Annotated in this window: 48 protein-coding genes; 26 read left to right on the forward strand and 22 right to left on the reverse strand. The window is 65.9% G+C overall.

Going from position 1 to position 46404, the window contains the following annotated elements:
- The 3 genes from VML93_RS08260 to VML93_RS08270 form a co-directional block, all read left to right on the forward strand.
- Positions 1 to 279 (forward strand): PaaX family transcriptional regulator C-terminal domain-containing protein (locus VML93_RS08260; RefSeq protein WP_325609512.1); only part of this gene is annotated, 279 nt, incomplete at its 5' end.
- An 8-nt stretch (positions 280 to 287) separates the two neighbouring features.
- Positions 288 to 1100 (forward strand): enoyl-CoA hydratase/isomerase family protein, encoded by an 813-nt coding sequence (locus VML93_RS08265; RefSeq protein WP_325609514.1) that lies wholly within the window; start codon positions 288 to 290, stop codon positions 1098 to 1100.
- 56 nt (positions 1101 to 1156) lie between these two features.
- Positions 1157 to 2569: an alpha/beta hydrolase domain-containing protein gene (locus tag VML93_RS08270; protein ID WP_325609516.1), complete on the forward strand. Its 1413-nt coding sequence runs from the start codon at positions 1157 to 1159 to the stop codon at positions 2567 to 2569.
- Here VML93_RS08270 and VML93_RS08275 read toward each other — a convergent pair.
- The 3 genes from VML93_RS08275 to VML93_RS08285 are packed head-to-tail and all read right to left on the reverse strand — an operon-like array spanning position 2542 to position 5475.
- A complete protein-coding gene (locus tag VML93_RS08275; protein WP_325609517.1) occupies positions 2542 to 3744 on the reverse strand; it encodes a CoA transferase in 1203 nt (400 codons plus the stop codon). The two genes, VML93_RS08270 and VML93_RS08275, sit on opposite strands and share 28 nt — an antisense overlap.
- On the reverse strand, positions 3741 to 4313 hold the full coding sequence (locus VML93_RS08280) for a UGSC family (seleno)protein (protein WP_325609519.1): 573 nt from the start codon (positions 4311 to 4313) through the stop codon (positions 3741 to 3743). Before VML93_RS08280 ends, VML93_RS08275 begins: the two co-directional genes overlap by 4 nt.
- Before the next feature lie 34 nt (positions 4314 to 4347).
- On the reverse strand, positions 4348 to 5475 hold the full coding sequence (locus VML93_RS08285) for a hypothetical protein (RefSeq protein ID WP_325609521.1): 1128 nt from the start codon (positions 5473 to 5475) through the stop codon (positions 4348 to 4350).
- A 96-nt stretch (positions 5476 to 5571) separates the two neighbouring features.
- Here VML93_RS08285 and VML93_RS08290 point away from each other — a divergent pair, with 96 nt between their 5' ends.
- Entirely contained in the window at positions 5572 to 6522 is a 951-nt protein-coding gene (locus VML93_RS08290; protein ID WP_325609523.1) for a LysR family transcriptional regulator, read from the forward strand.
- Here the strand turns inward: VML93_RS08290 and VML93_RS08295 are convergent.
- Complete coding sequence (locus VML93_RS08295; RefSeq protein WP_325609525.1) at positions 6511 to 7530, reverse strand: NAD(P)H-dependent flavin oxidoreductase; 1020 nt, start codon at positions 7528 to 7530, stop codon at positions 6511 to 6513. The genes VML93_RS08290 and VML93_RS08295 overlap by 12 nt on opposite strands.
- A gap of 354 nt (positions 7531 to 7884) precedes the next feature.
- Between VML93_RS08295 and VML93_RS08300 the strand changes: the two genes are divergently transcribed.
- Both VML93_RS08300 and VML93_RS08305 read left to right on the forward strand, forming a co-directional pair.
- Positions 7885 to 8727: a polysaccharide deacetylase family protein gene (locus tag VML93_RS08300; protein WP_325609600.1), complete on the forward strand. Its 843-nt coding sequence runs from the start codon at positions 7885 to 7887 to the stop codon at positions 8725 to 8727.
- 22 nt (positions 8728 to 8749) lie between these two features.
- Positions 8750 to 9112, forward strand: a complete 363-nt coding sequence (locus VML93_RS08305; protein WP_414686306.1) for a hypothetical protein — start codon at positions 8750 to 8752, stop codon at positions 9110 to 9112.
- Here VML93_RS08305 and VML93_RS08310 read toward each other — a convergent pair.
- Positions 9106 to 9567 carry a MarR family winged helix-turn-helix transcriptional regulator gene (locus tag VML93_RS08310; protein WP_325609527.1) on the reverse strand — a complete coding sequence of 154 codons (462 nt, stop codon included), beginning with the start codon at positions 9565 to 9567 and terminating at the stop codon, positions 9106 to 9108. The two genes, VML93_RS08305 and VML93_RS08310, sit on opposite strands and share 7 nt — an antisense overlap.
- A gap of 74 nt (positions 9568 to 9641) precedes the next feature.
- Between VML93_RS08310 and VML93_RS08315 the strand changes: the two genes are divergently transcribed.
- The 3 genes from VML93_RS08315 (at position 9642) to VML93_RS08325 (ending at position 13085) form a co-directional block, all read left to right on the forward strand.
- A complete protein-coding gene (locus tag VML93_RS08315; protein WP_325609529.1) occupies positions 9642 to 10583 on the forward strand; it encodes an alpha/beta hydrolase family esterase in 942 nt (313 codons plus the stop codon).
- A gap of 86 nt (positions 10584 to 10669) precedes the next feature.
- Positions 10670 to 11938 carry an amidohydrolase family protein gene (locus tag VML93_RS08320; protein WP_325609531.1) on the forward strand — a complete coding sequence of 423 codons (1269 nt, stop codon included), beginning with the start codon at positions 10670 to 10672 and terminating at the stop codon, positions 11936 to 11938.
- Positions 11939 to 11945: 7 nt separating this feature from the next.
- Positions 11946 to 13085 (forward strand): hypothetical protein, encoded by a 1140-nt coding sequence (locus VML93_RS08325; protein WP_325609534.1) that lies wholly within the window; start codon positions 11946 to 11948, stop codon positions 13083 to 13085.
- Between the two features lie 67 nt (positions 13086 to 13152).
- On the opposite strand, the gene VML93_RS08330 is transcribed toward VML93_RS08325, so the two are convergent.
- Positions 13153 to 13755: a TetR/AcrR family transcriptional regulator gene (locus VML93_RS08330; protein ID WP_325609536.1), complete on the reverse strand. Its 603-nt coding sequence runs from the start codon at positions 13753 to 13755 to the stop codon at positions 13153 to 13155.
- 69 nt (positions 13756 to 13824) lie between these two features.
- Here VML93_RS08330 and VML93_RS08335 point away from each other — a divergent pair, with 69 nt between their 5' ends.
- Entirely contained in the window at positions 13825 to 14655 is an 831-nt protein-coding gene (locus VML93_RS08335; RefSeq protein WP_325609538.1) for an alpha/beta hydrolase, read from the forward strand.
- A 214-nt stretch (positions 14656 to 14869) separates the two neighbouring features.
- Complete coding sequence (locus VML93_RS08340; protein WP_325609540.1) at positions 14870 to 15250, forward strand: hypothetical protein; 381 nt, start codon at positions 14870 to 14872, stop codon at positions 15248 to 15250.
- 6 nt (positions 15251 to 15256) lie between these two features.
- Here VML93_RS08340 and VML93_RS08345 read toward each other — a convergent pair whose 3' ends face one another.
- Both VML93_RS08345 and VML93_RS08350 read right to left on the reverse strand, forming a co-directional pair.
- Positions 15257 to 16255: an ATP-binding cassette domain-containing protein gene (locus tag VML93_RS08345; protein ID WP_325609542.1), complete on the reverse strand. Its 999-nt coding sequence runs from the start codon at positions 16253 to 16255 to the stop codon at positions 15257 to 15259.
- 3 nt (positions 16256 to 16258) lie between these two features.
- Positions 16259 to 17305, reverse strand: coding sequence for an ABC transporter permease (locus VML93_RS08350; RefSeq protein ID WP_325609544.1), 1047 nt, complete (start codon positions 17303 to 17305; stop codon positions 16259 to 16261).
- 109 nt (positions 17306 to 17414) lie between these two features.
- Here VML93_RS08350 and VML93_RS08355 point away from each other — a divergent pair, with 109 nt between their 5' ends.
- The 3 genes from VML93_RS08355 (at position 17415) to VML93_RS08365 (ending at position 19935) form a co-directional block, all read left to right on the forward strand.
- Positions 17415 to 18176 (forward strand): SDR family NAD(P)-dependent oxidoreductase, encoded by a 762-nt coding sequence (locus tag VML93_RS08355; RefSeq protein WP_325609602.1) that lies wholly within the window; start codon positions 17415 to 17417, stop codon positions 18174 to 18176.
- 11 nt (positions 18177 to 18187) lie between these two features.
- Complete coding sequence (locus VML93_RS08360) at positions 18188 to 18997, forward strand: sugar phosphate isomerase/epimerase family protein (protein WP_325609545.1); 810 nt, start codon at positions 18188 to 18190, stop codon at positions 18995 to 18997.
- Between the two features lie 107 nt (positions 18998 to 19104).
- Positions 19105 to 19935: an SDR family oxidoreductase gene (locus VML93_RS08365; protein WP_325609547.1), complete on the forward strand. Its 831-nt coding sequence runs from the start codon at positions 19105 to 19107 to the stop codon at positions 19933 to 19935.
- Here VML93_RS08365 and VML93_RS08370 read toward each other — a convergent pair.
- The 10 genes from VML93_RS08370 to VML93_RS08415 all read right to left on the reverse strand — a co-directional run bounded on the left by VML93_RS08370 (position 19932) and on the right by VML93_RS08415 (position 28946).
- Complete coding sequence (locus tag VML93_RS08370; RefSeq protein WP_325609548.1) at positions 19932 to 20588, reverse strand: MarR family transcriptional regulator; 657 nt, start codon at positions 20586 to 20588, stop codon at positions 19932 to 19934. The genes VML93_RS08365 and VML93_RS08370 overlap by 4 nt on opposite strands.
- A 6-nt stretch (positions 20589 to 20594) precedes the next feature.
- Entirely contained in the window at positions 20595 to 21011 is a 417-nt protein-coding gene (locus VML93_RS08375; RefSeq protein ID WP_325609550.1) for a Zn-ribbon domain-containing OB-fold protein, read from the reverse strand.
- Positions 21008 to 22168, reverse strand: coding sequence for a thiolase family protein (locus tag VML93_RS08380; RefSeq protein ID WP_325609552.1), 1161 nt, complete (start codon positions 22166 to 22168; stop codon positions 21008 to 21010). The genes VML93_RS08375 and VML93_RS08380 overlap by 4 nt, the downstream gene beginning before the upstream one ends.
- Before the next feature lie 17 nt (positions 22169 to 22185).
- Positions 22186 to 22527: a hypothetical protein gene (locus VML93_RS08385; protein WP_325609554.1), complete on the reverse strand. Its 342-nt coding sequence runs from the start codon at positions 22525 to 22527 to the stop codon at positions 22186 to 22188.
- Positions 22524 to 24851, reverse strand: a complete 2328-nt coding sequence (locus tag VML93_RS08390) for a CoA transferase (protein WP_325609556.1) — start codon at positions 24849 to 24851, stop codon at positions 22524 to 22526. Before VML93_RS08390 ends, VML93_RS08385 begins: the two co-directional genes overlap by 4 nt.
- Positions 24852 to 24853: 2 nt before the next feature.
- On the reverse strand, positions 24854 to 26191 hold the full coding sequence (locus tag VML93_RS08395) for an amidohydrolase family protein (RefSeq protein ID WP_325609558.1): 1338 nt from the start codon (positions 26189 to 26191) through the stop codon (positions 24854 to 24856).
- A 212-nt stretch (positions 26192 to 26403) separates the two neighbouring features.
- The gene (locus tag VML93_RS08400; protein WP_325609560.1) at positions 26404 to 27162 is read right to left on the reverse strand and encodes an N-acyl homoserine lactonase family protein; all 759 of its coding nucleotides are present in this window, start codon (positions 27160 to 27162) and stop codon (positions 26404 to 26406) included.
- 10 nt (positions 27163 to 27172) lie between these two features.
- Positions 27173 to 27961 (reverse strand): SDR family NAD(P)-dependent oxidoreductase, encoded by a 789-nt coding sequence (locus VML93_RS08405; protein ID WP_325609562.1) that lies wholly within the window; start codon positions 27959 to 27961, stop codon positions 27173 to 27175.
- Positions 27958 to 28398: a hypothetical protein gene (locus VML93_RS08410; protein WP_325609564.1), complete on the reverse strand. Its 441-nt coding sequence runs from the start codon at positions 28396 to 28398 to the stop codon at positions 27958 to 27960. Before VML93_RS08410 ends, VML93_RS08405 begins: the two co-directional genes overlap by 4 nt.
- A gap of 23 nt (positions 28399 to 28421) precedes the next feature.
- Entirely contained in the window at positions 28422 to 28946 is a 525-nt protein-coding gene (locus tag VML93_RS08415) for a VOC family protein (protein WP_325609566.1), read from the reverse strand.
- A gap of 61 nt (positions 28947 to 29007) precedes the next feature.
- Between VML93_RS08415 and VML93_RS08420 the strand changes: the two genes are divergently transcribed.
- Together VML93_RS08420 and VML93_RS08425 are read left to right on the forward strand one after the other, a co-directional pair.
- Positions 29008 to 29646 (forward strand): TetR/AcrR family transcriptional regulator, encoded by a 639-nt coding sequence (locus VML93_RS08420; protein WP_325609568.1) that lies wholly within the window; start codon positions 29008 to 29010, stop codon positions 29644 to 29646.
- A complete protein-coding gene (locus VML93_RS08425; protein WP_325609570.1) occupies positions 29643 to 31301 on the forward strand; it encodes an FAD-dependent monooxygenase in 1659 nt (552 codons plus the stop codon). Before VML93_RS08420 ends, VML93_RS08425 begins: the two co-directional genes overlap by 4 nt.
- 27 nt (positions 31302 to 31328) lie before the next feature.
- Here VML93_RS08425 and VML93_RS08430 read toward each other — a convergent pair whose 3' ends face one another.
- Positions 31329 to 32144 (reverse strand): enoyl-CoA hydratase/isomerase family protein, encoded by an 816-nt coding sequence (locus tag VML93_RS08430; protein ID WP_325609572.1) that lies wholly within the window; start codon positions 32142 to 32144, stop codon positions 31329 to 31331.
- Between the two features lie 70 nt (positions 32145 to 32214).
- Between VML93_RS08430 and VML93_RS08435 the strand changes: the two genes are divergently transcribed.
- From VML93_RS08435 to VML93_RS08460, 6 genes are all read left to right on the forward strand, one after another.
- Entirely contained in the window at positions 32215 to 33165 is a 951-nt protein-coding gene (locus VML93_RS08435; RefSeq protein ID WP_325609574.1) for a helix-turn-helix domain-containing protein, read from the forward strand.
- A 109-nt stretch (positions 33166 to 33274) separates the two neighbouring features.
- Positions 33275 to 34252 carry a LacI family DNA-binding transcriptional regulator gene (locus VML93_RS08440; RefSeq protein WP_325609576.1) on the forward strand — a complete coding sequence of 326 codons (978 nt, stop codon included), beginning with the start codon at positions 33275 to 33277 and terminating at the stop codon, positions 34250 to 34252.
- A gap of 171 nt (positions 34253 to 34423) precedes the next feature.
- Complete coding sequence (locus VML93_RS08445; RefSeq protein WP_325609578.1) at positions 34424 to 35638, forward strand: enoyl-CoA hydratase-related protein; 1215 nt, start codon at positions 34424 to 34426, stop codon at positions 35636 to 35638.
- 3 nt (positions 35639 to 35641) lie between these two features.
- Positions 35642 to 36799, forward strand: a complete 1158-nt coding sequence (locus VML93_RS08450) for an acyl-CoA dehydrogenase family protein (protein ID WP_325609580.1) — start codon at positions 35642 to 35644, stop codon at positions 36797 to 36799.
- A 13-nt stretch (positions 36800 to 36812) separates the two neighbouring features.
- Positions 36813 to 38123: a phytoene desaturase family protein gene (locus tag VML93_RS08455; protein ID WP_325609582.1), complete on the forward strand. Its 1311-nt coding sequence runs from the start codon at positions 36813 to 36815 to the stop codon at positions 38121 to 38123.
- A gap of 12 nt (positions 38124 to 38135) precedes the next feature.
- Positions 38136 to 38504, forward strand: a complete 369-nt coding sequence (locus tag VML93_RS08460) for a nuclear transport factor 2 family protein (RefSeq protein ID WP_325609584.1) — start codon at positions 38136 to 38138, stop codon at positions 38502 to 38504.
- 210 nt (positions 38505 to 38714) lie between these two features.
- On the opposite strand, the gene VML93_RS08465 is transcribed toward VML93_RS08460, so the two are convergent.
- The 3 genes from VML93_RS08465 to VML93_RS08475 are packed head-to-tail and all read right to left on the reverse strand — an operon-like array spanning position 38715 to position 42581.
- The gene (locus tag VML93_RS08465; protein ID WP_325609586.1) at positions 38715 to 39131 is read right to left on the reverse strand and encodes a Zn-ribbon domain-containing OB-fold protein; all 417 of its coding nucleotides are present in this window, start codon (positions 39129 to 39131) and stop codon (positions 38715 to 38717) included.
- Between the two features lie 10 nt (positions 39132 to 39141).
- A complete protein-coding gene (locus VML93_RS08470) occupies positions 39142 to 40350 on the reverse strand; it encodes a thiolase family protein (RefSeq protein WP_325609588.1) in 1209 nt (402 codons plus the stop codon).
- 11 nt (positions 40351 to 40361) lie between these two features.
- The gene (locus VML93_RS08475) at positions 40362 to 42581 is read right to left on the reverse strand and encodes an acyl-CoA dehydrogenase (protein WP_325609590.1); all 2220 of its coding nucleotides are present in this window, start codon (positions 42579 to 42581) and stop codon (positions 40362 to 40364) included.
- A 107-nt stretch (positions 42582 to 42688) separates the two neighbouring features.
- Here VML93_RS08475 and VML93_RS08480 point away from each other — a divergent pair, with 107 nt between their 5' ends.
- The 4 genes from VML93_RS08480 to VML93_RS08495 form a co-directional block, all read left to right on the forward strand.
- The gene (locus tag VML93_RS08480; RefSeq protein ID WP_325609592.1) at positions 42689 to 43276 is read left to right on the forward strand and encodes a TetR/AcrR family transcriptional regulator; all 588 of its coding nucleotides are present in this window, start codon (positions 42689 to 42691) and stop codon (positions 43274 to 43276) included.
- A gap of 4 nt (positions 43277 to 43280) precedes the next feature.
- A complete protein-coding gene (locus VML93_RS08485) occupies positions 43281 to 44366 on the forward strand; it encodes a DUF1214 domain-containing protein (RefSeq protein WP_325609594.1) in 1086 nt (361 codons plus the stop codon).
- The gene (locus tag VML93_RS08490) at positions 44363 to 45535 is read left to right on the forward strand and encodes a sulfotransferase (protein ID WP_325609596.1); all 1173 of its coding nucleotides are present in this window, start codon (positions 44363 to 44365) and stop codon (positions 45533 to 45535) included. The genes VML93_RS08485 and VML93_RS08490 overlap by 4 nt, the downstream gene beginning before the upstream one ends.
- A gap of 229 nt (positions 45536 to 45764) precedes the next feature.
- Positions 45765 to 46404, forward strand: a 640-nt coding sequence (locus VML93_RS08495) for a sodium-dependent bicarbonate transport family permease (protein ID WP_325609598.1), incomplete at its 3' end; no start/stop codon positions are given.

The following is a 46404-nucleotide window of genomic DNA, read 5'->3' on the forward strand; positions in this document are numbered from 1 at the left end:
TTGTTTTCGCTGGATGACTGGGCCGAGGACGCCAGCGAACTCATCGAGGCAATGGACGTCGAACTCGTTGCCCTGCAGGACAAGCGTGACCACTCAGCCGAACGTCTGGCCCATGAGTTCGCGGTTTCGGTCGTCGTCGTCCGGCATCTTCAGCTCGACCCGCAGCTACCCGTCGAGCTTGTCCCGCACAACTGGCCGGCGCACCGACTGCGCAGCACCTACCGCCGATTCGACGACGCTTTCCAGCAACTCATGTACAGCGCCTTCCGCCGCACCTAGGAGATCGAATGAGCTACGAAACCCTCACGTACGAGCAGCAGGAGCATGTAGTCGTACTCACCTACAATCGCCCCGACCAGCACAACGCCATCAGCCGCAGGATGAACTCCGAACTGCACGAGGCCTTTGAGCGCTTCCGCGATGACGACAGCGCGTTCGTGCTGGTGATCACCGGGGCCGGCGAGACGACTTTCTGCGCGGGATGGGATCTGCAGGATGCCGCGGAGTGGACGGAACCGGGCGACTTCGATCAGTACCGCAAAGACCTCTACAACCTGCCCGGTGTCTGCGGCTACACCCGTCGTGTGGATATCTTCAAGCCGATCATCGCGGCGGTGAACGGCTATGCCTTCGCCGCCGGCCTCGAGAACGCGATGCTTGCCGACATCCGAATCGCCGCGGAGAACGCCGAATTCGGCGCGCTCGAGCGGCGCTGGAACATCGTCGGCGGTGACGGGCTGACGGTGCGGCTGCCCCTGATCGTCGGGTTCGCCAAGGCAATGGAACTCATCATCACCGGCCGGCGGATCGACGTCCACGAAGCCCAGCGCATCGGGCTGGTAAACGAGGTGGTCCCGCGCGGCGCGGCGCTCGACCGCGCGGTGGCACTCGCGCACGAGATCGCCCAGTTGCCCCAGGGCGCGATCCGCTCCGACAAGGAATGCGTGTTACGCCACGTCGGCCACACCCTGGAAGAACGGCTACGTATCGAGGCGGAGATGTGCATCTCGATGTTCATGCGCCACGACAAGCACTCCCACGGCGCGGCGTCGTTCAAGGCCGGAAACCTCAAGCCGAGCTGGCCCAATCATGGCCTTTAGCGCGGCAGCCGTGTAGAAGTATCTGTGTCGCCTTTACAAGTTGACGGGATGCTGTAATGGATAGTCTGGTCGTCACACCCGTACCCGGAAAGCCTGCTCTGCTGCTCGGTGCCTTCGACATCGGCGCAATCGGCTATGTTGCCGACGAGTTCTTCGTGTCCGGAGCGGCATCGTGCTACGCGCCTGAAGCGGAGCTGGGACCAGACGGCCACTGGAGTGTGGCACCATCCGGCACCGCCGATTACACCACTCGGATCGTCGTGCTCACCCCCACGGATCGGGCGCACTTCAACGGCACCGTGCTCGTCGAGTGGCTCAACGTCAGTGGCGGCATCGACGCCCCGGCTTTCTGGTTCATGGCGCATCGCGAAATGGTGCGCGCCGGCTACGCGTACGTCGCCGTGTCGACGCAGCAAGTGGGCGTTGGGGGCGGCGCCAACCTGATGGGCATCGACATGTCGCTGAAGAGTCAGGATCCGACGCGGTATGCGTCGCTGAACCACCCCGGCGACGCCTTCTGCTACGACATCTTTTCTCAGATCGGCCGGCTCATCCGGGAGCGCAACGACATCCTGGGTGAGCTTCGCCCCGAGCACGTGGTCGCCCTCGGCGAGTCACAGTCGGCTCTGTTCCTGACGACCTACATCAACGCCGTCGACCCGCTCGCCCAGGTCTACGACGGTTTCCTGGTGCATTCCAGATTCGCGGCCGCCGCACCTCTGGACGGCGTCTCCATATTCGACGAGTCGCAGAACGGCGGGCCCGCGGCCGCCAGGTTTCGGACCGACCTGCGCGTGCCGCTGATGACGATCATCACCGAAACCGACCTTTTCGGTGGCATTCGATCGGGCTATTACCTTGCGCGGCAGCCTGATAACGACCGATTGCGGGTCTGGGAGATCGCCGGGACCGCGCATGCCGACAACTACACCATCCAGGTGGCGCCGATCGACAGCGGTTCTGCGCCAATCAGCGACATTGTGGCGGCATACGCGCCGACCAACATGTTGATGGGCCAGCAACTGGAACACTGCATCAACTTCGCCCCGCAGCACCACTATGTTCTGCAAGCGGCGTTGTCCGCGCTCTGCCACTGGGTCCGGACGGGCGAACCGGCACCCAGTGGCGCAACGATCGAGCTGACCGAAACCGATCCGCCCCAGCCGATTCTGGATGCCGAGGGACTGGCGCAGGGCGGTATCCGGAGCCCGTGGGTGGACGTTCCGGTTGCCCGCACATCCGGGACCGGAGGCGTCGAGAGCATCATGGCGGCCATCTTCGGCTCCGGCGAACTATTCGACACCGCCACCCTGGGCCGGCTCTACCCCGGTGGGCGCGCCGACTACCTGGACCGCTTCACCAAGTCCCTCGACACGGCGATCGAATCGGGATACATCTTGCCGGCAGATCGCGCGGAGATAATCGAGATTGCCGCAGCTTCTTACCCCGCCAGCTCGGAAAGCGCCTGATATTTCTTTGGGAGCCAACGACGTCGGGTGAGCCAGCTGCGTATTTCGGCGCTGTGTTCGCCCAGCAGCGGGGCCCTGGTCCGGTAGCTGACCGGCGTGGTCGACAGATTGATCGGGCTGGCTACCTGGGCACCGAATCGGATGTCGCCGTCCTCGGTGGTCCGGATCGGTTGCAGGCCAAGCTCTTCGGCGAGGGCGAAAGCCTCGGCAATGTTGTTGACCGCACCGGCCGGAACTCCCAGCGCCGGCAGGGCCTTCGACCAATAGGCGGCCGAGTTGGAGGCCAAAGCACGTTCCAGCTGCTCACGCAACGGCGCCCGGTTGCGCACCCGCAGTTCGTTGGTGCGGAACCGGTCATCCTGCGCCAGGCCGGAAATGCCGAGGGCGTCGCACAATTGGGCGAACTGCTTGTCGTTGCCCACCGCCAACACAAGCGTCCCGTCGCCGGTCGGATACGTGTCGTAGGGGGCGATGCTGGCGTGGCCGTTTCCCATCGCACGTGGAATCTGGTCGGTCAGAACATAACTGGCGGATTGATTGGCCAGGGCGGACAGCAGCGCGGACATCAGGTTGATCTCGACGTGCTGGCCCTGCCCGGACCGGTCACGCTCGCGTAGGGCCGCCAAGATGCCGACCGTGGCGAACAGGCCCGCCAACACGTCGACCACGGCCACCCCGACTTTGGTCGGGTTGTCGACGTCGGGTCCGGTGATGCTCATCAACCCGCCGAGCGCCTGGACCAGCAGGTCATATCCGGCCAGTTCGTGACCTGCGGCGGTGCCGAACGCCGAGATGCTGCAGTACACCACCCCGGGGTTGGCCCGGCGAATCGTGGGCTCGTCCAAGCCGAACCGCGCCATGACGCCGGGCCGGAAGTTCTGCAAAACCACGTCGGCGCGCTCGGCGAGCGCCCTGGCCACCCGCAGGTCCTCAGCGTCGTGCAGGTCGAGCACAATGCTGCGCTTGTTGCGATTGACACCCAGGTAGTAGGCGCTTTCGTCGTCGACGAACGGAGGCCCGAAGGCCCTGGTCTCGTCGCCGCTGGGTCGCTCGATCTTGACGACCTCGGCCCCCAGGTCACCAAGGGTCATCGTGCAGTATGGTCCGGCGAGCACCCGGGAAAAGTCGGCGACGAGCAGCGACGAAAGCGGCAGTGGTGCTGGATGTTTCGTCACCTGACGGCCGCCTCGACCACGCTTCCGTTTGTGGCGTGGGCGTCGCCCTGCCAGATCCGGCGGGCTTGCGGTGCGATCTCTGCGGCGCGGCCGTCGAGCTGTTCGAGGGTCAGGCTGCTGATCGGATGCGTGGCGACCGCGGGTTCCAGGCCGGCCATTCCGCGCGACTCTCGCTGCAAACGCGCTTCGTGCTCGAATTCCGTTGTCACGATGACCACAGTCGGCAGTCCGGCCTCTTCCAGGCGCACCGCGTCGTTCACGCACGCCGAGCAGCATGAGCCGCAGTCACCGATAGCGGTGATCGCGATGTCGTTTTCGGCCGCGATCTGGCTGATCAACTCGGGACTCGCGTCCGAGGAGAAGTGGTGCTTGTCGTAGTAAGTGACCAAGGCGAACGTGAGCCCGTGATCGGCCAACTCGCGAACCGTGGCGCGCAACAACTTCGCGGCGTTCCATTTGGTGTTGCTCAGCACGCCCAGTCGCAGGCTGAGCGCGTTGCCCGCCCGCGGAGCCATCGGGATTGTCTCCACCTCGACCACGCCGCACGGGTCATACACATAGTTGATCATTGGATTTCCTTCGGTGAGTTAGGTTTTCGATACTTCAGAGCCGGCAGGCCCCGTCGGAACATTCGAGCTCGCGACCAATGGTTCCGGCGGCAACACCGTCTTCGCGGTCTTTCAAAGCACGCAGCACCGGCGTCGTCGCGGTGCTCCACCCCGGGAGGAACGCCGAGAACCGGCCGGCTGCCCCACCGGCGACGAACAGGTGGATGTCGTCGGGAGTGAACACGATCGGGACGCGCCGGCCCGCCTCGCGCGGATACCATTTCGGCAGATTGCGGTTGTAGGTCTGCCCTCCGGGCGGTGCGTAGCGATTGCCGTAGCTCACGTCTTCCCAGTCGTTGGTGCCGTTGAGCCACAGGTAGCGGCGCACGTCGTCGCGGTTCCAACCGAACGAAGCGATGGTGCGCGCGTGTTCCACGCCGATGACGACCGTGCAGGAGCCGCCGAGCACCGCGTTGTTGTGCGCGACGGTGCTCATCGCCGAGGCGATGGAGTCCAGAATCCCTTGCGGGTCATCGGATATGTGGTTGGTGACGCTGTGCGGAGCTTCGGCCCCGATCACCAGGACGGTGCTGTCTTCGGGTGTGTATCCGTGCTCGACGTGATAAGGCGCCCACGGACTGGCCTCCTCGTTCTCGGCGATGCAGAACGTGTACTTACCGGGGTGGCCCAGGGTGCTCTTGTCGAGCTCGCCGGGAATGCCACCACCGACGCTGAGCAGGATCAGCCGAACCGCCCGGCCGATGGTGGCGTTGGCGCGGTTGCCCGAGCCGAACACGTTGCCGCCGGCGTTCATCCCGATCTCGCGGGCGATCGGCCCGTTGACGACGATCAGCGGTGAGACCACATGGGTGGTCGCCTGAATGCCGTTGAGGTTGAACCGCGCGTCGGTCAGGGCGAGGATGGCCGCCTGCACGACCGGGGCGTATTCGGGCTTACAGCCGGCCATCACCATGTTGACGGCCAGAAGTTCGCGGGTCAGGCTGCCCCAGCGCGGCGGAATGCGCGCCACGAGTTCCTTGGGGTGTCCGCCGAGTACGTCCAGCACCGCGGCCACGCGCTCCGGTGTCGGCGGAACCACCGGCAGTCCGTCACTCCAGGGCTGGTCGAAGTAGTGCTCGACGAGATCGTGTTCGTCGGTCATGGCTGGGGTCATCACGGTCATTGGGTTGCCTCCTACGTTTGTCCGCTAGAGCAACAGTATGTTGGTGATATGTTCACTGTCCAAGACATATTCGGACACCTATTATATTTTGAAGATATGAACGATCCGGAGCTGCGCTTGCTGCGCTACTTCGTCGCCGTCGCCGAGGAACGACACTTCGGCCGTGCCGCCGAGCGGCTCCACATCGCCCAGCCGCCGCTGAGTCAGCAGATTCAAAAGCTGGAACGCCAACTGGGAGTGGACCTCATCGATCGGTCCCGGCGCCCGATCGAACTCACCGACGCGGGCACCGCGCTATACGAGGAGGCACGGCTCGCGCTCACGCACGGCGAACGGGCCTTCGCCGCCGCGCGCAGGGCCGCGACCGGCCATCTGGGGCACCTTCATATCGGCGCCCTGCAGGCCGCGGTGGACGGCGTGCTGTCGTATGTCATGCGTGCGCACCGCCGGGACTACCCCGACGTCAAACTCGAGCTCACCGAGCTGGGCAGCGCCGAGCAGGTTGCCCAATTGGTCGAACACCGCCTCGACGTCGGCTTCCTGCGCGGGCCTGTCGACGATCGGTCGCTGAGCGTCCAGACCCTCATCGACGACCCGCTTGCCGCGGTCGTGTGCGAAGACCACGCATTCGCCGGGCAGGACCGGATCGCGCCGTCGCTGTTGGCGGGTCAACCCATCATCATGTGGACGCGCGCCGCGGCGGCCACCACCTACGCCGACGTTGTCGAGCTGTTTCGTATGCACGACATCGAGCCACCGATCGTTGACGAAGTTTCGCGCCTCCAGACCGTTCTCGCTCTCGTGGCGTCTGCAGCCGGAATAGCGCTGCTACCAACGTCGTTCATCAACCTCAGTCGAAAGGGTGTGCGATTCATCCCGTTACACGGGCCGCTTCCCCACCGGCCGCTGGCGCTGGTATGGCGCACCTCGAACCAATCACCAACGCTGCGTTCCTTTCTCGACGTCGCTGTGCAGGAGTCACCGCGGTACTTGAGCGACCTGAGTGAGCACTACCCGCAACTCGCGGCGCCGTCCTCAGAGACCTGAGGCGAGTCTTTGCAGGATGTCGGCAGTGGGTTCGGCGGTGGCGTGCCGGTAACCGGTGCCTGCCCACAGGTGGACGAAATCGGGCTTCCCGGCCGCGGCCGCCGCTTTGCGCAGCGAGGTGGTGAGGTAGTGGATTGCCGGATAGCCCAGCGGTGCCTGCGCTTCGTGGGCGTCGATGAAAGCGTTGCGTAAACCGCGCGCCGGTCGGCCGGTGAAGGCTCGGGTCAGCACGGTCTCGGTGCGCCGCGGATCGGTCAACGCGGCCTGGTGGGTGGCCGAGGCGCCGCTCTCGGCGGCGCGCAGCAAGACGGTGCCGACCATCGCCGCGGTAGCGCCCGCACCGATCACCTCCGCGACCGCCCCCCGGGTGGCCAGGCCCCCGGCCGCCACGACGGGAACGTCGACCACCTCAAGGACGTTGCGGATCAGGTCGGCGATCGGCGTCGAAGCCACCGGTTCGCGCGGCGTGAGGGTGCCGGAGTGACCTCCCGCCGTCGACGCCTGCACCGCCAGCAGGTCGACACCGGCGGCGCAGGCTTGGGCGGCCTGATCTGGCGTCGTCACTGTCTGCATCACCAGGCTGTCGGCCTTCTGCAGCGCGGCGATGACGTTGCCCGGCGGAATGCCGAACGTGAAAGACACGATCGGCACCGGATCCTCGAGCAGCAGCTCGATCTTCGCGTCGAAGCGGTCGTCGTCCTCGATGGGGTCCGGTGGCAGGGTCAGACCGAACTGGTCGGCTTCGCGTTGAATGATCGCCGCGTAGGTGCGGTAGCTGTCGGGGTCGACGGGCAGCGGGTTCGGCGCGAAGAGATTAATTCCGAACGGGACGCCCTCGGCACGCACCTGCTTGATCTCGGCTGCTACGGCTTCGGTGGTTTTGTAGCCGGCCGCGAGCATGCCCAGCCCGCCGGCCCGGGTCGCCGCGCACACCATCGCCGGCGTGGTCGGGCCGCCGGACATCGGGGCAGCAACGACCGGGAAGGACATTTCGAACTGCTCGAGCATGGCTGCACCTGCCGTCCGTTGTGACTCCTCGTAGGCCTTCAAACGGCCTTCAAATGCCTTCAGATGCCTTCAGATACCGTAGCCTTCGCCACGACGCCGACTCCAGGTAAAGCACACCTGCCGCGACGTCCGCAACGGCACCCGCGCGGCCCGGCCCGGAAAAGGCCGGTGACCTCGATTTTCAGAGGGAATCCACAGCGGACCTCCCGGCAGGGATCCGACATATTGCGCCTGGCAGTGGTACGGTTCGCTGCTGTGGCTGCGTCGTATCAACCGGGCCGGCATTCCTCGCGGAGGTCTGCCGACCGGTCGGCGCGCGGCAAACACTCCCACGGGAACGGTGCCGGGACGGATCTGAACCGGCGTCGTTTCCTCGGGGCGCTCGCCGCGGCCACAGTCGCCGGCGTGGGCGCGGCTCGTCTAGTAGTCGACCCGCAACCTCGAACATTCGCCCAGGCGCCCGCGGACGTGGCCGCACCGGGTGCGGCCGCAGTCGGGCCCGCGCCGGTCGCCGCCACCGCGGTCCCGGCGGGAAGCGTGTTGCCGCCCCCTTCGTCGGCTGCTCGCGTTCGACTGCCCGGCGGCGGGTCGCTCATGAAGCTGCCCGGCCAAGGTGACCTGCTTGCGCTGACCGTCGACGACGGCGTCAGCAGCGACGTCGTGCGTGCCTACATCCAGTTCGCCAAGGACACCGGCGTGCGACTGACGTTCTTCGTCAACGGCGTGTACGACTCCTGGACCGAGAACGCCGCGTTGCTGCGGCCGCTGGTGGATTCCGGCCAGATCCAACTCGGCAACCACACCTGGTCGCATCCGGATATGACGACGCAGACGAAGACCCAAATGGCGCAACAACTCACCCGCAACGACGATTTTCTGAGGAAGACCTACGGCGTCGGCGCGAAACCGTATTGGCGCCCGCCGTATGCAAGGCACAACGCCGCCGTCGACGCGGTGGCCGCCGATGCGGGTTACACCGTCCCTGTCCTGTGGTCTGGTTCGCTGTCGGATTCCACGTTGATCACCGAGGAATACATCGTGAAGATGGCCAACCAGTACTTCACCCCTCAGGCGATCGTGATCGGACATCTCAATCACAAGCCGGTTACCCACGTCTATCCGCAACTGGTCGACGTCATCCGCGCTCGCAATCTGCGCACCGTCACCCTCAACGACGTATTCCTGAAAACTCCTTAACGGCAACCAGATTCGGCTGGGCGTGAAACAGATCTCGCCGACGGACACTGGGGCCGTACCGCGCCTCCCGGTATCGCCGACAAGTTTCGTCGGGCGCACGGCGGAAACGTCCGACCTGCAACGGCTGCTGACCACCAGTCGCCTGGTAACCCTGAGCGGCGCAGGCGGCGTGGGGAAAGCCCGGCTGGCGGTGCACGTTGCCACACGGCTGACGACGTTGTTCGCCGACGGGACCTGCTATGTCGACCTGGCACCCATCGCCGACCCGCAACTCGTCCCGGTTACGGTCGCCCGCGCCCTGGGCCTCCCCGATCAGCCCGGTCGCCCCGTGCTCGCCACCCTGCTAGGCGTGCAGTCGCCGAACGCGCAGGCGTCCGCTCACTGAGCGTCGGATTCCGACGACTCCGCGGATAACAGCATCGTAAGGGTCTTGCGCAGTTCCCCCAGTCGGCGCTCCCCTAGGACTTCGAGCCAGCGCTTCTCCGAATTGAGCGCATTGGAACGCATTACGCGCAGGGCGTGGCGGCCGCGGGGCGTCAGCTCGATGATGCGAGCGCGGGCGTCGTCGGGATCGGGCACTCGAGTGACGTAGTCGTGGCGTTCCAGCGCCGCTATCGCCTGGGCGACCGCCTGACGACTCACCCGAAGCCGGTCGGCCAGATCAGAGGCATGCAACCCGCCGGCCACCAGCGGTACCAGCGCAACCGATTGCGCCGGGCGGATCCCGTCGAGTCCGGCTTCGGCGAACGCCGCTCTCAGGCGGGGGGCACCCGATGCCGCCACCAATTGCACCAGGGCCGGAACCGTTGGCTCCCACTTGGCATCCGCAACACGTTGCATGGCCAAGAGTGTGCCATCTTGGCCAGATTGACAAGCTACTTGTCAAATATTGGGTTGGCTGCCACGATGGGGTCATGCGATCTGGATGCGTTCGCGCACTCAACGTGTGCCTCGTCCTAGCTGTGGTGCTTTTGGTCGGCGGATGTCTGGGCGGTGGTCACGCGGTGGGGACGCCCGAGGCCAAGTCGATCCCGGTCGGACAATCCACCCAGACCATCGAGTCGGGCGGTGCCAGCAGAACCTTCAATCTCTACCGACCGCAGGGATTGAACGGGCCGGTACCACTCGTGGTCATGCTGCACGGCGGGTTTGGCAATGGCGCACAGGCTGAGCGTGCCTATCACTGGGACGCCGAGGCTGATGGTGGCCATTTCCTGGTTGCCTACCCCGACGGCATCATGCGCGCCTGGAACGCCGGTTCGTGCTGTGGTGAACCTCAGCGCAGCAACGTCGACGACGTCGGATTCCTCACCGCCATGGTCTCGGCGATCGAGCAGGAGATCCCGATCGATCCCGGGCGCGTCTATGTCACCGGTATGTCCAACGGGGCGATGATGGCGCTTCGACTGGGCTGTCAGACCGACATGTTCGCCGCGATAGCGCCCGTCGCGGGCACGCTGTTGACCGACTGCTCGCAGGCCCGGCCGACGTCGGTGCTCCAAATCCACGGCACCGCCGACGACCGGGTGCCCTACAACGGCGGGCCCGGAAAAGCGTTCGCGTTCAACGGAAATCCGCGCGTCGACGGCCCTTCGGTGCCGTCGGTCAATGCCACCTGGCGTTCCATCGACGCATGCGGACCACCCAACTCGACCACCGCCGGGGACGTGACCACCGAGACCGCCGGATGCGCGGACGGGCGAACGGTGGAGTTGATCTCGGTGGCGGGGGCGGGCCACCAATGGCCCGGCGGCGAGCCCAGTCCGATCGCCGAACGGTTCGGTGTCCCGCCACCGTCGACGGCACTGAACGCCACCGATACCATCTGGCAGTTCTTCGCGCAGCACCACCATTGACGTTCTGAGCCCTGCCGAGCCACCTCCCGCGACTATGCGCCACTAAAGTGGTGGCACGGTCGCCGAAGAGCCGGGAGGAGCCAACGTTGGAAACTCCGGAACTGCGGATCTCGAATGTCAGTGTCTTCGACAGCGTCGATGCCAAGGTCATCGGTCCGATGGACGTCACCGTCCGCGACGGGCTGGTGGCGTCGGTCGTACCGGCCGAGCCTTCGGGGGCCGCCGGCCCGACGATCGACGGAACCGGAAAGACCCTGATACCGGGACTGATCGACGCACACTGGCACGCGATGTTCACCACCATCCCGGCAGCCGTCGCGCAGCTCAGCGAGATCGGCTACGTGGTCGCCCGAGCAATTGTCAGCGCGCGCGAAACGTTGCTGCGCGGCTTCACCACGGTCCGCGATCTCGGCGGTCCGGTGTTCGGTATCAAGCAAGCCATCGACGAGGGCGCCATCCCGGGTCCCCGCATCTTCCCGGCGGGCGGCTTCATCTCACAGACCGGCGGGCACGGCGACTTCCGGCTGCCCAACGAAGTTCCCCGTGGCGTGGCCGGGCACCTGAGCTACAGCGAGATCATCGGCGCCGCGGTGATCGCCGACGGCGAAGCCGAGGTACTCCGCGGCGCTCGCGAGATGCTGCGGCGGGGCGCGTCGCAGGTCAAGCTGATGGCCGGCGGGGGCTGCGCTTCGCCCTACGACCCGCTCGATGTCGCGCAGTACACCGAGGCCGAAATGCGCGCGGCGGTCGAGTCCGCGGAGAACTGGGGCACCTATGTCACGGTGCACGCCTACACGCCGCGCGCGATCCGCACCGCCGTCGACGCCGGCGTCCGCTGCATCGAACACGGTCACCTGGCCGACGAGGCGACCGCCGCGATGCTGGCCGAGCGGGACATCTGGTGGTGCCTGCAGCCATTCCTGAACGACGCGGACGCGGTACCGCTGCCCCCGGCCAACCAGGAGAAATTCCGTCAGATGACCGCGGGCACCGACACCGCATACGAGTTTGCGATCAAGCACCGGGTCAAGGTCGCGTTCGGGACAGATACCCTGTTCGACGCCAAGCTGGCCAGCCGACAGGGCGCTCAGCTCGGCAAGCTCACCCGCTGGTACACGCCGGCCGAGGCGCTGCAACAGGCGACCATTCGCAACGCGGAGCTGCTGGCAATGTCCGGACCGCGCAATCCGTATCCGGGACGCCTGGGTGTGGTGGCCGAAGGGGCCCTGGCCGACCTGATTCTCGTCGACGGCAACCCGGTCGCCGATATTTCGCTTCTCGCCCGGCCCGACGAGGCTTTCACCGTCATCATCAGGGACGGTCGCCTGGTCAAGGGCGCGGCCGCGGCGGAGTAGGTGCGCGGTGGCGCGGTTTACCGTGCGCGCCGTCGGTGCATGCGCAGTGCTCACCATCATCCTCTGCACTTCGTGCGCCGGAACGCGGCACCCGGATCCCCAGTCGGCGCCCGGAAACCCGCTCGGACACACCGGCTGTGGCCCGCCGATCACGTATCAAGTGTTCCAACAGACCGCTTTCGGGGCCGCCTGGTCCAAGGCACACGATCTGATCGCGTTCAACGCCAAGGGGACTGACGGCCGCTACCACATTTACACGGCTAAGCCGGATGGCACGAACCGGCAGCAGCTCGGCGTAGGGTCCACGGGATTCCCGCAACACACCACGGGATCACCCGTGTGGAGCCCGTCCGGCCAATTCATCGCCTTTGTCGCCGAAAAGCCCACGCACCCAGGCGATTCGGTGGTCGCTACCCCCGGATGGGGTAGCTATTCAGACCTGTGGGTCGCCACCGCCGACGGCTCTCGTGCATGGCAGCTCACCGACGTTCCCACCGACAAAGACCACGGCACGATCATTCCGGAATTCTCGCCCGACGGCCGACTGCTCGAATGGACCGAACGCATCGCGTCGGGAAAGGTCCTCAATCCGGATCGCTTCGCCGGATTCTGGGTGATCAAGGTCGCCGACTTCAGCGTCGCGCAAGACGGCACACCGTCGATCTCCGGAATTCGCACCGTCTCGCCACCGGGCGATGCGTTCAACGAGACCGGCGGCTTCTCAACGGATTCAGTGTCTTTGGTGTTCGCCAGCGACTTCGAAACGCACAATTTCTGGAAGAATCAGATCTACCGCCTTGACCTTGCCTCCGGCGCAACCACTCGCCTGACCCGGGGCGACAGCTACAACGAGCATCCCCGCTATACCCCTGACGGCGAGGTCCTGTGGATGTCCAACGCCGGCAACCCGTCACGGGGCACCGACTGGTGGACCATGGACTCCGATGGTTCAAATCCGCAGCGCCTCAGCAACTTCGACAGGGACGGCGGTGCCGCGGCCATCGGACATTCCCCGGTTTGGGCCACTGCCGTCGAGACCAGCAACTGGAGCCCCGACCAGCACTACTTCTATGGCGACGTGGAGACCAACCTGCTGAACTCCGACAGCGTGATAGTGCGGGCATCGCTCACCTGCCGGGGCACCTGAGGACTGGCGAGCAGACGCAAAAGCACCCGCACGCGCGGCGCGTCGGGTGCTTTTGCGTCTGCTCGGCCTACCCCAGCACCCCGTCGATGAGCCGGCGCAGCACAAACCCGATCTCCTTGCGGGCGCGCACGGGATCGTCGGCGGTGGCGATCGCCATGGCCGCCTCGTCGAGCGCGCCGATCATCACGGTGGCCAACGGTCGCACCGGCTGCTCAGCCAGTTGGCCCGCGCGGATGGCCTCGCTCAGTAGCTGTTCGGTCATGCCCAGGCTGTAGCGCTGCGCGACGTCGCGGAAGCCCGCCCAGCCGAGCACGGCGGGGGCATCCAGCAAGATCAGCTGACGTACCTCGGGATCGCCCGAGACATCAAGCCAGGCGTCGACCGCGGCCCGGATGGCGTCCGCGGGTGTCGTTGCTCCCGAGGACGCCACGATGGTGGCCATCCGGGCCATCACGTCCTGCTCGACCGCCTCGACGACACCGCGGAACAACGCGGCCTTGTCGGCGAACTGGTGGTACATCGCCCCCCGGGTGACTCCCGCCTCCTTGGCGATCTCCGGAGTGCCCACCTCCGCGTAACCCCGCTGTCCCCACAGTTTGCGGGCAGCCGAGAGCAGCGCGTCGCGGGTCGCCGCGGAGCGCTCCTCCTGAGTGCGTCTCTTGATTTCCATACAACCTGTTGGTAACTTACGAACAGACAGTCTGTTTGTAAATGTATCTCAGAAAATAGGAGTCATTTCATGTCGACGATCGACATTAGTGCCGGAACCATCCACTACGAAGCAACCGGACCCGACAACGGCAGGCCTGTCGTGTTCGTGCACGGATACATGATGGGCGGCGAGCTGTGGCGCCAGGTCGCCCAGCGCCTCGCGGGTCAGGGCCTGCGCTGCATCGCCCCCACCTGGCCGCTCGGCGCGCATCCGGAACCACTGCGCCCCGGTGCCGACCGAACCATTACCGGCGTCGCCAAGATCGTCGCCGACACAATTGCCGCGCTCGACCTCGACGACGTGGTGTTGGTCGGCAACGACACCGGCGGGGTGGTCACCCAACTCGTCGCCGTGCATCACCCCGAGCGGATCGGCGCGCTGGTGCTGACGAGTTGCGATGCGTTCGAACACTTTCCACCGCCGATCCTCAAGCCGCTGATCCTGGCGGCCAAGTCCAAGACGCTGTTCCGGACCGCTGCCCAGGCCGTGCGCGTACCGGCCGCCCGCAAGCGCGCCTACGACGGACTGGCGTACACCAACATCGACGACCTCACCGAGGCCTGGGTGCGTCCGGGGCTCTCCAATCCCGCGATCGCCGAAGACCTGCGCCAGTTCACGCTGTCCCTGCGCACCGAGGTCACCACCGGTGTGGCGGCCCGGCTGCCCGAATTCGACAAGCCTGCGCTGATCGCATGGTCGGCGGACGACACGTTCTTCGAGCTCGGCGACGGCAAACGGCTGGCCAGGATCATTCCCAACGCCCGTCTCGAGGTGATCGACGGCGCGCGGACCTTCTCGATGCTGGACCGTCCGGACCGGCTCGCCGACCTGCTGTCGACGATCGCCGTCCCCGCCTAGCCTAGCGGCGACCGCAAGCGCTCGCCCAGCGTCACGCCAGCGTGGCGCTGGGCGCCGAGCGTCACGCCAGCGTGGCAATGGCGGGGCTAACGGCAGGAGGCGGCGCAGCCGAGCGCAGCGGGTCGCCGCCGTCGGGCACGGAGAAGTCCCACGCTGCCAATATATTTCGCGCTTAACGCTCCGAAAGCAGGCGTCGCGAACTAAGATCCCCGTTGTGACGACCCCGTCTAACCCCTGGGGCGACCAACGAAGGCAGCTCTCCCGTCAGCTACACGTGCGAGGCCAGCTGCTTGGCCGCAGGCGGGCGCGACGGCTGAGCCGGTGCTTCGCGCGGGTCGGCGTCAGGACCTCACCCGAACGCCTGCAGGAGATGCTGGCGGGCATGCCCGTCACCGATGACGAGGTGACCGACGTCCATTTCGCGCTGATCGCGACCCGGATCAACCACGAAGCGCGCCTCGCGAAGTTCAAGCGCGTGCGGCGCCGCGGCACCCGCTCACTGATGTTCGCGGGCCTAATTCTGGTGGTGCTGAACTTCCTGGTCTGCGTTGCCTACGTGTTGTTCAGCCTGAGTCAGCAGGCGACTCTCCTTTAGGCCGCTTCAGGCCTCGTCAAGCTCGGGGTGCTCGATCAGCTCGCTGATGCCACCCACGCCGAGCCGCTCACGGAATGCCTGAGCCGTGTAGCCGATGACGGTCGAATCGGTACGGGCACGAACAGTCGCCGAACGCGGCATGTGGAACAGCACGCCCATCTCGCCGAAGTACTCCCCGGGCTTGGCGACCTTCACCAATTCCTCACCGCCGTCGGCCAATTCACGCACGATCTCGAGTTCACCCTCGGACACCAGATAGATCAGCTCGCCCATCGTGGATTGCTCGAAGAGCACCTCGCCCGCCTTCAGGCGCACCGTTTCCGGCGGGCGGGTCGCCGATGATGCCGCCGCAATCGGCGTCAGCTCGATGACACGGTCGGCCAACGGAAGCATCCGGCTGTCATGCGTGGCGACCACCACCACACGATCGCCCTCCGCAAGCGAGCGAATCAGCCGCAGCACCTCCTCCACCTGGATGAAGTCCAGGTGGGCGGTGGGTTCGTCGGCGAGGATCAACATCGGGTCCAGCGCGATTGCGCGAGCAACCGCGACGCGTTGCTGCTGTCCGCCGCTCATGTCGCCCGGCTTGTGCTTCATCCGCTCGCCCAGGTTGACGCGCGTCAAAAGTTCCTCGGCGCGCTGGCGTGCCTCGGCGCGCGACTTCCCGGCCGCGCGCAGGGGAACCATCACGTTCTCCAGCGCCGTGAGGCTCGGCACCAGGTTGAATGCCTGGAACACAATGCCCACCGTGTTGCGCCGGTACTCAGCCAGCCCGTTGCCCTCAAGCTTCGTGATGTCGATGTCTTCGAAGGTGATCTCGCCTGACTTGGGGCGCAAAATCCCGCCGAGGCAGGACAGCAACGTCGTCTTCCCGCAGCCACTGGGCCCGAGCAGGATCACCAGCGACCCGGCCGGCACATCGAGGTTCAAGCCGTTGATCGGCCGGACCGCGTACCCACCGCTGGAGTACTCGACGACGAGGTCTTTGATGCTCAGATCGCTCACGGGTCAGGGACCTCCAAATGCCAGCGCGGGATCGACGGCCACCGCGCGCCGGAATCCGGCGACGCTGGCCAGTAGCCCGATGAAAATCGCAGCCAGCGGTAGCCCCAAATAGCCATACATGGGTATCACGACGAGCATCGGGAACATCGGGCCAAGCACCAACGAAAACAGGACGCCCAGCACCGCCGCGAGCAGCGCCACGATGACGGCCTGCAGCGCGAGCCCCGCCAGGATCGACCGCGTCGGCACGCCGATCGCCTTGAACACCGCAAAGTCACGCAGGCGCTCGAGTGCGGAGAGGTAGACCACTGACCCGACGATCAGCACCGCGACGATGGACATCAGCCCGGCCACGATCGTGAGCGAACCAAACGCGACCTTCACCGGACGCAGCAGGTCGGTGACGCCCGCGGCCCGGTCGGCGGTCTGATAACCGCCCGGGAGGTGCTGGGGTGTGCCCTTGATCGCGATCGACGAGATGATCGGCTGGCCGTTGAAGGACAGGATCTGCACGCCCCGGGTGGTCAGGAAGATGTTCGGCGTCTTGGCCAGCGCGGTGGAATTAGGGACGATGCCGACGACCTTCAAGTCGCGCGCGCCGACCCGAATCTGGTCGCCAATGTGCCGATCCAGGGTGCTCGATACGGCGACCTCGTCCGGCGTCGAGGGTGCCTGGCCCTCCGACATGTGCGGCATGCCCAGACCAGCCCCGGGAGCCCCGAACACCGTGACGTTTCGCCGCGACGAGCCCTCCACAACCGTCGACGCCGCACAGGCCAGGGGGACCGCATCCGCGCCGGTCGCATTTTGAATCAGGCCCAGTTCGGCTTCGGCGAATGGTGTGGCGCCCAGGAACGGTCCGGCCGCGCCGGATTTGATCACGAATGTGTCGACTCCCAGCGAATCGACGCTTCGCTGGGCCTCGACCCGAAAGCCGTTCGAAAGCCCGATCAGAACGAGCGTCATCGCGAAGATCAGTCCGGTACTGATGATGGCAATCACGAGGCGACGCCTTCGCCATTGCATATCACGCAAGGCCGCGAACAGCATGGCCGAGAGGTTACCCACCCCGGTGCCTTCACATGTCCTTTTGTTCAGGAATTTGTTTCCGGTTTACAGACGGTCGCGGACGGCAGATAGCGTCTCCGCTATGTCAGATGTGACTCCAGCACTGCAAGGGCGCCGGATCCTGGTGACCGGCGCGGCGACCGGCATCGGTGCGGCCGCAGTCCGAGTTCTCACCGAGGCGGGGGCGCGGGTCGCCGCCACATATCACCAGACACCACCGCCAGATGACCTGGTGGCGACCTGGCTGCAGTGCGACGTGCGCGAGGCTGAAGCCGTCTCGGCAATGGTGCAACAGGCCGCCGAGGATCTCGGAGGGCTCGACGTCCTGGTGAACGCCGCGGGACTCTGGCAGGCCGGGGTGCCCGGCTACATCGACCCGGACCAGATTTCGTTCCTGCTGGACACCAACGTCAAAGCGACCATCCTGACCAATCAGGCCGCGTATGCCGTGATGAAAGACCAAGATCCCAAGGGCGGCCGGATCATCAACTTCGGCTCTTCGGAAGCCGTTGTGGGCAGCCCGATTTCGGCTGTCTACGCCGCGACCAAGGGTGCGGTGCAGGCGTGGACGCGATCGGCTGCCCGCGTCTGGGCCGCCGACAATGTCACGGTCAACGCGCTGGCGCCGGCCGTGCAGACACCCGGCGCTGACCGATTGCGGGATTTCCTCGGTCCGGATGCCAGTGCCCTGATCGACCAGCAGATCAAGACGATGATTCCGCTCGGCGGCGCCTTGGGGGACCCCGTGCGCGACGTCGGGCCGATGCTGGTCTTTCTGGCCGGACCGGGTTCGGGCTTCATCACCGGGCAGCTGCTGGCGGTCGACGGCGGGCTGATGATGGTGGGCGGATAGTTGGCGAGCCCATGCGTGATCTGGGCATCGAGTTCATCAGCGTCTTCGGGCTGCCGCCGGTCGACTTCGTCCACCTCGCGGCCGATCTGGGCTGCCGGTACGTCTCCACCGCGCTGATCGGGTCACCGCTGAAATCCCTCGGCTATCCGTCATTCTCACTCAGAGACGACGCTCAGCTCCGGCGTGAACTGCTCGCCGCGATGGGTGACCGCGGCGTCAGCATCTCGCTCGGCGAGGGTCTGGTGATCGTTCCCGGTGCCGACGTGGTCGACCTAACCCGTGATCTCGACGTCATGGCCGAACTCGGTGCCGCCCGAATCAACACACTCAGTTTCGACCGTGACCGTAATCGCACCTTCGATCAACTGGCGACGCTGACGCAGCTTGCCGCCCAACGCGGCATCGGGACCACGGTCGAGCTGGCGCCAGGCGCGACGATCGGTGATCCGCCCACGGTGCTGGCCGCCATCGAACACGTCGGCAGCCCCGACCTTCGACTGACGGTGGACACGATGCACTGGGTGCGCGCCGGGTATGGCGCCGCCGAACTACGCGAAATCGGGCCGGAGGTGATCGGCCATGTCCAACTCAGCGACACCACGCTGAAGCCGCGCATGAAGTCCTATATGGAAGAAGCGATGTACGAACGGATGGCTCCCGGGGACGGGGAGCTTCCGCTCGCCGAACTCCTCGCCGCGGTGCCCACCGACGTCGTCGTCGGCCTGGAGATTCCGATGCGGAGTTTGGCGGCGTCCGGAGTGGGGCCGATCGAGCGGCTTCGCCCGTGCGTGGCGGCGGCGCGTGAATTATGCAGTAACTGACTATTTTTCGCGCTTTTATGGGCCGGCCGGCAATTCGCCCCGTCGCATGTCGGCGGCGTACTAAGGTGTGCAAGAGACCACGCCCGGACACCGAGGAGGCGCGTGAGATGACCGACTTCAGCGAGCGAACAGTCCTCGTCACCGGCGGCGGCACAGGAATCGGCAAGGGCTGCGCCGAGCACTTCCTCGCCCGCGGCGCAATCGTGACCATTGCCGGACCGGACGGCGAGGTTCTCGCGTCGGCGGCCACCGAACTGCGACAGTCGACGGGACGCGACGCCGTTCGCACCGCCGTGTGCGACGTCACCGACGAGGACACCGTGCGACATGCCGTCGATGTCGCGGCCGAAGAGGGCCGGCTCGATGTTTGCATCGCCAACGCCGGCACCGGCTTCCCAGGACCCGTGCAGCTTCTCGAGAAGGCCCACTGGCACATTCCGTTCGACGTGAACGTCGTTGGCACGGCACTGTGTATCAAGCACTCCGCCAGGTTGATGAAGCAGGCGGATTCGGGGGCGTGCTTAAGGGCGATTGTCGCGATATCGAGCGTGGATGCGGTGCGGGCCAACCGGTTCATGCCTACCTACAATGTGACGAAGGCCGCGGTGGACAGCCTGGTTGCGGCCTCGGCGCGCGAACTCGCGCGATTCGGCATCAGGGTGAACGGCGTGCGGCCGGGCCTGGTCATGACCGACACGATCCGCCAAGTCTTGCCGGAAGGTATGCGGCAGAACGAGGTTTCGCGCACCTACCTGGGCCGAGCCGGCACGCCGGAGGACATTGCCCGGGCGGTTGCCTTTCTGGCATCGGAGGACGCCTCGTGGATCACCGGGCAGATGTTGAACGTCTGCGGCGGACTCTCCGTCCACGACGGCGACGATTTCGAACCCTTGGCGCGCCTGGCTTTTGGCGATTCCCTGATCGATGACCTCGGCTAGCCCGACGTAGCCCGGGGCGCGCGGCGGCGAATCTGCCCTTTGGGTCGCCGCACCCGCTTGACGGGGTCGCGCTCTGTGCCGCTGGCGATTTCGTCGCGCAGCTGCTGGATGTTGGATATCTCCGCGTATAGCCCGCGGATCGCATAGTCGAGGACGGCGAAGGAGAACCGCTGGTCCGGATCGTCGGTGATGCCGAGGTCACGGGACCGCTGCCGCGACCACAGTGCCTCGTCCAGCCGCGCCCGGGTCGCCTCGAGATGCCGGTCCAAGGTATCGACGACGCGCTCGGGATCGTCGCCGCGGGCAAGCCAGGTCTTGAGGATGACGGGGTGCTTGATGACCACCTGCTCTCGGCCGGGAAAGTGCTGCACCCACCGGCGCAGCGCGTCGAGTCCGGCATCGGTGGTCTCATACAGCGTGATGGCACGCTTGCCCGATTGGGCGCCGATCTCACCGACCATCCCCCGTGCCAACAGCCGGTTGAGTTCGCGCCGCACATGGCTCACCGACGGCGACCAATAGAAATGCCCGACCGACAGTTCGGCGCGCATCTTGATCTCGCCGGCAGTGAGTTGCTCGTCATTGGCCGCCAGCACGCCCAGCACGAGGTAGGCGGTTATCGGCAGGCCGTTGGTGGTACGTGCGGGGCTCACAGCCGGCTACCCCGACCCGGTGAAGTACGGCAGGGTCACGTCGGGACCGACCGCATGGAATTCCACTTGCACCCGCATTCCGACCTGCACCGAATCCGGCTCGACACCAACGATGTTGGTCAGCATCTGATAGCCCTCGTCCAGCGTGACGATCGCCGGGGCGTAGGGCGGTGCGAACTCGGCCGTCACCGGCCGGTGCACCACCGTCCAGCTGTAGATCTCGCCAACGCCACCGCTCTGCATCCACACCAGGTCGTCCGAAAGGCATTGGCGGCAATGCTCGGTGGGCGGGAAGTTCGACTGGCCGCACCCCTCGCAACGTTGGTAGCGCAGCTCGCTGTCTCGACATCCCTGCCAGAACGGTGCGCTGACGTGACTGCTGGCATGGGGCACCGGACCGGTTTGTGGCTGCAAATCAGTCATCGCCGTTCGTCTCCCAGGATCAGCACGGTCGTGAACAAGGCTCCCGCTCCCCCGTTGCTGCACAGCGCGATGTGTACGTCGGGAACCTGGAGTTCGCCTGCCACACCGCGTATTTGCTCGACGGCGCGAATGGCGCGTTGCATCATCTGCGGATTGGCGCCCGCGTGGCTGAATGACATGGTTCCCCCGTCCGTGGTGATCGGATGGCTGCCGTCGATGGCGATATGACCGTCGGCGACGAACGGCCCACCCTCGCCCTCACCGCAGAAGCCGAACGCCTCGAGCTGGCGGATGATCTCGAACGAGAACGGGTCATAGAGTTCCAGCACGTCCACTTCGTCACGCCGCACCCCGGCGAAGCCGAACGCCCGGTCGGCCGCGTGTCTGCCGACCACCCCGTTCACGTGGTCGCCGCGCCGGCCGACCAGATCCCACGCGGGCGGGTGCTGATACGACGGGCCGTGAAAGTCCGCGCCGCTACCCAAGATATAGATCGGCTGGCTCGCGACATCCACTTTGTCCAGATTGGCGACCACCAGCGCACACCCACCTTCCGAGGTGGTGGCGCAGTCCAGCAGATGGAAGGGTTCGGCGACCGGCCGGGACGCGGTGATGTCCGGCGGAGCGAACGGACCACGTTGGTAGTAAACGGCTTCCGGGTTTCGCGATCCGTTGTTGCGGATGGTCGCCGCCACGACGGACATCTGCTCGCGCGTCGTGCCGTACACGTGCATGTGCCGCCGGGCGATAAGCGCGAACTCCGCCGTGGTGAACATTCCCCATGGCGCTACGAATTCGTTCTCGGGCCTGGTCCAGGGTGCGGTGGCCTCGTGATCGCGGTATTCGCCCGCTTGCGCGGCGACCAGCACCACCACGTCGGCCATGCCGTGCTCGATCGCGGTGGCCGCCTCGGTGATCATGCCGACCCCGAAGCCCAGCCCATTCCACGCCGGGCCCAGGCGCAGGTCGTAGATCAGCGCGGTGGATTGCGGGCCCGCGCTGATTCCGTCCACGTCCTCGAGGCTCAGGCCGGCGTCGGCGAGCGCGCCGTGGATTGCCTTGAGCGCCAGGCCCCGCGAGGTTTCGCCGTCGAGACGGCGACCCTGCCGGGTGTTATGCACTCCCACGATCGCTGCGGTGCGCTTTGTCGCGCTCACTGTCACCCCGTTCCCAATCAGTTCTCGTCCGCGACGACACCGAGATAGGTGCCGTAAACGTCGTACTGTCGCCCGTCACGCACGATGGCGCCGATCATCCTGGTCCGCGAATCACCAGGCGGTGCACCGGCATCGACCACGTCGATCCGCACATCCACGGGGCGCGCCGTTTTCGGGTCGGTGATCTCGACGACCATCGCCACCGCACGTTGGCGCTCATCCCATTCGACACTGGTGATCCGGTGTCGAGCTGTCAGCTCCATCACCAGGGAGTCCTGGCGCACCAAGAAGCGGACCGGCGCGCACAGCTCGCCGGCGCGTGGCGGCACGCAGAGCGTGACCGGGAGGTCTTGTGTCACAAGCCCGCCGGCCGATCGCTGACGGCCCCCGCCGCGCGCAGCGCGATCAGGTCCTGTTCGCCGCGTCCCAGCACATCCATCAGCACCTCGTCGGTGTGCTGGCCGTACATCGGCGCCACCCGGCGCAGCCAGCGCCGTGGCTTCCCGACGAACGAGAAGGGCATCCCGGTGCACAGGAACGAACCCGCGACGGGGTGGTCGATGGTTTCCCAGAAGCCGCGGGCGAGCAGTTGTGGATCGCGCAGCAGCCCTGCGGGCAGCACAACCGGCGCCGCTGCTACCCCGCCGGCACGCAGCTCGTCGACCGCTTCGGGCACCGAACGCCGCACAGCCCAGTCCGAAATCAGCTTGTCCAGTTCGTCGGCCCGATCTCGCCAGTCGCCCGCCGCGAGCCCGGGTTCGCCGATGAGAGCGGCCAACCAGGCACGGGCGGTGTCATGGGGGGCGGCGATCGCCACCCACTCGTCATCACCACGACAGCGGTACACGCCTTGGGGACACGCGCCGGGGCCCCGATTCCCGTCTCGTCGCATCTCGATTCCGTTGCGCGAGTACTCCACCAGCATTTCGGCGGCCACGTTCAGCGCCGATTCCACCATGGTCGATTCGACGTGCACACCGATTCCGTCCCGGTCCCGAACCACCAGCGCCGCGACGGCGGAGAACGCGGCATGCAGCCCCGCTATCGGGTCGCACACGCCGCGCGGAATGATCGGCGGACCGTCGGAATATCCAGTCATCCAAGCCATCCCGGTTGCCTGCTCCATCGTCTGGGCGAAGCCGACGCGGTCGCGCCAGGGGCCGTCGAGACCGAACGCGGGCATGCGAACCATGACCGCGCGCGGGTTGGCGGAACTGACCGCGTCCCATTCCAGTCCGAAGTTCTCCATCACCCGCGGTGAGAAGTTCTCGATGACGAGATCGCTTGCAGCGATGAGCTCTAGTGCGATGACCCGTCCGGCTTCGGTGCTGAGTTCGACGCTGACGTCGCGCTTGTTGTTGTTGCTGCACAAGAACACCGGGCCCCACTCCCACCACTGATCCCAGCTGGGGGGACGGCCGGCGGAGAACCTCATGCCGTCGGGCCGGCGGACGCCCTCGAGTTTGATCACGTCGGCGCCCAGCGCACCCAGCAGCTGGGTGGCGACCGGCCCTGCCCAGAACGCGGTCAGATCGGTTACGCGTATGTCGGACAACGGAAGTGCGTCGGCGCCCAGGGCCCGTTCCGGTCGGGGTGGCCAGTGCACTTGGCCGTCGTCGGCACCCAGCAGCGGGGGTCGGCCGGGCGCCCTGGTGTTCAGCACGTCGCTGCGATACGGCACGCGCGGCATCAACACCCCTTGAGCCGATTCGACGAAGACGCCGCGTTGCACGAAGTGATCGATTTCCGGCAGCACGGCGGGGTTTGCGATGGGGGCCACTGGAATTCGGAACGCCTCGGCGAGGTCGACGATCTCATCTGTGGTGCGGGCTTCCGTCCACTGGGTGACCATGCCCAGGAACTCGTCGCGACGCGCGATTCGGCCCGCCATCGATGCCAGCTCGGCGTCGTCGATCAGGTCGGCACGATCGATCATCACCAGAAAGTCCTGGAACTGCTGTGCGGTGATGGTGCAGAACCCGACCATGCCGTCCGCGGTGGGCACGATGGACGGGAGTTCCAGACTGCGTTGGTGCGGAAGGGAATCCGCACCCAGCACACTGACGGACATGGTGGACAGGCCGCCCATCGCGATCACCATCGCCTCGTAGGTCGAGACGTCGATGACCTCGCCGCGGCCAGTTCGATACGCGTGCCGAGCCGCCGCCGCCGCGACCGCCGCGGCGAACGTGCCGGCCAGCCACTCGCCGAGCCGGCCACCCGCCTGCACCGGCTCGCCGTCCGGCCAGCCCCGACCGGCGATCGAACCGCATAACGCCTGCAGGATGAACTCGTTGGCCACCACCCGGTCGTCGACGTAGGGACCCGTCGTGCCGAACGGCGTCACCGAGACGACTACCGCCGACGGGCCGGTGTACGCCGTGATCCCGTCGAGTGTCCAACCGCCCGTCAGGTCGGTGAGCACCATGTCGGCACCGGCCAGTAGTTCGGCCACCTCGGCCCGGTCGCGATTCACCACCGACTTCTTGCCCGCCGCCAAGTAGCCGAATAACGCACCGGCCGGTCCAGAGGCAGACCAGCCGCGCACCACATCGCCTTGCGGGGATTCGACTTTCACCACTTCGGCGCCGGCGTCGGCGAACATCTTGGCGCAGTAGGACACCGCGATCCCGTTGGACAACTCCAAGACACGCCAGTCCGCGAACGGCGCCCGGTAGGCCACGCTCAGTTGCCCAGCGTGGTGGCGCGCCCGGCGATGCCGCCGGCCTCGGCCGTCACCTGGGCTTGCAGCGCGAACTGCGTCATCCGCGTCCACGCGTCACGGTCGCGCTGGCTGGCCTGGCGGCCGACGTGGGTGACCACATCGACGTCGGTGGCCTGAGCGCGTAGCTGGCCGGCCCGTGCCCGCTCCTTGGGGATGTGCCGGAACGGGTCGAACGAGTATGCGGCCATGGCATTTTCGTGGGTGATCTTGTTGATGACGGCGTCATCCAGATGGCCCATGGTTTCGATAACGTCCTCCGGCGCGAACGGCCAATTGCTGTCGGAGTGCGGGAAGTCGGACTCCCAGCACAGCATGTCCTCGTTGAACCAGTCCATGTTCTTCACCCCGACCTTGTCGCTGATGAAGCAGGTGTAGAAGTGCCGCTTGAATATGTCGGTGGGTCCGCTGTAGCCGGGCGGGAACTTGGCCAGCGTCCAGCCCGAGTGGCGGTTGTAGACGTGCTCGGCGCGCCAGAGGAAGTACGGTATCCAGCCGACGTCGCCCTCGGTGAGGGAGAACTTCAATTGCGGGAAGTCGACCCAGAACTCGGCCCAGATCAGCTCGGTAAAGGTGAACATGCTCATCATCGACGACGCCGTCATCTGCACGCTGGGCGGGGCGTCCGTCGACACCTGCGGAGACCGCGATGCGGAGCCGACGTGGGTGCACAGCACCGTCTTGTTCTCGCAGACGGCCTCGAACAGTGGGTACCAGTACTTGGTGTGAATGCTGGGCATCTGCAACGCTTCCGGGTTTTCCGAGAACGTCACCGCATGACAACCCTTGTCCGCCAGCCGTTTCACCTCTTTGGCCGCTTCGGCGACGTCGTACAGCGGCAGCATGCCGCACGGGATGAACCGGCCCGGGTACGCCGCGCACCACTCGTCGACATGCCAGTCGTTGTAGGCCTTGATCATCACCAGGTTGACGCCGCGGTCGGGGCCCTGGTTGAGGACCTGCCCGGAGAATCCGGTGAAGTTGGGGAAGTTCAAACCCGCCAACTGGCCGCCGGCGTTCATGTCGCGGACCCGCTCGTCGACGTTGAAGCACCCCGGCCGCATCTCGTCGTAGCGCGAGGCGTCGATGTTGTACATCTCGCGGGGTTTGCCGGCGACGGCATTCAGGCCCATGTTCCGTCCGCGGACCTCCCCGTAGTACCACTGCTGGATGCCGTCGGGCTCGTTGACCACCCGGGGGGCGAGGTCCTTGTACTTCGCGGGGACATGCGCGTCGAACATGTCCGCCGGCTCGGCGATGTGGTCGTCCACGCTGATCAGGATCAGGTCGTCTTTGTTCATGCCGCAGTCCCCTCTATTGAGGACTAGTAGACATTGATCTGCATCACACTGTCAACGGTGTTAGCTGGTAAAGCACGGTGAATCGTTGCGATATTAGCTGACTATTAGTCTGTCATGTTGACTCTGCGCACCGGGCGGACTTGTGCGAGTGGGCCCAACCCTCACCGCAGAATCAACGGCCCCGCAGAATCAACGGCCGTCGCGAAGCGCGCCTAGCCCAGGCGCGCCGGGGCCTGCGGAATGGCCTTCCAGAACTCGAGGTCGTGGCCGTACATGATCGCGGCGCCCTTGCTCTGCAGCTCGCGGAAGAGGTGAAGGGCCCTGATCACCCCGTCCGGATCGGCGATGATGCCGGGCAGCGTCATGGTGTCGAGCGCTTCCTTGAGATAGCAGGCGTCACCGCACAGCACGAACTCCCCGTTCTCGGTGCGCACCCGCACCGATTGGTGGCCGGGGGTATGGCCGTAGGTCGGGATCAGCACCACGCTGCCGTCGCCGAAGAGATCGTGTTCACCGTCGATCAGCTGCCGGGGCTGCCCGGTGTCGAAATCGGCGGCCACGTAACCCTTGACGTCGCCACCCTCCTTGGCGGCATCCACCTCGGGTCGCTGGACGACGACGGTGGCGTTGGGCAGCAGGGCGTTGCCTCCGCAATGGTCGAAGTGCAGGTGGGAGTTGACGACGTGGGTGACGGACGCCGGGTCGACGTCGATGGACGTGAGGCGCACACCGATGTCTTCGCCTGCGCCGTAGTCGAACTGGTGCACAGCGGCCAGGACGTCACCGACGTGTGCGGACGGGTCGCGCTGGGTGGCGATATGCAAGCCGCTGTCGAATACGACGCGACCGCGCGGATGGTCGATCAGATACGAGGTGATCGGCACCCGGGTCGCCCCTTCACGGCCGGCGAGCAGGAACGCGGTGGGAATGGTGAGATGGCCGCAGGTGATGGCGTAAAGCTTGACGGTCAACGGAGTCCTCTCAATCGCGGACGACGGCGCCGCCGTCGACGTGCAGGCACTGGCCGGTGATGTTGGCGGCGTCCGGCGAGGCAAGGAAGACAACGGCTTTGGCGACATCGGCCGGCGTCTGCGGCCGCTTCAGCGGGGTCATCGCCTCATAGCGGGCAAAGAAGGACGCCTCGTCCGCCCGTTCGGCTCTGGTGAAGCGTTGCAGCTCGGTCGAGATGCGCTGCTGCATCCCGGTCCACACCGCGCCCGGACACACGGCGTTGGCCCGGACCGCGGGAGCCAGCGTGAGGGCCAAGCTCTTGGTGTAGCGCAGCGCGGCGGCCTTGCTTGCCGGGTACGCCCCGCCAGTGGCGCGCGACGCGTGAGCGGAGATCGACCCGATCGTCACGATCACCCCGTCGTCGGAGTGCTGCAGGTGCGGGGTCGCCGCTTCGCAGGCGTTGATTGTGCCGTGCAGATTCACCGCCATGCAGCGGTCCCAATCGGCGCGGTCGTCGGCTTGGCGTTGGGTGTCGTCGGCAAAGACGATCCCGGCGCTGCACACCAGAATGTCGAGCCGCCCCTGCCGGTCTGCGGCGGCTTCGACCGCGGCAAGTACCGCGGCGCGATCGGTCACGTCGAGCGGATTCACCTGCAGCCCAGCAGGATTAGCCTCAGCAAGCCCGGCCAGGCCGTCGGGGCGCAGGTCGGTCGCCTCGACCGTGGCCCCCTGCTGCAGCAGACACTCGACGGTCGCCAGTCCGATTCCAGAGCCCGCGCCGGTGACGAACGCGACGCGGCCGTCGAGGTCTGCGATCACGGGGCGGACTCCACCGGCCGGCCGGTGGTAGCGACCCGGCCGGCGATCTGATCGGCCGTCGGCCGGGTCGCATACACGCGCTCGCCGGTCATCAGATCGTTCTCGTCGAACCCGAACACCGCCCACAGCCGGACCTCGAAGGGACCGCCCCCCGTGGGCGTGCCGCGCAGCCAGAACTCGATCTGCACCTGGCCGTCGTCGAGGTGGGTCAGTTCGATCAACTCGTTGCGCTGATCGGGCACCAGCGTGCGGCCCTCGAGCCAGTACTGCATCACGTCGTGGGCGCCGTCGATCACCGTCCCGTCAGGCAGCTCGTAGCGGGCGTGGCCGAACGTCGCCATAGTCCGGTCCCAGTCCTGTACGTTCTCGCTCTCCATGTGCTCGATCACTCGAGCTTCTCTGGCTTGTCGGCTTGCTCGCCGGTCCTGGTCAGTCATCGAGTGCCTTCCGTTTTGCCGGATCAGCCGGTCCGGCGGATCGGATCGGCGCCGTCCCACTCGGCCGCCACTTGGCGGATGTAGGCGAACATCTGGCCCTTGGGACCGCTGATGTCGGAGATCTCGATCAGCGTGCCCTGGTCGTGCTCGGTGTCGAAGTAGGCGAATCTGCCGTGCTCGCCGCCGATCCGGCCTTCCTGGCCCACGGTGTAGTCGGCCGCCAGCGCGCGGTCGTAGAGGTCCTGGAAGTCGGTGGTCCAGTAGGAAACGTGCTGGGCGCCGGAACGCCCGGAGTCAAGGAACTCGCGGTACATCGACGGGGCGTCGTTGCGTTGCTGAATGAGCTCGAGTTGGATATCGCCCGAGTTGGCCAACGCCACACTCATCTCCAATGGCGAGTCGGCACCGCGATGGCGGAAGTAGTCCGTCTGCACCCGTTCGATGTAGAACCACGGCCCCACCCCGTGCCGGTTCCACTGCTGCATCGAGGCTTCGATGTCGGTCACGACGTAGCCGATCTGCGCGATCTGGCCAAAAATTCGGCTCACGGCACACAAGTTACCACTTACTTGCTTGCTGTCAAGCATGTTAGATGCGAGAATATCAGCCATGGACGACATCGCGGTCCGGGCACGGCCGAGACGCACCCAGGCGGAGCGGCGCGCCGCGGCGCGAAACCGGTTGCTGCAGGCGGCGGCGGAGCTCATCGCCGAATGCGGCCTGGCCGCAGTCACTTTGGCTCAGGTGGGCGAACGTGCCGGCTACAGCCGCGGGATCGCCAACCACCACTTCGGCACCAAGGCCGCCCTGATCGAAGAACTGATCAGCCAGGTCGAGCGGGAATTCGTGACCGCCACCGCACCACTGCAAAGCCTCGATGCCAGCGTCGACGCACTTGTCACGACGTCGTCGATCTTCATCGGGCTGCTCGAAGATCTGCCTCCCATTCATCGCGCATTCTTAGTGCTGTGGGCCTCGGCGGTTGCCGACGACGAGCTGCGTGGACGCATGGCCGCGTCCGACGCCGCGTTCCGGGAAGCGGTGACCGCCATCGTCGAGCGCGGAAAGGCCCGTGGCGAGATCGATCACAGCCTCGACGCCGACACGTTCGCGGTGCTGCTGCTGGGCCAGCTACGTGGCCTCGCGCTACAGCATCTGATCGCCGGCGACGAGATTGAGCTTGCCGACGTCCGCCGCGGCCTCGAAGCGGCCATCCGCGGGCTCCTGACCAAGGGGGTGGCCGGGTGAACCCGGTGATCATCGTGGGCGCCGGACCGGTGGGTCTCGGATGCGCACTCGAACTGGCCCGCTTCGGCGTGCGGAGCGTATTGATCGAGAAACACGCGGGCACGTCGTGGCACCCCAAGACGCGCAACTTCAATACCCGCACCATGGAGATCGCCCGCGGCTGGGGAGGTCCGACCTATCAGCGGCTGCGCAGCATCGACACACCACCCGGCTGGAAGAGCCCGATCCGGTTCCTGCGCAGCGCAATCGGCGACGAGTTCGGCACCATCGACTCGAAGGGCTTCGAGGGGCCCGGTGCCGCAGTCTCACCCGCTCTTCCGGTCATGTCATCGCAGGACTACATCGAACGGATCCTGCTCGACGCCGTCTACGCCACCGGCCTGGTCGAGGTCTGGTTCGACACCGAGGTCACCGATCTGCTCGCGGGCGGGGGCATCGACGATCACGAGGTCGCCGTGCGGGTGCGCTCGCGGATCGACGCGGGCGAGAAGACTCTGACGGGTCCCGCGCTGGTGGCCGCCGACGGCGCCGAAAGCACGATCCGCACTCGGCTCGGCATCCAACGCGAGGGGCATCTGGGCCTGAGTCACCTGGTCAACTGTTACTTTCGCGCCGACATCGAAGGCAGGATCGGCGATCGCAAAGGCGTGCTGTTCTTCGTCAACAACGACAACGCCCGGGGCGTGTTGCAACCGCTGGACGGGCAGGGCCGGTGGTTGTGCCAGATCAACGTCGCCGAGCCGGACTGGTCGCCGGATGTCTACACCAAAGAACTTGCAGCACAATGGATCCACGCCGCAGTCGGCGATCTCGAAGATCTCGACGTGGAAGTGCTGTCGATCGGGTTTTGGCGGCTCAACGCGACCGTCGCCGAGCGTCTTGTGCAGGGTCGCGTCGTGTTGTGCGGCGATGCCGCGCACCAGTTTCCCCCGACCGGCGGGATCGGCCTGAACACCGGCATGCAGGGCATGCACAACGTGATGTGGAAGCTCGCGGCCTATGTCGCAGGGCAGGCCGGCTGGTCCTTGGTGAGCACCTATGACCAGGAGCGCCGTTCGGTCGCCGCACGTGCACGTGACCAGTCGCTGCAGAATTCGATCAACGTGGTCCGCATCGGTCAGGCGGCTGCCAGCGGCAGCGACTCCGGGCTGACACCGCAGCAGATCATCGCCGAATCACGGCGCTACGGCAATCATCTCGGGGTCGAGTTCGGCGCTGCCTACCACTCGTCTGCGGTCGTCGACGACGGGACCGTCCCGCCCGAGGTGGACGACGACTTCTCCGACTATGTCCCGTCGGCGACACCGGGGTGCCGTGCCCCGCACGTCTGGCTGGGCCGTGCCGACGGGCGGGTCTCCACCCTGGACCTGATCGGCGACGGGTTCCTGGTGCTGGCCGGCCGCCAGGGTGGGTCATGGGTGACGGCGGCGCGCGAAGCGGCGCGAATCACCCGAGTTCGGTTATCCGCGTACCTGATCGGTGCGGCCGGACTCGACGACGACGGAATGTTCGCGGCCGCATACGGAATCACCGAGCACGGCGCCGTTCTGGTCCGTCCGGACGGTCACGTCGCGTGGCGCAGCGCCGAATCACCCTGCACTGGAACCGAAATCACCGACGCACTGCGCCAGGTTCTGGCCTTAGACGCCTTATAGCCGGCGCCGCTCGCCGAGCGGTGACGCTCAGTCGACGGGTTCGTGGTCTTGCCAGAAGTCGCGGTTCTTGCTGCGCTTGGCTCGGAGGTCAGGGTCGGCGAACGCGAGAATGCCGGTTCTGTCGGATCCACGCGGGGGTGCGCCCTCGAAGAACATGCTCGACCACATGTCGAGGTCGGCGGCCTTGTCGATGAAGTACTTGGTGGTGGTGACCGTCTTGGCGTCCCTGGCCAGGATCGCGTCGACGAGTTCACCGACCTCGTCATCGAGTCGCTCCGCGGCAACGACGCGGTTCACCAAATCGTGACGCTCGGCGGTGTGGGCATCGAAGAGCGCACCGATCAGGTTCCACTCCTTGGTTTTCCGTCGCCCGGCGAACTTGCTCAGTCGGCCGGTGCCTCCCCAGCCCGGCGTGATGTTCCAGTTGATCTCAGGCATGCCCCACCGTGACCGATCGGTGGCGACAACGAAATCGCACACCAGCGTGAGTTCGAGGCCGCCGCCCACGCACACACCGTCCACCGCCGCGATGGTCACGGGCACGAGGTTGTCGATGAGGTTGACCGTCTGTTGATACATGCGTATCTCCCACAGCGGGTCGTCGGGCTCGAAGGAGGCGAAGCCCTTTATGTCGTCGCCGGCGCAAAAGGTCTCCCCGGCCCCTTTGATGACGACCACCCGAACATCCCGGTCGGTGTCGATCTCCTTCATCGCAAGGTTGAGTTCCTTCGACAGCTCCTTATCGAGAGCGTTATGGACCTCGGGCCGATTCAGGGTGACTGTCGTGACTGGTCCGTCCTTGGTGATCAGCAGCTTTCCCGACAACGACGCTGTAGTGGTCATGACACCTCCGCGATGAGTTCATGATGGAACCGCTTGGCAGGAACCTAACAGCGGAAGTACGCTAACGCAAGTGACTTTTACTACCAGACCGATAGTCGGCGGCGACTCCGACGCCGATGCCATCTTCAGGGCCACCGATGTCATCGGCGATGCCTGGTCTTGGCTCGTACTTCGGGAAGCGGTTTTGTATGACGCAAGGCGATTCAGCCACTTCCTGACGGGCACCGGTTCGTCACGCTCCACCCTGAACACGCGCCTCGCGACGCTGGTGAGCGCAGGACTGCTCAGCCGTGAATCCGCCGACTATGTCCCCACACCAATGGCCGAAGACTTCCTCGACTGCCTTCTGGTCACCATGCGCTGGGGCGATCGCTGGCTATGGCCGGCCGAATCCCCGCCGCAGCGTCTCATCCACGTCGGGCACGATCACGACGGGCGCGCAGGACTTCTCTGCGGCGTCTGCGGCGCACCTTTGCACGCTGACGAAGTCGAGGCAGCTCGGTCGGCGTTCGAAAACCCCAATCCATCAGTCGGCCAGAACGTGACACGCCAGCCGGCGATCGACGTCATCCAACGCGGACGGCCATGCTCGATAGCGCGTGCCTTGACCGTTTTCGGTGACCGGTGGTCCGGCCTCATCATCCGCGAATGCTTCTTCGGTACAAAGCGATTTGACCAGTTCGAAGCGCGCCTCGGCATCGCCCCTAACATCCTGTCGAACCGAATGCGCCGCCTTGTCGACGTCGGCTTTCTGCGACGGGTGCCATACCAGGACTGGCCGATTCGCCATGAGTACGAACTCACCGAGCAAGGCCACGATTTCTACCACATGCCACTGGCGCTGATGGCCTGGGGACGACGATGGCTGGGGCCCAACCGCGCTGACGCGACGCTGACCCACATCCCATGTGGCCAGCCGGCCGAACCGGTCCTCGGATGCCTCACTTGCTCGGAGCGAATAGGCAAGGACGACATTGCCTTAAGGGCCGCCGACCCAGCCTTCGAGCCCTTCGGGAAATAGTCGACGACTGCACGATGCATTCGAACGTGGAGCTTGAGAACCTACCGACCGCGCGCGGCAAGTGGTCGCGACGTGCCACCATGAGGCATGGCCAGGACGGTGATGTGAGGTGAACACGAACAAGCCTGACCGGCCTACCACCGCTGACGTGGCCCGATTGGCCAGCGTGTCGACCGCGACGGTCAGTTACGTGCTGAACAACGCCGAGGGCCGCAGGATCTCCGCACAGACCCGCGAGGCGGTCTACAACGCCGCGGAACTGCTCGGTTATCGCCCCAACCTTGCCGCGCGCAATCTCGCTCGCGGCAAGAGCGGAGTGGTCCTCTACGTCGTACCGCATGTGGCGGTCGGCGAGATGCCGATGCAAGCCGGCAGTCGGATGACCACCGAACTGGCGCGCCTGGGTTTGCTTCAGGTGCAGATCTTCGAGACCGAGGACGATCGGCACGTCGTCGATGCGATCGAGAATCTCGACCCTGTCGCGGTCACGAGCCTGTTCCCGCTCAGCGAAGCCGCCTTGCGCGCCGTGAAGGCAGCAGACATCCCGCACATCGAGATCGGGACGCTGCCCGCACTCGGAGATCCCCACCTCTCGATCGGCGAGATGCGGGTGGAACATCTCGCCTCGCGTGGTCATCACGAGATCGCGTTCGCCTATACCGGGATCGCCAAGTGGCGCGCCCTGGGCGATTACTGGCTCGAAGGCGTCTCGCGTGCGGCGCGCCTGCGTGGTCTTTCGCCGGTCCACGTCGCCGAGGTCACGGTGGACAACGCCGCGGACATGGTGACCGCCTGGAGGCAGGACGGCGTCACCGCCGTATGCGCGCAGAGCGACGAGATAGCCTGCCTGGTCCTGTACGGCATTCACCGGGCGGGCCTGCTTTGTCCGCGCGATCTGGCCGTGATCGGTGTCGACGCCAGCCCGATGGGCGTCGTGAGCACACCGCCGTTGACCTCGGTGGAATTCAACTTCCACGCGGTCGCCGACGCCGCGATCGCCGCAGTGCTCAGCGAGTTGGGTTATCCGGCTCCGCCGCCGCCGGAGCCGACGGACATCGCACGCCTGATCGTGCGCGCCTCGACATAGCGGGACCCCGTTGTCGGCACTTCGGTGCGTCAGCTGCGTGCACAGAATTTAACCTGAAATAGAAAAGTGTTACTATCGGCGGCATCACGGCTGCATCCCATCCCAGTCTTCTAATCTCGATTAAAGGATGAGCGGAAGCCGAACTGGGAGCCTGAGAAAGGAAAGCTCGGGGTGAACGTCTTGGACGACACCAAAGTGTCAACCGCCAAACAGCTCTACCGGGCACTTGCAGCCGGGGACCGTACGGCGTTGTCGAAGCTGCTGGACCCCGAATTCGTCGGTCACGCCACCGAGGGCCTTCCGCTGGACATGGGTGGACGGCATGACGGGCCAGAGGCCATGCAACGGAACCTGTGGTGGATGATCGGTCGCCACTACGAGGTAGCCGCGCAGCCCGAGGAGTTCCGCGTTCTCGACGACGGCCGGCTATTCGTGTCCGGCCACTACCGCGGAAAGGGCCGCAAGTCCGGCCGGCGCTTGGACGCGGCGTTCATCCACGTCATCGCTTTCGCCGAGAACGGCTGCGTATCGGGACTGCACCAGCTGACCGACAGCGCGGCATGGGTGCAGGCCCTCGGCGCCGATGCGGATTTGCACACCATCGACTACTCGGTGACCGACGCGGTGGCGACGATATGTCTGAATCGCCCGGACGTCCGGAACGCGATCGACATGCGGGTCAGTGAGGAGACTCTCGCCGTGGCCCGCCGCATCGCGGACGACGACTCGGTCCGGGCAGTGCTGATTTGCGGTAATGGACCGGCGCTGACCGTCGGCGGCGATATCGATTACTTCCTTGCCCACTCCGACAGTGGGTTTGCTGGCTTCGGCACGCTGTTCGCGCAGCTGACCACACCCTTCCACGAGGCGTTTCGCGTCCTGAGTCGCATTGATGCGCCGATCGTCACCGCCGCTCACGGGGCTGTCGCCGGCGGCGGCCTGGGTTATGTATATGCCGCGGATCTGGTCATAGCTGCCGAAGACACCAAGTTCGTGACGGCCTTTGCCGCCCTGGGGCTTTCGGGAGACGGCGGCGGCACCTGGCACTTGCCCAGGCTGATTGGCCCGCGCCGGGCCGCGGCGGCCTACTTGCGCAATCGGCCCATCGACGCCGCCGAGGCACTGGAATGGGGATTGGTCAACGAGATCGTGCCGGCTCAGGAACTCCGTGCCCGTGCTGAGACGGTCGCGCGGGAACTCGCCGCCGGACCCACCCGAGGCTTCGCGCGGATGCGTGCGCTACTGCGCGACTCATGGCACAACGATCTGTCCACGCAACTGCAAGCCGAGACCGAGGCACTCCGACGCGCCGGCGACACCGCTGACGCCGCCAGAGCCATCAACGATTTCGCGGCCAAGCGCCGCACCCAGTTCACCGGAGAGTAGGTTATGGGGCTCATTCAAGACTCGTTGGAGCACAAAGCGATTCGCGAGAGCGTGGCCGGTATCGCGGCGCGATTCGGCGCGCAATACTTCACCGAACGCGCCCGATCCGGCGGTGACATCCAGGAGTTGTGGAAAGACCTGGCCGCCGCCGGCCTGCTCGGTCTGCACCTACCTGAGGAATACGGCGGCGGGGGCGGCGGAATGGCCGAAGCCGTCATCGTGGTCGAGGAACTCGCCGCACACGGGATGCCGTTGCTTGTCTGGGTCATCTCCCCGGCAATCTGCGGCAGCATCCTGGCCCGGCATGCCTCAGCGGAAATGAAGCAGCGCTGGCTCCCGTCGATCGCCGACGGATCAAAGATCATGGCGTTCGGCATCACCGAGCCTGACGCGGGTTCCAACAGCCACAACGTGAAGACGACCGCACGGCGCACCGCAACCGGGTGGACGATCAGCGGATCGAAGTACTACATCTCGGCGGTGGACCAGGCCGACGCGATCCTGCTGGTCACGCGAGACGCCGAGCACTCGACTCCGGACCAGAGCGCGCTTTCGCTTTTCGTCGTTCCGACCGACAGTCCGGGACTGTCCTTCCAACAGATCGACACCTCGATCGTGTCGACGGACAGGCAGTTCACTGTGTTTCTCGACGACGTCGAGGTCGGCGAGGACGCGCTGATCGGCGTCGCGGGCAACGGGCTGCGACAGGTGTTCGACGGCCTGAACCCGGAACGAATTCTAGTGGGCGCCTTGTGCGGTGGGATCGGACGGTACGCAATCGGCAAGGCCGTCGACTACGCCACGCAACGACGCGTGTGGGCGACGCCGATCGGTGCCCACCAAGGGATCGCCCACCCCCTCGCGGAAGCCCACGTTGCCGTGGAGCTGAGCAGGATGGCGACCGCTCGCAGTGCTGAGCTCTTCGACGCAGGCGAATCCGCCGGCGAGGCGGCCAACATCGCCAAGTTCGCGGCGTCGGAGGCGGCTCTCAAAGCGCTGGACCAGTCGATCCAAACCCATGGCGGCAACGGACTGTCGCACGAATACGGGCTGTCTGAGTTGTGGTTCGTGACGCGCCTGATGCGCACCGCCCCGGTCAGCCGAGAGATGGTGCTGAACTTCATCGCCCAGTCATCGCTTGGTCTGCCCCGCTCGTACTAGTTAGGAAACACCAATGACCACACAACAATTCGACGTGATAGTCATCGGAGCCGGTGCCGGTGGCCTGTTCACCGCCGCACGTCTCGCCCACCGCGGCTACCGCACGCTGGTGGTGGAACGCCTCGACAAGGTCGGCGGTCGAGCCTCCACCGAAGACATCGACGGCTTCAAGATCAACAACGGCGCCATTGTCATCGAGATCGGTGGCATCACTCAACAGACGTGTGAGGAGGTCGGTGCGCCGTTCGATGTCCGCGAGCCCAAACCGCCGCTGCTCTACCGCATCGCCGGCAAGGACGTCGATGTCACCGGCGGCGGCTGGGGCTTCCTGCTGAGCAAGCTCACCCGCCAGGGCGCCAAGCTGGTCAAGGGCATCGGCGCCGCCCGCAACGACTCGGGTTTACCCGAAGACGAGATCTCCACCGCGGAATGGGTTTCGCGCTACACGAAAAATGAAGGCGTGCACGGCATCTTCCGCAACATGTGCGCCTCGATCTTCGCCGTGGGTTCCGAGGACCTGCCGGCCCGGGTGTTCCTCACCTACTTCACCCGCAAGAGCGCGTTCAAACGGTTCGGCTTCCATCCTGAAGGCACCATCGGCTTGTGGCGAGGTTTGGCCGGTGCCATCGAGTCCCACGGCGGTCAGGTATGGCTGTCCACGCCGGTCGTCGGGATTGTCTCCGACGGTGCGGCCGTGGCCGGCGTCCAGGCGATCCGGGACGGTGCGACGGTCACCGTGGCGGCGCCTGTGGTGGTGAGCGACATCGGCCCGGCCGCCACGGTCAAGTTGCTCGGCGAGGAGCACGTCCCGGGCGACTACCAGGATCTGGTAAAGAAGGGTGACCGGCCCACCGCGATGATCTCGGTCAACTTCGCCAGTCAGGACAGGCTGGTCGACATGCCCGGGATGCTGAGCTTCGCCACATCGCGGCGCCTGGCCTACATCGCCAACTTCACCGACATGTGCCCCGAAATGGCGCCGCCGGGATGGCACCTGTACGTGGGCACCGCGGTGCCCAAGCCGTCGTTGGGTGAATTTGACGAAACCGCCGAGACCGAACTACTCCTGCAGGATCTGCGCGATGCGATCGACCACTTCGACGATCGCGCCCGAATACTGAATGTTGCTGTCACCAAGGGTGATTGGCCGCCGCAGCGGGCTGTAGCCGGCTTTGACCTACCCCACGACACCCCAATCGCGGGATTGTGGAACGTCGGTGACGCCGTCAAGGAGTACGCCAACGGTGGAACAACAGCCTGCGCCGAAACCGCCAAACTGGTGGCCGACAAGATCGAGGCGGCACACCGGCCCGCCGCCCGGTAGCGGGGCTTGAGCATGACATCGCCACATCCTGCCGATGCCGACTTCGCGGCCGCCTACTCGCGCGCGTGGACCTCGGAGCCCGTCGAACTGCTCGACTTCTTCGCACCCGCGGGCAGTTACACGGATGTCGCGATGGACGCGACGTACCGCGGCCGCGAGCAGATCGCCCGGTTTCACCGCTGGATGCTGAAGTTCGCTCCGGACTCGGTCGTCGAGTTCAGCAATGCCTGTGCGCTCGACGGTCGCCTGTATCTCGAGTGGGTTTGGAGTGGAAGGTTCGAAGGGACGTTGCGACTGCCGGATGGCTCGGTGCTGCATCCAACGGGAGGCGACTTCAGCGTCCCCAGGGGTCGCCGCCTGCCGCTACGCGGCCAACGCTGAGCTGCTGAGTCACCGCGATTACTGGGACCTCAACACGTTGCTCAGGCAGGTAGACGCCCGGTAACCGCCTTTCGCCGAGCGTGGATGAGATGGACGAATAGCGATCGGCGACCCGCTTCGCCCGGCTCCGCCGCGCTCGCGCTCGAGCGTGTGGCCAGGCGCACGGTCGCGCTCGAACGTGCGCCCGGCCGCACACTCGGCGGGCAGGGCTTAGTCGGCGGGCTCGTAGCGCAACATCGTGACGTCGTGTTCCGGGTAGTCGACGAACACCGGCCGCACCCGCATCCCGACCCGCAGATCGGCGGGTTCGACATTTACCATCTCGGTGGAAAACCTTGGCCCCTCGTCCCATTCGACGATCGCGAGCAGCTGCGGGACGGCATCGGCGAAGTGCTGGCTGACCGGCCTGCGGGCCACGGTGAAGGAGTACAGCGTCCCCATGCCGGAGATCTCCCGCCACTCCAGGTCGTCGGCCAGGGTGCCGGGCGCACGCACCCGCGGGTAGAACACGTAGGACTGCGTCGACGGCGAGTACTGGATGACGATCCGGTGCTCGGCAAGCGCATCCCAAAAAGGCGCGCTGGTGGGCGTTTTGACGGGCATCGGACGATCGAAGCTGATGGCCATGATTCTTCTTTCAGTCGCCCTGCAGGATCAGTGTGGTCTGCTCGGAAAGGATTCCGCCGTTGCCGGACACGAAGGCGCGGTTGCAGTCGGCCACCTGAGCCGCGCCCGCGCGGCCCATGATCTGGCGGGTGGCGTCGCAGACGTGGTGCATCCCGCCCGCCAATCCCGCTTGGCCGAAACCGAGTTGGCCGCCGGCGGTATTCAACGGGAAATCTCCGCGGAAGGTGAGGTCGCGGTTGGTGACGAACTCCATGCCCTTGCCCTTTTCGCAGAAGCCGGCGTCCTCCAGCGATAACAGCACCGTGATGGTGTAGCAGTCGTAGATAGACACCATGTCCATCTGGTCGCGGGTCAAATCCGTCATGACAAAGGCGGTTTCGGCGGCCTCGGCGATCGGGGTGTGCAGCAGGTCCTTGGCGTAGGTCGGGGTTTTGAACGGCACGTGCTCGCCGAACCCCTTGATCCACACCGGACGGTGGCGTGCTCGCCTGGCGATGTCGGCGTTGGCGACGACGACGGCGGCACCTCCGACGCACGGCATCACGATCTCCAGCATGTGCAACGGGTCGGCGATGACGGGGCTGGCCAGCACGTCCTCGACGGTGAGCGGCTGGTCCTTCCAGATCGCGCCTTCGGTGTGGTTGGCGTTGACGCGCTGGTCCACGACGATCTTTGCCATGGCCCGCTCGTCGTAGCCACACACCGCCGCATAACGTTGGGCCACTTGGCCGTACGGGCCGTTCTGGCCAAGGTTTCCATACGGGATCTCGAATTCTGCTTGCGGAGAACCGTATTTGTTGCTCGATGAACCGAAGAACATCGCGTCGACCAGCGCCCTGGGCTTCTTCTTGGACATGGGCGTGATGTATCGGGCCGGCAGTGCGCACAATACCGCGTCGCAGATCCCGAGTTCGACGGCCGCCGCCGCGCGCCACACCATGGCCGCGGCGCTGGCACCGCCTAGGTCCACGTGCTCGGCGAATCTCGCTCCGACGCCCAGGTATTCGGCGATCGTGGAAGGTACGAAGATCTCGGACTCAGCCAGGTGCGAGGCCACGATGCCGTTGACGGCCTCGGCGGGCACGCCCGCGTCATCGAGTGCCGCGGCGGAGAGTTCCGCCCACTGTTCGATGACGAACGGCGCAGGCGAGGCTTTGTTGAGCCGCTCCGGCGGAAGCTCGACGTATCCGACGATCGCGGCCTCTCCGCGTAATCCCATGTCGTTCCTTCCTACTTGCGGGGCAGGCCGAGAATCATCTGGGCGATGATGTTCAGCTGGATCTCCCTGGTTCCGCCGCCTAACAATTCGGCGGGAAGACGCAGATACGACTCGACGATGGCGGGGTCGGAGTCGGCGACCATCGCCCGGCGTCCAGTCAACTGCAGCGTGGCCTGGAAGGTGCGGCGCAGCAGCACATTCATCGCGACCTTGGCGATGCTGGACGCCGGCCCGGACGGCTGCCCGTCCAGCAGCCGAATGGTCTCGCGGACACCCAGCGCCTTGATGGCGTGGGTGTATGCGTCGAGTTCGCCGAGCGCGCGCTGTGCGTCGTCGCGGTCGGGCCCGGTGCCCGACGCGAGGCGGCGTAGCGCGGCTGCCCGGTCGAATTTGACGTAACCGCTGATGGCAGAGCGCTCTTCGGCCATCGTCGCGATCGCAAGGTTCCAACCGCCGCCGGCGTCTCCGAGCAGCATGTCGTCGGGTACGAACAGGTCGGTGAGGAAGACCTCGTTGAAGTGCGCATCGCCGGTCGCCGTCTTGATCGGTTGGATTTCTATGCCTGGAGATCGCATGTCGACAATGAAGTAACCGATGCCACGGTGCTTGGCGGCCGAAGGGTCGGTGCGGGCCAGCAGCGCGCCGAAGTCCGCCCGGTGCGCCACCGACGTCCAGATCTTGTGCCCGTTGATATTCCAGCCACCGTCGACCTTGGTGGCGCGGGTGGCCAGCGAGGCAAGATCGGATCCGGCCCCCGGTTCGCTGAACAGCTGGCACCACGCGATCTCGCCGCGCTGCGTCGGCGGTATCAGCTTCTCCTGCAGGTCTTTTGATCCGGCGCGGAGTACCGAGGGCAGGATCCACTCGGCGATACCCAGCGAGGGACGAACCAGGTCGGGTCGCTTGGCGAACTCGTCGTCGATGATGAGCTGTCGCAGTGGCCCGGCGTCGATGCCCCACGGCGGTGACCAATGGGGTGCGATCAGGCCCGCCTCGGCGACCAACGTGCGTTGCGGCCCAGTCTTGAAGTCCTCGTAGTCGCCCTGTCGCCCGGGTTGATCGTTGTGCAGTTCGAGTGCGGCATCCAAGATCTGGGCGACGTGCGACCGGAAGCCCGATTCGGCGTCACCCAGCTCGACCGACATGTCGCGCTGCTGGGTGCACATCAATTGCCCCAGGCGTCGGGCCCAGCGGTTCGCCGGCCCGATCGATGCCGCCAGACTGATGGCCCGCCGCCAGTACAGGTGGGTGTCGTGTTCCCAGGTGAAGCCGATGGCCCCGAACATCGTGAGCGAATCGAGTACCAGGTCCGGCACCGGCGAGATCGCGATCACGGCCGCGCCGGCCGCGGCGAGCAAGTGTTGGTCCAGCGGTTCGTCGACTGCGCGCACCGCGTCCCAGGCCGCCGCGGTGGCCAACTCGCTGTTGATCAGCAACATCGCCGCGTTGTGCTGCAGTGCCTGGAAGGTACCGATCACCTTGCCGAACTGTTCCCGGATCCGCAGGTGCGCGGTAACCGCCTCGACACACCACTGCGTGATACCGGCCGTCGCGGCCGCCACGAGTCCCACGACGACGCACTCGGCACGCTCCGGGTCGATGCCGGTGAGCACGTCGGAGTCAGGCGCGGAATAGTCGGCGAGGCGCAGGATCCCGGCGTCGGAAACGAGGTCGGTGCCCTGCACTGATTCGACGGTGGCCGTGGGCTTTCCGGTGTCCACCGACATCCACAACACGTCGCCTGCCGGGGTACGGGCTCCGACCACGATCAGCCGCGCCGAACACGCGCCCTCGGTGACTTCCGAGGTACCGGTGACCAGCCATTGTCCACCATCTGCACGCGCCCGGAAGTCGGAGTCGCCGGGAAGGATGACTGCCGCGGGCGCGCCGGATGCCAGGTCGCGCAGCAGTCCTTCGGGTGCCGGATCGGCCAGCAGCGCAACGGCTCCCGCGGTTACCGTCGGCAGTAGCGGCCCGGGCAGCAGCGCTTTGGCCGCCGACTCCAGCACGCAGGCGGCGTCCATCCGCCCCCCGCCCTGGCCACCGAGGTGTTCGGGCAGATGTACCGCATGAAAACCGTTGGCGACCAGCGTATCCCACCACGCCGGCAGTTTGCCGGCCGCAAGTGCGTCGAAGTTATCCCGGGTGGCAGCTGTTGGCGCGTGCCGCGCAGCGAACTGCCCGACGGCGTCGCTGAGCGCCTGCTGCTCCGGGGTCAGCCCCAGGCTCACGGGCAGCTACCCTTCCGTCTTTACAAGACGAACCGTCTCGTCTTGTGGCAGACTACGGTGCGGGCCAGGATATGTAAAGCGCGCTGGGCCCCGGAGAGGACCACCAGATGCCAGCCGATCTCAGCCGGGCCAGTCCGCCCCGTCGGCGAAGCGAGAGGTCGCGGATGGCCATCGTCACCGCAACGCGCGAACTGCTTCTCGAGCGCGGATTCGACGGTTTGAGCATCGAGGCGGTCGCGGCCCGGGCCGGCGTGGGGAAGCAGACCATCTATCGCTGGTGGCCCAGCCGTCCCGCGCTCGTCGCCGACGTGATGCTCGAAGACGCCGACAAGATCCTCGCTTCGGTCGGCCATACCGATGACCTGGCGGCCGACCTGGTGGCATGGGTACGCAAACTCGCGGCCACTCTGACGACGGCCCGCGGCTCGGCCATGCTGCGGATCTTGACCGTTGCCGGTATGGAGCACGAGGACACCGGCGACAAGCTTCGCGCAGGCTTCAGCAAGCCGCTGCACGACAGCGTCCGAAGCCGGCTGCTCGCCGACGGTATCGACGATGCGACCGCCGAGTCCGCCGCGGACGCCATTGTCGGCGGCGTGGTGTATCCGATCCTGTCTGATGCGCAACGGTATCCACGACGTCGCGCCGAACTGACCACCCGGCTCATCGTCGCAGCCCTCGACAACCGAGGATAAGCACATGACCGAAGACGCGGCGAGCACACGCGCATGGCAGTTCTTCCAGGAGATGCTGGGCAACGTCACCAACATCGTGACCGAAGACGCCGAATCACAGCGGGAACGCCTCGAGGGGCTGCGGCTGATCGCGCGGGTCTCGTCGCTCTGCTCGCAGATGGCCGTCGAGGTCGACCTGGACCGGCCGTCGTTCTTCGACATGTGCTCCGACAACCGGATGATCGGCGGCCCCAATCCCGACGGCAACTACTACCTCGCCATGATCCGCGGTGACCGGAGCTACCGGATCACCGGCACCCGGGGCACCAGCGCCTACCTCGGCCTGCAGATCCTCGCCGGCACCGGACTGACTCCGCGGCGAATGTCCAACTACGTCAGCGATGTCGACCTGGCGCTCAGCGACCGGAAATTCGCGATCGTGCTCGCCGCAACGGAGCCTGCCGATCTGGCCGGCGCGCAATGGGTGCAGATCCCCGAGGACGCATCGTCGGTCGTCGTCCGCGAGTACATCGGTGACCGCGCCACCGAAGAGTTGGCCAGACTCCACATCGAAGCACTGCAACCCGGTCCGCTCACCCCCCTCACCGACGACGAGCTCGCCGGCCAGTTCACCGCGATGGCCTGGTCGTTGATGAAGCTCGCCACGCTGCACCGCACCATCAAGCCCGAGCTCCTCGACAGCCCCAATACCCTGCTCACGGCCCAGGCCGCCGACCTGGGCGCCGCCGACACCACCCCGGACAACCTGTACATGATGAGGACGTTCCGGCTCGACCCCGGCCAGGCTCTCGTACTCGACATCGAACCACCCGACACCCGGTACTGGAACGTCACGCTGGAAAGCATCTTTCACGAGTGCCTGGAGCCGCGCCGCCGGCACAGCTCGGTGACCAATCGCGCGGTCCATCCCGACGCGGACGGGCGGGTGCGTATCGCGATCTCCGCACAGGACTACGGCTTTGGGCATTGGCTCGACACCGGCGGCCGCCATCGCGGGTTCGTGGTCCTACGCTGGCTGGACAACCCGACCCCGCCCGACGTCACGGTGTCGGTCCGCCGTGTTAGTTCAACGCGTGAGGCGCGGCTGTGACGCTGCAGGAGCGATTCACCCCGGAACGGCTGATCGCCACCGCATGCGAGGAAGCGGGCAGCGACGACTTCGGCGAGGACGGCTGGCAGCCCGGGCTGCACCGACTCACCGAGGGCCTGGTCAATGAGGCGCGCCTCTCGGCCATCGGCGTGGAGATCGCGAACCTCGACATCATGCGCTCGCTGAAGAACCGGCTCGACATCATCGCGTGGCGCAAGCAACACCCCGAAATCGCCGGCGAGCCAATCACTCAGCCGATCTTCATCCTTGGGCAACCCCGGTCCGGAACCACGATCCTCTACGACCTACTCACTCAAGATCCAGACCTGCGCGCACCACTGACCTGGGAGGTCGATGCGCCCTGTCCGGTCCCGCGGCCCGAGACCTACCACGACGATCCACGCATCGCGCAGGTGCAGGCCAGCATCGAGATGTCCGAACACATCGTTCCCGGGTTCCTGGCGTTCCACCCGATGGGCGCTCTCGTCGGGCAGGAGTGCGTCCGGATCACGGCCAGCGAGTTCACCAGCATGATCTTTCCGGTGCAATACCGGCTGCCGAGTTACTCACACTGGCTGCTGTATGACGCCGACTACGCCGGCGCTTACCGCTTCCACCGAATCTTCCTGCAGCACCTGCAATCTGGCGTTCCGGGCCAGTGGCTGCTGAAATCGCCCGCACACCTGTGGCAGCTGGATGCCCTGCTGGCCGAATACCCCGACGCGCTGATCGTGCAGATGCACCGCGATCCGCTCAACGTCATCTCGTCGATCGCCGCGCTGACCCACCACCTGCGGCGGATGTGCAGCGACGAGTCCAACATCGCCGAGTGCGCGGCGCAGTCGTACGAGGAGATCGTGGTTGGCCTCGATCGTGGGATGGCGCTGCGCGACAGCGACGCTGTGCCCGCCGGCCGCGTGATCGACGTGCTGTTCACCGACTTCATGAAAGATCCGTGGAGCACGATCAGCGACATCTATCAGAAGCTGGGCCGCGAGCTGCGGCCCGATGCTGAGCAGAACATGCATGACTTCCTCGCCGCGCATCCCGGGGACGGCGGACGCGGCCGCTACACCTGGTCGGACACCGGCCTGGACGTCGATGAGGTTCGCGAAAGGGTCAGCGCTTACCAGGACCGCTATCAGGTACCGACCGAGCAGTTGCGCTGATCGGCGTGCCCCTGTGGATGGATTGAATTCTCCGGATGACCGGTCCGCTTACACTTCCGGTCGGGGTGTTCACCGCGCGACTACCTGTGTACAGTCCTCCAGTACATGCAGTAAGCGATGAAGCTCGCTGATGCGCCGTCCGGCTGATGCGGCCGGAAAAATGGCGCTGATGGCTTCTACCCCCGGGTCGTCGACACGGACGACCCGCACCGAGAGGTAGGAGCTGGGCATGGGTAACACAGTATTGCTTGAGTTCTGGCACAACGTCATCCACAACCTGTTCAAGCCACTATTGCTGTTTTTCTACTTCGGCTTTCTAATCCCAATTCTGAAGGTGCGTTTCGAGTTTCCACAGCCGCTGTATCAGGGCCTGACCATGTACCTGCTGCTGGCCATCGGCTGGCACGGCGGCGAGGAGCTCGCCGCAGTCAAGCCGGCGAACCTCGGCGCCATCGCCGGTTTCATAGTCGTCGGCTTCCTGCTGAACTTCGTGATCGGCGGCCTCGCCTATCTGCTGTTGAGCCTGATGACTGGCATGCGGCGAGTCGACCAAGCCACGGTCGCAGGCTATTACGCGTCCGACTCCGCTGGGACCTTTGCCACTTGTGTGGCCGCGCTGACCGGCTTGGGTATCGCGTTCAACGCCTACATGCCAGTGATGCTGGCCGTCATGGAAATTCCCGGTTGCCTGGTGGCGCTCTACCTGGTGGCGCGACTGCGGGGCAGAGCGATGGATTCCGAAGGCAACATGCCGGGAGAGCCTGACTACACTGCACCCGCGGCGATCGGAGCCGGGCCCGGCACGGCGATGCGGCCGGCGCCCGGGCAGAGGCTGAATCCGGGCGGAACACAATTTAATTGGACTGAAG

Source organism: Mycobacterium sp., from assembly GCF_035499775.1.
Lineage (GTDB): Bacteria > Actinomycetota > Actinomycetes > Mycobacteriales > Mycobacteriaceae > Mycobacterium.

Coding starts and splice junctions, on each gene's coding strand:
- VML93_RS08265 (WP_325609514.1), top strand. CDS start 288: ATGAGCTACGAAACCCTCACGTACGAGCAGCAGGAGCATGTAGTCGTA.
- VML93_RS08270 (WP_325609516.1), top strand. CDS start 1,157: ATGGATAGTCTGGTCGTCACACCCGTACCCGGAAAGCCTGCTCTGCTG.
- VML93_RS08280 (WP_325609519.1), bottom strand. CDS start 4,313: ATGATCAACTATGTGTATGACCCGTGCGGCGTGGTCGAGGTGGAGACA.
- VML93_RS08285 (WP_325609521.1), bottom strand. CDS start 5,475: ATGACCGTGATGACCCCAGCCATGACCGACGAACACGATCTCGTCGAG.
- VML93_RS08290 (WP_325609523.1), top strand. CDS start 5,572: ATGAACGATCCGGAGCTGCGCTTGCTGCGCTACTTCGTCGCCGTCGCC.
- VML93_RS08295 (WP_325609525.1), bottom strand. CDS start 7,530: ATGCTCGAGCAGTTCGAAATGTCCTTCCCGGTCGTTGCTGCCCCGATG.
- VML93_RS08310 (WP_325609527.1), bottom strand. CDS start 9,567: ATGCAACGTGTTGCGGATGCCAAGTGGGAGCCAACGGTTCCGGCCCTG.
- VML93_RS08315 (WP_325609529.1), top strand. CDS start 9,642: ATGCGATCTGGATGCGTTCGCGCACTCAACGTGTGCCTCGTCCTAGCT.
- VML93_RS08330 (WP_325609536.1), bottom strand. CDS start 13,755: ATGGAAATCAAGAGACGCACTCAGGAGGAGCGCTCCGCGGCGACCCGC.
- VML93_RS08335 (WP_325609538.1), top strand. CDS start 13,825: ATGTCGACGATCGACATTAGTGCCGGAACCATCCACTACGAAGCAACC.
- VML93_RS08350 (WP_325609544.1), bottom strand. CDS start 17,305: ATGCTGTTCGCGGCCTTGCGTGATATGCAATGGCGAAGGCGTCGCCTC.
- VML93_RS08360 (WP_325609545.1), top strand. CDS start 18,188: ATGCGTGATCTGGGCATCGAGTTCATCAGCGTCTTCGGGCTGCCGCCG.
- VML93_RS08365 (WP_325609547.1), top strand. CDS start 19,105: ATGACCGACTTCAGCGAGCGAACAGTCCTCGTCACCGGCGGCGGCACA.
- VML93_RS08375 (WP_325609550.1), bottom strand. CDS start 21,011: ATGACTGATTTGCAGCCACAAACCGGTCCGGTGCCCCATGCCAGCAGT.
- VML93_RS08395 (WP_325609558.1), bottom strand. CDS start 26,191: ATGAACAAAGACGACCTGATCCTGATCAGCGTGGACGACCACATCGCC.
- VML93_RS08410 (WP_325609564.1), bottom strand. CDS start 28,398: ATGACTGACCAGGACCGGCGAGCAAGCCGACAAGCCAGAGAAGCTCGA.
- VML93_RS08420 (WP_325609568.1), top strand. CDS start 29,008: ATGGACGACATCGCGGTCCGGGCACGGCCGAGACGCACCCAGGCGGAG.
- VML93_RS08430 (WP_325609572.1), bottom strand. CDS start 32,144: ATGACCACTACAGCGTCGTTGTCGGGAAAGCTGCTGATCACCAAGGAC.
- VML93_RS08450 (WP_325609580.1), top strand. CDS start 35,642: ATGGGGCTCATTCAAGACTCGTTGGAGCACAAAGCGATTCGCGAGAGC.
- VML93_RS08455 (WP_325609582.1), top strand. CDS start 36,813: ATGACCACACAACAATTCGACGTGATAGTCATCGGAGCCGGTGCCGGT.
- VML93_RS08460 (WP_325609584.1), top strand. CDS start 38,136: ATGACATCGCCACATCCTGCCGATGCCGACTTCGCGGCCGCCTACTCG.
- VML93_RS08465 (WP_325609586.1), bottom strand. CDS start 39,131: ATGGCCATCAGCTTCGATCGTCCGATGCCCGTCAAAACGCCCACCAGC.
- VML93_RS08470 (WP_325609588.1), bottom strand. CDS start 40,350: ATGGGATTACGCGGAGAGGCCGCGATCGTCGGATACGTCGAGCTTCCG.
- VML93_RS08480 (WP_325609592.1), top strand. CDS start 42,689: ATGCCAGCCGATCTCAGCCGGGCCAGTCCGCCCCGTCGGCGAAGCGAG.
- VML93_RS08485 (WP_325609594.1), top strand. CDS start 43,281: ATGACCGAAGACGCGGCGAGCACACGCGCATGGCAGTTCTTCCAGGAG.